53 protein-coding genes are annotated in these 56351 nt (G+C 60.7%); 33 read left to right on the top strand and 20 right to left on the bottom strand.

Going from position 1 to position 56351, the window contains the following annotated elements; genetic code table 11:
- Positions 1 to 11 precede the first annotated feature (11 nt).
- The 4 genes from ACQY7U_RS20450 (at position 12) to ACQY7U_RS20435 (ending at position 3345) form a co-directional block, all read left to right on the top strand.
- The gene (locus tag ACQY7U_RS20450; RefSeq protein ID WP_428648588.1) at positions 12 to 968 is read left to right on the top strand and encodes a putative metalloprotease CJM1_0395 family protein; all 957 of its coding nucleotides are present in this window, start codon (positions 12 to 14) and stop codon (positions 966 to 968) included.
- Between the two features lie 171 nt (positions 969 to 1139).
- Complete coding sequence (locus ACQY7U_RS20445; RefSeq protein ID WP_428648586.1) at positions 1140 to 2282, top strand: MFS transporter; 1143 nt, start codon at positions 1140 to 1142, stop codon at positions 2280 to 2282.
- A 154-nt stretch (positions 2283 to 2436) separates the two neighbouring features.
- A complete protein-coding gene (locus ACQY7U_RS20440) occupies positions 2437 to 2988 on the top strand; it encodes a MarR family winged helix-turn-helix transcriptional regulator (RefSeq protein WP_428648583.1) in 552 nt (183 codons plus the stop codon).
- Between the two features lie 123 nt (positions 2989 to 3111).
- Positions 3112 to 3345, top strand: a complete 234-nt coding sequence (locus ACQY7U_RS20435; protein WP_428648581.1) for a hypothetical protein — start codon at positions 3112 to 3114, stop codon at positions 3343 to 3345.
- A gap of 52 nt (positions 3346 to 3397) precedes the next feature.
- Here the strand turns inward: ACQY7U_RS20435 and ACQY7U_RS20430 are convergent, their stop codons facing one another.
- The gene (locus ACQY7U_RS20430) at positions 3398 to 3718 is read right to left on the bottom strand and encodes a methylated-DNA--[protein]-cysteine S-methyltransferase (protein WP_428648578.1); all 321 of its coding nucleotides are present in this window, start codon (positions 3716 to 3718) and stop codon (positions 3398 to 3400) included.
- A 262-nt stretch (positions 3719 to 3980) separates the two neighbouring features.
- Between ACQY7U_RS20430 and ACQY7U_RS20425 the strand changes: the two genes are divergently transcribed.
- The 4 genes from ACQY7U_RS20425 to ACQY7U_RS20410 all read left to right on the top strand — a co-directional run bounded on the left by ACQY7U_RS20425 (position 3981) and on the right by ACQY7U_RS20410 (position 7409).
- A complete protein-coding gene (locus ACQY7U_RS20425) occupies positions 3981 to 4874 on the top strand; it encodes a DMT family transporter (RefSeq protein ID WP_428648575.1) in 894 nt (297 codons plus the stop codon).
- 197 nt (positions 4875 to 5071) lie between these two features.
- Positions 5072 to 5656, top strand: coding sequence for a L,D-transpeptidase (locus ACQY7U_RS20420; RefSeq protein ID WP_428648602.1), 585 nt, complete (start codon positions 5072 to 5074; stop codon positions 5654 to 5656).
- A gap of 45 nt (positions 5657 to 5701) precedes the next feature.
- A complete protein-coding gene (locus ACQY7U_RS20415) occupies positions 5702 to 6235 on the top strand; it encodes an OmpA family protein (RefSeq protein ID WP_428648572.1) in 534 nt (177 codons plus the stop codon).
- An 82-nt stretch (positions 6236 to 6317) separates the two neighbouring features.
- The gene (locus ACQY7U_RS20410) at positions 6318 to 7409 is read left to right on the top strand and encodes a LacI family DNA-binding transcriptional regulator (protein WP_428648569.1); all 1092 of its coding nucleotides are present in this window, start codon (positions 6318 to 6320) and stop codon (positions 7407 to 7409) included.
- Between the two features lie 69 nt (positions 7410 to 7478).
- On the opposite strand, the gene ACQY7U_RS20405 is transcribed toward ACQY7U_RS20410, so the two are convergent.
- The 4 genes from ACQY7U_RS20405 to ACQY7U_RS20390 all read right to left on the bottom strand — a co-directional run bounded on the left by ACQY7U_RS20405 (position 7479) and on the right by ACQY7U_RS20390 (position 13313).
- Entirely contained in the window at positions 7479 to 9116 is a 1638-nt protein-coding gene (locus ACQY7U_RS20405; RefSeq protein WP_428648566.1) for a BCCT family transporter, read from the bottom strand.
- A 30-nt stretch (positions 9117 to 9146) separates the two neighbouring features.
- Positions 9147 to 9560: a universal stress protein gene (locus ACQY7U_RS20400; RefSeq protein ID WP_428648563.1), complete on the bottom strand. Its 414-nt coding sequence runs from the start codon at positions 9558 to 9560 to the stop codon at positions 9147 to 9149.
- 240 nt (positions 9561 to 9800) lie between these two features.
- Positions 9801 to 11981, bottom strand: coding sequence for a diguanylate cyclase (locus ACQY7U_RS20395; protein WP_428648560.1), 2181 nt, complete (start codon positions 11979 to 11981; stop codon positions 9801 to 9803).
- 156 nt (positions 11982 to 12137) lie between these two features.
- The gene (locus tag ACQY7U_RS20390) at positions 12138 to 13313 is read right to left on the bottom strand and encodes a pyridoxal phosphate-dependent aminotransferase (RefSeq protein ID WP_428648557.1); all 1176 of its coding nucleotides are present in this window, start codon (positions 13311 to 13313) and stop codon (positions 12138 to 12140) included.
- A gap of 205 nt (positions 13314 to 13518) precedes the next feature.
- Between ACQY7U_RS20390 and ACQY7U_RS20385 the strand changes: the two genes are divergently transcribed.
- The 5 genes from ACQY7U_RS20385 to ACQY7U_RS20365 all read left to right on the top strand — a co-directional run bounded on the left by ACQY7U_RS20385 (position 13519) and on the right by ACQY7U_RS20365 (position 17845).
- Positions 13519 to 14595, top strand: a complete 1077-nt coding sequence (locus tag ACQY7U_RS20385; protein ID WP_428648554.1) for a CobW family GTP-binding protein — start codon at positions 13519 to 13521, stop codon at positions 14593 to 14595.
- Positions 14596 to 14606: 11 nt separating this feature from the next.
- A complete protein-coding gene (locus tag ACQY7U_RS20380) occupies positions 14607 to 15584 on the top strand; it encodes a WD40 repeat domain-containing protein (protein WP_428648552.1) in 978 nt (325 codons plus the stop codon).
- A gap of 42 nt (positions 15585 to 15626) precedes the next feature.
- Positions 15627 to 16124: a DUF2937 family protein gene (locus tag ACQY7U_RS20375; protein ID WP_428648549.1), complete on the top strand. Its 498-nt coding sequence runs from the start codon at positions 15627 to 15629 to the stop codon at positions 16122 to 16124.
- A gap of 129 nt (positions 16125 to 16253) precedes the next feature.
- A complete protein-coding gene (locus tag ACQY7U_RS20370) occupies positions 16254 to 17150 on the top strand; it encodes a LysR family transcriptional regulator (RefSeq protein WP_428648547.1) in 897 nt (298 codons plus the stop codon).
- Between the two features lie 155 nt (positions 17151 to 17305).
- Positions 17306 to 17845 carry a TetR/AcrR family transcriptional regulator gene (locus tag ACQY7U_RS20365; RefSeq protein ID WP_428648544.1) on the top strand — a complete coding sequence of 180 codons (540 nt, stop codon included), beginning with the start codon at positions 17306 to 17308 and terminating at the stop codon, positions 17843 to 17845.
- Between the two features lie 51 nt (positions 17846 to 17896).
- Here the strand turns inward: ACQY7U_RS20365 and ACQY7U_RS20360 are convergent, their stop codons facing one another.
- Positions 17897 to 18970 carry a Glu/Leu/Phe/Val dehydrogenase dimerization domain-containing protein gene (locus ACQY7U_RS20360; RefSeq protein ID WP_428648542.1) on the bottom strand — a complete coding sequence of 358 codons (1074 nt, stop codon included), beginning with the start codon at positions 18968 to 18970 and terminating at the stop codon, positions 17897 to 17899.
- 309 nt (positions 18971 to 19279) lie between these two features.
- Between ACQY7U_RS20360 and ACQY7U_RS20355 the strand changes: the two genes are divergently transcribed.
- Positions 19280 to 21187 (top strand): DUF1007 family protein, encoded by a 1908-nt coding sequence (locus tag ACQY7U_RS20355; protein WP_428648539.1) that lies wholly within the window; start codon positions 19280 to 19282, stop codon positions 21185 to 21187.
- A gap of 53 nt (positions 21188 to 21240) precedes the next feature.
- Here the strand turns inward: ACQY7U_RS20355 and ACQY7U_RS20350 are convergent, their stop codons facing one another.
- Positions 21241 to 21927: a response regulator gene (locus ACQY7U_RS20350; protein ID WP_428648537.1), complete on the bottom strand. Its 687-nt coding sequence runs from the start codon at positions 21925 to 21927 to the stop codon at positions 21241 to 21243.
- A 7-nt stretch (positions 21928 to 21934) separates the two neighbouring features.
- On the bottom strand, positions 21935 to 23299 hold the full coding sequence (locus ACQY7U_RS20345) for a cache domain-containing protein (protein WP_428648534.1): 1365 nt from the start codon (positions 23297 to 23299) through the stop codon (positions 21935 to 21937).
- Between the two features lie 185 nt (positions 23300 to 23484).
- Here ACQY7U_RS20345 and ACQY7U_RS20340 point away from each other — a divergent pair, with 185 nt between their 5' ends.
- From ACQY7U_RS20340 to ACQY7U_RS20325, 4 genes are all read left to right on the top strand, one after another.
- Complete coding sequence (locus ACQY7U_RS20340; RefSeq protein WP_428648531.1) at positions 23485 to 24585, top strand: TRAP transporter substrate-binding protein; 1101 nt, start codon at positions 23485 to 23487, stop codon at positions 24583 to 24585.
- Positions 24586 to 24660: 75 nt separating this feature from the next.
- Positions 24661 to 25695, top strand: a complete 1035-nt coding sequence (locus tag ACQY7U_RS20335; RefSeq protein ID WP_428648529.1) for a TRAP transporter small permease subunit — start codon at positions 24661 to 24663, stop codon at positions 25693 to 25695.
- A gap of 18 nt (positions 25696 to 25713) precedes the next feature.
- Entirely contained in the window at positions 25714 to 28380 is a 2667-nt protein-coding gene (locus ACQY7U_RS20330) for a TRAP transporter large permease subunit (RefSeq protein WP_428648526.1), read from the top strand.
- A gap of 257 nt (positions 28381 to 28637) precedes the next feature.
- Positions 28638 to 29084: a GFA family protein gene (locus ACQY7U_RS20325; RefSeq protein ID WP_428648523.1), complete on the top strand. Its 447-nt coding sequence runs from the start codon at positions 28638 to 28640 to the stop codon at positions 29082 to 29084.
- 39 nt (positions 29085 to 29123) lie between these two features.
- On the opposite strand, the gene ACQY7U_RS20320 is transcribed toward ACQY7U_RS20325, so the two are convergent.
- From ACQY7U_RS20320 to ACQY7U_RS20310, 3 genes are all read right to left on the bottom strand, one after another.
- On the bottom strand, positions 29124 to 29846 hold the full coding sequence (locus ACQY7U_RS20320; RefSeq protein WP_428648520.1) for a response regulator transcription factor: 723 nt from the start codon (positions 29844 to 29846) through the stop codon (positions 29124 to 29126).
- A 9-nt stretch (positions 29847 to 29855) separates the two neighbouring features.
- Entirely contained in the window at positions 29856 to 31817 is a 1962-nt protein-coding gene (locus ACQY7U_RS20315) for a PAS-domain containing protein (protein WP_428648517.1), read from the bottom strand.
- Between the two features lie 97 nt (positions 31818 to 31914).
- Complete coding sequence (locus ACQY7U_RS20310; RefSeq protein WP_428648514.1) at positions 31915 to 32337, bottom strand: MucR family transcriptional regulator; 423 nt, start codon at positions 32335 to 32337, stop codon at positions 31915 to 31917.
- 732 nt (positions 32338 to 33069) lie between these two features.
- Between ACQY7U_RS20310 and ACQY7U_RS20305 the strand changes: the two genes are divergently transcribed.
- Together ACQY7U_RS20305 and ACQY7U_RS20300 are read left to right on the top strand one after the other, a co-directional pair.
- A complete protein-coding gene (locus ACQY7U_RS20305; protein ID WP_428648512.1) occupies positions 33070 to 34254 on the top strand; it encodes a porin in 1185 nt (394 codons plus the stop codon).
- 233 nt (positions 34255 to 34487) lie between these two features.
- The gene (locus ACQY7U_RS20300) at positions 34488 to 35516 is read left to right on the top strand and encodes a LacI family DNA-binding transcriptional regulator (RefSeq protein WP_428648509.1); all 1029 of its coding nucleotides are present in this window, start codon (positions 34488 to 34490) and stop codon (positions 35514 to 35516) included.
- Positions 35517 to 35573: 57 nt separating this feature from the next.
- Here ACQY7U_RS20300 and ACQY7U_RS20295 read toward each other — a convergent pair whose 3' ends face one another.
- From ACQY7U_RS20295 to ACQY7U_RS20285, 3 genes are read right to left on the bottom strand one after another with little or no spacing between them, the layout of a single operon-like run.
- The gene (locus ACQY7U_RS20295; RefSeq protein ID WP_428648507.1) at positions 35574 to 36041 is read right to left on the bottom strand and encodes an N-acetyltransferase family protein; all 468 of its coding nucleotides are present in this window, start codon (positions 36039 to 36041) and stop codon (positions 35574 to 35576) included.
- Positions 36041 to 36481, bottom strand: coding sequence for a hypothetical protein (locus ACQY7U_RS20290; protein ID WP_428648505.1), 441 nt, complete (start codon positions 36479 to 36481; stop codon positions 36041 to 36043). The genes ACQY7U_RS20295 and ACQY7U_RS20290 overlap by 1 nt, the downstream gene beginning before the upstream one ends.
- Before the next feature lie 4 nt (positions 36482 to 36485).
- Complete coding sequence (locus ACQY7U_RS20285) at positions 36486 to 36848, bottom strand: nuclear transport factor 2 family protein (RefSeq protein ID WP_428648502.1); 363 nt, start codon at positions 36846 to 36848, stop codon at positions 36486 to 36488.
- Between the two features lie 100 nt (positions 36849 to 36948).
- On the opposite strand from ACQY7U_RS20285, the gene ACQY7U_RS20280 reads away from it, so the two are divergent.
- From ACQY7U_RS20280 to ACQY7U_RS20230, 11 genes are all read left to right on the top strand, one after another.
- Positions 36949 to 38382: a PLP-dependent aminotransferase family protein gene (locus tag ACQY7U_RS20280; RefSeq protein WP_428648500.1), complete on the top strand. Its 1434-nt coding sequence runs from the start codon at positions 36949 to 36951 to the stop codon at positions 38380 to 38382.
- A 170-nt stretch (positions 38383 to 38552) separates the two neighbouring features.
- On the top strand, positions 38553 to 39200 hold the full coding sequence (locus ACQY7U_RS20275) for a hypothetical protein (protein WP_428648495.1): 648 nt from the start codon (positions 38553 to 38555) through the stop codon (positions 39198 to 39200).
- Positions 39201 to 39532: 332 nt separating this feature from the next.
- The gene (locus ACQY7U_RS20270) at positions 39533 to 41515 is read left to right on the top strand and encodes an AMP-dependent synthetase/ligase (protein WP_428648492.1); all 1983 of its coding nucleotides are present in this window, start codon (positions 39533 to 39535) and stop codon (positions 41513 to 41515) included.
- Positions 41512 to 42339, top strand: a complete 828-nt coding sequence (locus tag ACQY7U_RS20265) for an ABC transporter ATP-binding protein (protein WP_428648489.1) — start codon at positions 41512 to 41514, stop codon at positions 42337 to 42339. The genes ACQY7U_RS20270 and ACQY7U_RS20265 overlap by 4 nt, the downstream gene beginning before the upstream one ends.
- Before the next feature lie 15 nt (positions 42340 to 42354).
- Positions 42355 to 43308, top strand: coding sequence for a branched-chain amino acid ABC transporter permease (locus ACQY7U_RS20260; RefSeq protein ID WP_428648487.1), 954 nt, complete (start codon positions 42355 to 42357; stop codon positions 43306 to 43308).
- A 272-nt stretch (positions 43309 to 43580) separates the two neighbouring features.
- Positions 43581 to 44657, top strand: a complete 1077-nt coding sequence (locus tag ACQY7U_RS20255; RefSeq protein WP_428648485.1) for a branched-chain amino acid ABC transporter permease — start codon at positions 43581 to 43583, stop codon at positions 44655 to 44657.
- Positions 44658 to 44766: 109 nt separating this feature from the next.
- A complete protein-coding gene (locus tag ACQY7U_RS20250) occupies positions 44767 to 46095 on the top strand; it encodes an ABC transporter substrate-binding protein (protein WP_428648482.1) in 1329 nt (442 codons plus the stop codon).
- Positions 46096 to 46159: 64 nt separating this feature from the next.
- Positions 46160 to 47008 carry an ABC transporter ATP-binding protein gene (locus ACQY7U_RS20245; protein ID WP_428648479.1) on the top strand — a complete coding sequence of 283 codons (849 nt, stop codon included), beginning with the start codon at positions 46160 to 46162 and terminating at the stop codon, positions 47006 to 47008.
- Positions 47009 to 47048: 40 nt separating this feature from the next.
- The gene (locus ACQY7U_RS20240) at positions 47049 to 48287 is read left to right on the top strand and encodes a phenylacetate--CoA ligase family protein (RefSeq protein ID WP_428648476.1); all 1239 of its coding nucleotides are present in this window, start codon (positions 47049 to 47051) and stop codon (positions 48285 to 48287) included.
- 225 nt (positions 48288 to 48512) lie between these two features.
- Positions 48513 to 49592, top strand: a complete 1080-nt coding sequence (gene hemH / locus ACQY7U_RS20235; protein WP_428648473.1) for a ferrochelatase — start codon at positions 48513 to 48515, stop codon at positions 49590 to 49592.
- A gap of 72 nt (positions 49593 to 49664) precedes the next feature.
- Positions 49665 to 51191, top strand: a complete 1527-nt coding sequence (locus ACQY7U_RS20230) for a hypothetical protein (protein ID WP_428648470.1) — start codon at positions 49665 to 49667, stop codon at positions 51189 to 51191.
- A 12-nt stretch (positions 51192 to 51203) separates the two neighbouring features.
- On the opposite strand, the gene ACQY7U_RS20225 is transcribed toward ACQY7U_RS20230, so the two are convergent.
- Entirely contained in the window at positions 51204 to 51500 is a 297-nt protein-coding gene (locus ACQY7U_RS20225) for an antibiotic biosynthesis monooxygenase family protein (RefSeq protein ID WP_428648467.1), read from the bottom strand.
- A 50-nt stretch (positions 51501 to 51550) separates the two neighbouring features.
- On the bottom strand, positions 51551 to 51970 hold the full coding sequence (locus ACQY7U_RS20220; RefSeq protein WP_428648464.1) for a MerR family transcriptional regulator: 420 nt from the start codon (positions 51968 to 51970) through the stop codon (positions 51551 to 51553).
- Between the two features lie 129 nt (positions 51971 to 52099).
- On the opposite strand from ACQY7U_RS20220, the gene ACQY7U_RS20215 reads away from it, so the two are divergent.
- Positions 52100 to 52696 (top strand): cation transporter, encoded by a 597-nt coding sequence (locus ACQY7U_RS20215; protein WP_428648461.1) that lies wholly within the window; start codon positions 52100 to 52102, stop codon positions 52694 to 52696.
- 12 nt (positions 52697 to 52708) lie between these two features.
- On the opposite strand, the gene ACQY7U_RS20210 is transcribed toward ACQY7U_RS20215, so the two are convergent.
- From ACQY7U_RS20210 to ACQY7U_RS20200, 3 genes are all read right to left on the bottom strand, one after another.
- Positions 52709 to 53674 carry a metallophosphoesterase gene (locus ACQY7U_RS20210; RefSeq protein WP_428648458.1) on the bottom strand — a complete coding sequence of 322 codons (966 nt, stop codon included), beginning with the start codon at positions 53672 to 53674 and terminating at the stop codon, positions 52709 to 52711.
- A gap of 167 nt (positions 53675 to 53841) precedes the next feature.
- On the bottom strand, positions 53842 to 54081 hold the full coding sequence (locus ACQY7U_RS20205) for a hypothetical protein (protein WP_428648456.1): 240 nt from the start codon (positions 54079 to 54081) through the stop codon (positions 53842 to 53844).
- Positions 54082 to 54203: 122 nt separating this feature from the next.
- A complete protein-coding gene (locus ACQY7U_RS20200; RefSeq protein WP_428648454.1) occupies positions 54204 to 54608 on the bottom strand; it encodes a serine/threonine protein kinase in 405 nt (134 codons plus the stop codon).
- Positions 54609 to 54757: 149 nt separating this feature from the next.
- On the opposite strand from ACQY7U_RS20200, the gene ACQY7U_RS20195 reads away from it, so the two are divergent.
- Positions 54758 to 55261: a GNAT family N-acetyltransferase gene (locus ACQY7U_RS20195; protein WP_428648451.1), complete on the top strand. Its 504-nt coding sequence runs from the start codon at positions 54758 to 54760 to the stop codon at positions 55259 to 55261.
- A gap of 8 nt (positions 55262 to 55269) precedes the next feature.
- Here ACQY7U_RS20195 and ACQY7U_RS20190 read toward each other — a convergent pair whose 3' ends face one another.
- Positions 55270 to 56217, bottom strand: coding sequence for a tyrosine recombinase XerC (locus tag ACQY7U_RS20190; protein WP_428648448.1), 948 nt, complete (start codon positions 56215 to 56217; stop codon positions 55270 to 55272).
- Between the last annotated feature and the right edge of the window lie 134 nt (positions 56218 to 56351).

Here is a 56351-nt window from a genome sequence, read left to right as displayed (position 1 = left end):
CAATCAGCGGCATGATCGGTGCGCTACTGACCAATACACCGGCAAACCTGCTGCGAAGCAGCGGCGCGGCCGCGCCAGAACCCGACGGTGGGGAAAACCCCCAAAGCCGGGATCAGGATCTTGCGCGTGAAAGCCAGGCCGGGAGCAGGGCTGCCGCCAGCCGCATTTCCGTCAGCCCGCCGCTGACCGCCGAAGCCGTTCTTGTGCTTCAGGAGGACAGCGGGGCAGAGGCAAGCACAAGGCGGTTCCGGCAGGACGCCTCTAGCGCCCGGGAGACGGCCGGTGTGGAAGAAACATCTTCTTCCGCATCGCAAGGGCAATCCGTTTCCGCAGTCGAAGACGAGGCCGGGACTTCGCAACCGGCACAGGAGGCTGACGGCGGCAAGGCCGGCAGCGAGGGCTTGAGCGAGGCTGAGGAAAAACAGGTCGACAAGCTTGAGCAGCGTGACCGCGAGGTCAAGGCGCATGAGCATGCCCACGCACGCGCCGGGGGAGCCTATGCGGGTGCCCCCAGCTATACTTTCCAGCAAGGGCCCGACGGCAAGAGTTATGCCGTTGGTGGAGAGGTGCAGATCGACACGGCCAAGGAGCGCACGCCCGAGGCAACCGTCCGCAAGATGCAGGTCGTTATTCGCGCGGCAACCGCACCTGCGGAACCGTCATCACAGGACCTGAAGGTCGCCCAGCAGGCACGGGCGCAGCTCGCCGAGGCGCAAGCCGAACTGCGGCAACAGAAATCAGAAAATACCGGTACCGGTGGTGACGGTCCGCAAACCGTAACAGCCACGGAATCCGGCAAGGACGCTGCTCAGGATGCCGGAAGCCCGGCATCGGACGCGCGGCCGGAGGACGGGGAGAGCGGTTCAGCTTCATCCAGTTCCCGGTACGGGCAGGCCGTTGCCGCCTATCAGGCGGCTGTGGATCTGGCAGGTGAGGCGTCATCGCGCCTGTTCGGCCTGATTGCCTGACCGTCCGGACGAAGCCGAAAAGACAGAAGATCCGATTATCGCGAACCCGCCAGTCTTTCCGGGTATGGTTGCATGCCGCAGATACATGGTGTGGCGCTTGTGAAACGGACGGAGCCGTGACACAAGGGGCGATCCATCCGGGCCGATTTCGCCCCTTATTCAGGTCAGAACATGCCAGCCATTGCCGCACGCCGGGTCGTCTCGGCGATCTTTTTCATGGGCGGAGCCCTTATCGGTCTCTGGGCTTCCAGAATTCCGGACATCAAGTTGTCCACCGGCCTGGACGAAAGCGGCTTTGGCTTGCTGCTGTTGCTGATGGCCTGCGGGGCCTTCGTCGCCTTTCCGTTTACCGGCCTGTTTGTCGACCGGCTCGGGGCGGCCCCCGTCACCAAGGTGCTTGCGGCTGCAACCCTCGTCAGCTTTGCAATGATCGGGGTGGCACCGACAACGCCGGTCCTGGCTGTTGCCATGTTCCTGTCCGGGCTCTGTTTCGGTGCCATGGATGTCTCCATGAACGGTTGGGGCGCGGAGGTGGAGACGGTTCTCGGCAGGCCCATCATGTCCTCGTTTCACGGACTCTATAGCCTGGGCGCGGGCATTGCGGCCGCGGCCGGAGGTGTGGCTATCGAGGCAGGCCTGTCCGTCAAGGTGCATTTCCTGATCTGGTGTGTCGCGACCGCGCCCTTGCTCATCTGGTTCTGGCGCCAGCCCTGGCCGCAGTCGGTCAGTCTGGGTGGGCGGGGAGCCAAGGCTCCTCTCTTTGCCATTCCAAAAGGTGCCCTTGTGTTCGTTGGCCTGATGGCGCTCGTCTCGGCACTAGGTGAAGGGGCGGTCACCGACTGGGCGGCGCTCTACCAGATCCAGGATCTGGGGTATGCGGAATCGGTTGCGCCGACCGCCTTCACGGTGTTTTCGTTTGCGATGGTCGTCATGCGGCTCGCCGGAGACAGGGTCATTGCCCGTTTCGGTCCCGTGGCGGTGGCGCGGTGGAGCGGCGTGGTCGCGGTGGTCGGTTGCCTGCTGCTGATCTCGGGTCTCAATATCTGGGCGGTCTGGGCAGGCTGTTTCATCATGGGGATCGGTTATGCCGTGCAGTTCCCGCTGGCAATGTCCCGCGCTGCAAGCGATCCGCATATGTCCAAGGGCGCGGCCCTGGCTGCGGTTGCGACGCTCGGTTACGGCGCTTTCCTGTTCGGGCCGCCTCTGCTCGGTTTCGTCGGCAGCGCCTTTTCGCTCAGAACGTCCTTTGTCACGCTCGCGGTTCTGTCGCTGGCGCTGCCTTTCCTCGCCGGTTCGCTGAAGGTTCGGGACTGAATTGTTAGCCGGGTAACGTAATCATGGCCCGTACACGGTTTCAAAAAACGCCGCCAGATGGCAAGGTGTCATTTGACGGTTAAATACTGACGCTAGTGTGCCGCCGCGTCGGAAGAAAACGCGATTCGGGCTAATCGGCAGCGGGTATGGTGCAATGGCTTTCAACTACAAGAAAAGCATAACGTTTCGTCTGGTTCAGGCAGCAAAGGCACAGCGGGCCCGATCAGGTGCGCACCTGATGCGGATCGGCCTGCATCCTGGGCAGGAGCTGGTGCTGAAGGTTCTGGCGGACACGGACGGGCGTACCATGAGCCAGCTTGCTCTTGCGCTGGGTGTCCAGCCTCCCACCGTCACGAAAATGGTTACGCGCCTGTCCGCGCAGGGCTATGTCCGCCGGCAGGTCTCCGACAAGGATGGCCGCCTGGCGCGGGTTTACCTGACCGAGGCGGGTCAGGAACTGGTCGCCTCCGTCGACAAGGCATGGAAGCGGCTGGAACGGGAGGCCATGTCCGGTCTCGACGAAAAGGACCGCAAGAAACTGCGCAAGCTCTTGCGCCAGGTGGAAAAGAACCTGTCGATTTCCGTCGACGACGATCCGGAGCATGAAGCCGATCTCGAACCGGATGCCGAGGAAGCCGCTGGGGCCGACGCGGATAAGGATGGCGGCAAACAGGGCGGCAAGGACAAGGAACGTTCCGCCGCCTGACCTGCTCCAGCGCGCAAGGGCCGAGGGGACATTAACAATCCGTCATTTGAAATTTTCCTGCCGGATGACCACCTGCGGAAGGTGAGCTTTCTACAGCTTGTCCAATCGGGGTGGAGCGAGGCCATGAGCTATCATACGATCGACGAGGAGCGCGGGGCCCGGCGGGCAGAAGAGCTGCGCCGCCGGTTCCGGCATGTGTCGGATGCGTCTTTCGGACGGTCCCGCTACGGGTTCGGCCCTTCCACTCATTCACGCAGCCGGTCCGAAGCCGCGATCCGGTATGCGCAGATCCGCAATGTGCTGTTCTGGAGCCTGCTGGCCGTTGCAATGGTGTTCGTCGGCTCCATCGTCTTGTAACGCGATCCCGCAGGCCGCGGCGTTCACAGCGGTATTGAGATCGTCCTCCACGCTACAACAGAAACGGAAAGCCGCCCTCCAGTTTCAGGAGGGCGATTTTCGTTTCCGTGCCTCCCTGGCCGGAATAACCGCCGAGGCCGGTCGCCGACAGAATGCGGTGACAGGGAATGATGATGGGGATCGGGTTGGCGCCGCAGGCCTGGCCGATCGGCTGGCCATAAGTGCCCAGTTCCTTTGCCAGATCGCCGTAGGTTCGGGTCTGTCCATAGGGGATGGCCTGCATGGCCTTGAAAACCGCCTGATGCAGTTCTCCGCCCTTGGGAGCGAGCGGCAGGTCGAAATTTTTCAGGCGCCCGTCAAGAAAGGCTCTCACCTGGGACGCTGCTTCTTGCAGCAAAGGTGTTTTGTCTTGGCTTGCGGGTCCGTTCCATTGTAATCGGATGATTGCGCCGCCGCTTTCCTCAATGGAAAGGCGCCCCAGCCATGTTTCAATTTCTGCGACAGGCATGATCGTCCCCGCTTAACCAGATCCTTAGGTAGTGGGCCGGCGATCCGATCTCAACAGGGTATTCCCGCAGGGAATGCCACCCCCAAGTCTTCATCCGCGGATGAATTGTCAAAAGGTTCGACCGCCGATGGCGCAAGAAAGTCCGAATTCCGGTGCCGCAGCCTCGGCGCCGATTGCCGGTATCGGTCTGATCGTTCTGGCCTGTCTGTGTTTTGCCGTTCTGGACGCAACAGCGAAGTATCTTTCCGCCAGTGTGCCGACCCTGCAGATCGTATGGCTGCGGTTCGTGAGCCATGTCATTCTGTCTCTGGTGCTGTTCCAGGTGTGGAAGAAACCGTCGCTCCTCACGACCAGACACCCGGTGCTGCAGCTTGTGCGGGCCTGCTGCCTGCTCGGCACGACGATCTTCAATTTCCTGGCCGTTCGCCACCTGCAGCTGGCCGAGACAATGTCGATCATGTTCGCCGGCCCTTTCGTCATCACCGCGCTTGCCGGGCCGATGCTGGGGGAGTGGGCCGGTATCCGGCGCTGGGCTGCCATCATTGTCGGTTTCCTGGGTGTACTTGTGGTCACGCAGCCGGGACTGGGCGGCATGCATTGGGCGGCGATCTATTCGGTCGTCGCGATGACCTTCTATGCCCTTTATGCGCTCCTGACCCGTCAGTTGACGGCAACGGACAGCTCAGCGGGAATGCTGATCCTGTCGGGTCTCATTGCCGCGGTCGCCATGACGCCGGCCGGTCTCTCCGTCTGGGAAACGCCGAAGGATGCCTGGACATGGGTCCTGCTGTTTGCCACCGGTGCGCTGGGCGGCGGCGGGCACTTCCTGTTCATCATGGCGCACCGGATCGCGCCCGCGCCGGTCCTGGCCCCTTTCATCTACATACAGATCGTCTGGATGATTGCCCTCGGGTATCTGATTTTTGCCGATGTTCCCACAATCTCGACGCTTGTCGGTGCGTCGATCGTGGTCGCCTCCGGCCTCTATATTCTCTACCGTGAGCGGGTGAAGGGGATCTGAGTTTCCGGTTGGCGGAGACGGGGCAGGTCAATTGCGACCGGGGCAGGCGGTTGACTGGCTTGGTGTCTTCAAGTCTTAATACCGCTTCACGACGGGCAGCGACAAGGAGGCTTGCTGACCCGCTTGGGAGGATTGGGATGGAACTCGACCGCCGCAAGTTTCTGGGTGGCGCTGCCGCTGTTGCCGGTACCTTGCTGATGCCGCAGGCCGCATCGGCAAATACCGCGGCAAACGCCTATTTCAACGGCTACCAGGATGACAACGGTTTCCGGTACCGGAGAACCAACTTCAATCGCATTGAGCCGGTCTGGCGCCGTCAGATGGTGAAATATTTCAGTCCCGAACCGCCGGGCACCGTGGTCGTCGACACCAGGAATCACTTTCTTTACTGGATCTGGGAAAACAACACCGCTCTCAGGTACGGTGTCGGCGTCGGCCGCGAGGGCTTCCAGTGGTTCGGACGCGCGCGCATCGACCGGAAAGCGTTGTGGCCCCGCTGGGTGCCACCGCCGGAAATGCTGAAGCGTCAGCCGGACCTGCCGCGTCTGGTCGATGGCGGGGCTGCCGACAACCCGCTGGGGCCGCGCGCCCTGTATCTCTACCGGGACGGTGCGGACCTTGGGTACCGCCTGCATGGTACTCTGGAACCCTGGAGTATCGGGCGGGACGTCTCCAGCGGCTGTATCCGCATGTTCCCGGAAGACATCATCGATTTGTATCAACGCTGTCCGAAGGGCACGGGCGTTCTGGTGCTGGAGCATCTGGGAGCCAATGCTGGCTGACGGAATGAGGCAGTCAAGTTTGACACTTGAGGTTGGGGGAATTCCTTGGGTAATTGGATCGGCCGTTTCGGCCAGGGCGCAGCAGTCGTCCTTCTGTGCGGGTTTGTGCTGGCTGCCTGCAACAGCGCGGGTGGTTTGTCCTCACCGGATGTGACCAACGCACCGGCCGCGGGTTTCGGCAACATCAGCAGCGGGTCTGAAGAAGACTTCATCCTGAACGTCGGCCGCCGCATCTATTTCGAAAAAGGCTCGGCAGTCGTCTCCGATGAAGCGGAAATGACCATTGAAAGCCAGGCCCGATGGCTGAAGAGCAACAAGAAATGGCTGGTGAAAATCCAGGGGCACGCAGACGACTCGGGCAGCGATGCCGCGCAGAAAACCCTGTCGACCAAGCGGGCGGACGCGGTCATGGCCGAGCTTGTCAAGCTGGGTGTTGATCCCAAGCGCATGTGGGTCAAGGGTTACGGCATCGAACGTCCGGTCACCGATTGCGACGCGGTCACCTGCCAGGTGCAGAACCGGCGGGTGGTCGTTAACCTCAGAGAGGAATTCGACGATTCCGCTCCTCAATATCGGTAAATCGATGCAATTATCTGTTTACCCCGGCGGGAGAGGGCTGTAACGGTCCTCTTTACCCTGCCGCGGTAATTGAGAACAGTGAATGTCTGAAGACAACGGATCCAAGTCTCCGCCCCCGGATCTTCCTCAGAAACCCGGAAAGCGGCTGACGCTTGGACATATCGCCGATCAACTCGGCATCTCGACGGCAACGGTTTCCCTCGCGCTCAGGGACAGCCCCCTGGTTGCCGAGGAAACGCGCGAGAAGGTCAAACAGACCGCCGAAGAGATCGGCTACATCTACAACCGCTCGGCAGCGTCGCTGCGCACGTCCCGCAGCCAGATTGTCGGCGTGGCGGTGCATGACATCCTGAACCCGTTCTTTGCCGAGGTGTTCTCCGCGCTGGAAGACGTGCTTGAAGAGCAGGGGCAGATGATTTTCATCTGCAACCATAGGGATGACGTCAAGCGCCAGCGGGCGTTCGTCAACACGCTGCTGCAACATCGGGCGGACGGCCTGATCCTGTGTCCATCCGTCGGCACCTCCGCGGAGGAGATCAACCGCCTCGTGGGGCAGGGCATTCCGGTGACACTGGTGGCGCGCGAAGTGCCGGGCGTCTGGGCACCTTGCGTGCGCGGCGACGATCTGGCCGGCACCTACCAGATCACCAAGCATCTGATCGCCCAGGGGCACAGCAACATTGCCATGGTGGGCGGACGGCGGGAAAGTTCCACCGGCCGCCTCAGGAACGAAGGGTGGCGGAAAGCCCTGCAGGAAGCCGGCATCGACCCGGACAAGCAGATTGATCTGCCCGAACTGATGACCCAGGCGGACGGGCGCGCGGCGGTGCCGAAAATCATGGAGGCCGAAGAACGGCCGACGGCCATTGTCGGTTTCAACGACCTCGTGGCACTCGGCATGATGACGACGTTCCGCCGGGCCGGTATCGAGCCGGGGCCCGACATGGCGATCACCGGTTATGACGATATCGACGGCGCCGATGCCAGAACGCCGGCGCTGACGACGGTCTCCAACCAGCCGGACAAGATCGGCCGCCTTGCGGCCCTGACGCTGCTGCGCCAGGTGGCGGGTGACCGTGTGCCCAACAAGCCGATCGTCATCGAACCGGAAATGCGGGTGCGGGAGAGCTCGCCTCCACCGGGCGTGCGTCTGGCGCCCCGGCTGGCGGAATAGGATGTCAAAGAAAAACGGGCGGCCTGAAGGCCGCCCATTTGCTTTGCGCGAGGTCAGAAGGCCTCTCTTCTAGCGAGGTTCGTCCAACAGACCTTTCACGATGGCGTAGCACGCCAGCAGAAGCACGATCGTGAAGGGGAAGCCGGTCGAGACCGCCATGGCCTGGAGGGCGCCGAGACCGCCGCCTACCAGGAGAGCGATGGCAACCAGTCCCTCGAAGGTGCACCAGAACACGCGCTGCGAAACGGGTGCGTCCACCTTGCCGCCGGCCGTGATCGTGTCGATGACCAGCGAGCCGGAGTCGGACGAGGTGACGAAGAAGACGATCACCAGGACAACACCGATCACGGAGGTGATCGAGGACAAGGGCAGATCCGCCAGCATGCCGAATAGCGACAGTTCAGGATTGTAGCTGGCAATCACATATTTATGCACCTGACTGCCAGCGTCTGTCAGAACCTGTTCGATCGCGGTTCCACCGAAGGCGGTCATCCAGATGATCGACACGAGCGTCGGGATGATCAGGACGCAGATTATGAACTCACGCACACTGCGGCCGCGGCTGACGCGCGCGATAAACATGCCGACAAAGGGCGACCAGGAAATCCACCAGGCCCAGTAGAAGGACGTCCAGCCCTGCCGGAAACCGTCGTCCTCGCGGCCGAACGGCATGGACAGGGGAATGATCTCCTTGGCGTAGGCGCCGATGTTGGAGAAGAAACCGGAGACGAGCGTTCCGGTAGGGCCGGCGAAAATCACGAACAGCAGCAGGACCGCGGCGATCAGCATGTTGATTTCCGACAGGACCTTCACACCGCCGTCGAGCCCGCGGAGCACCGATATCAGGGCAACCGCCGTGATGCCGATGATCAGGACAATCTGCGCCGTGTTGCCGACGGGGACGCCGAAGACGAAGTTGAGGCCGGCATTTGCCTGCTGCGCCCCGAACCCGAGAGAGGTGGCGAGGCCGAACAGCGTCGCGAACACGGCCAGGATATCGACGACATGTCCCGGCCAGCCCCAGGTGCGCTCTCCGAAGATCGGGTAGAAGATCGATCGCATGGTCAGCGGCAGTCCCTTGTTGTAGGAGAACAACGCCAATGCCAGAGCGACGACGGCATAGATGGCCCAGGGGTGAAGACCCCAATGGAAAATGGTTGCCGCCATTCCCATGGCCTTCGCCGCTGCAACGTTTTCAGGTATGAGATTGCCGTCCGCATCAAAGGGAGACGGTACGCCTACCGGCGCGGAGAAGGCCATGTGGTAGACCGGTTCCAGGACGCCGAAGAACATCAGTCCGATCCCCATGCCTGCGGCGAAGAGCATCGCGAACCAGCCGAAGTATGAGTAGTCGGGAGAGGCCTCCTTGCCGCCGATGCGCACGCTGCCCAGCGGGGTGACGATCAGCGCGAGACATAACAGGACGAAGATGTTGCCGGAAATGATGAAGAACCAGTCCAGATTGGACGTCAGCCACTTGCGCAGAGCGTCGAACACCGGTCCGACCTCGGCCTGAAAGGCAAGGGTCAGGAAGACGAAGGCAACGATTGTCAGGCCGGAGACCAGGAATACGGGATTGTGAATGTCGAGATTGAACGGCCCGACGTTTGTTTCGATGTTGTCCTGGCCGATTTCGTAGTCGGTCTGAATGACCGTGGCAGCCCCTTCCGGGTCCGGAATGCCCTGATTGGCAGTGTTGTCGCTCATGGGAGCGTTCCTTGTTGCTGAGAAATTGCGTTATCTGACGAGGAAGACGGAAACGTCCGCATGGGACGCAATGCGTCCGCCATTCGACGGCCACACGAGATCCGAGAGGTTTGGAACATGTGTTTCCATGACAACCAGGTCTGCGCCGGTTTCGTGAATGGCTTGCAGGAGTGCGTCTTCCAGTTCCGTTGCGGGGTCGTGGGAGATGACGGCGTGGCCGGTTGCGGAAATGCCGTGTTTGTCCGCCTGCCCGGCGGCAAAGACATCCAGCTTTTCACGAAATTCATCGGGCGTATGAGCGAGCGGACCCGGCAATGCTGAAGTCACCGCCGCGAAAACAACTGGAATGCCGCCGGATTTCGCAAGGTAAGAGCCAATGGAAACAGCTTTTTCCATCTTTTCCGCATGAGCGAGATCGATTGGTATGAGTATTGTATTGAACAAAAAACCCTCCCTGACCTTCTTCGCAAGGAAATATGCGAAGATTTCTCAAGTTTGATTTGGCGGAGGGCCGCAAATTATATGTGATTTTGTTGTTTATTCGTTCCGGTACTCTCCGCAGGCGAATAGATTATTGTCTCATCAAATCTGACAGGCGTCAAAAGAGCGTCATTAATGTGCCTTCAAGCGACAAAAGAGCGCATTAGCGCTTCTGTCGCATCGTTTCCCTGTGTGGCGCCCCGGTCAGGAGAGTACCGATCTCTCGAATTTTTCGTTGGATTCGCCTTCGTAGCAAACGCACCGGTTGCGGCCGGCTGCCTTGGCGGCGTAAAGCGCCGTGTCGGCTTTCTGCATGATCGGCGAGAACTCAACATCCTCGCGTTCGGCGGCCGCGAGGCCCATGCTGCAGGTGATCGTTTGTCCGATCTCCTCGAACTGGCATTCCTTTATGATTTTCTTCCGTAGCCGCTCGCAGGCAACCAGGGCCTTGTCGAGGCCGGTTTCGTGCAGGATCAGGCAGAACTCCTCTCCGCCGACACGTCCGAAAATATCAACGGCGCGCAAGGACGAGGTGACCGTCTGCGCGAATTTCTTCAGGACGGCGTCTCCGGTCGCGTGACCATGCTGATCGTTGATCTGCTTGAAGTGGTCGATATCGAGCATGACCGCGGTGAGCGGCTGCTTTGACCTGCGGAACCGCTGAACCTCCCTTTCCGCCTGTTCCAGCAGGGCACGCCGATTGAGCACCTCGGTCAGGTCATCGGTGCTGGCGACCCGTTCAAGGTTTGTTTTGGCGTCCATCAGGGCCTGGTGGTCGCGCTGGCGGGCGATTTCATAGCCGATCCAGTCGGCAAACTGGCGCACGATCTGGATGTCGGCAGCCGAAAACGGCCGCTTGCGGATATCGGGTGCGGAGAAGTTGATAGTCCCGTGGACAACGCCGTCCACGAGCAGGGGCGCGCCGATATAGGTCTCCAGTTTGAAAATCTGGTAGCAGGGGTGGCGTGAAAAATCGGACTCGCTCGCATGCGCCGTGGCGAGCGGCGCCTCCGCCTTCAGTGTCTGGATGCAATATGTGTCCTTGAGCGAAAAGACGGTGCCCGGAACCAGCGTATGATCAGGGCTCTGCGCATGCGTGATCGTGTATTGGTCGTCCAGGACATGGCTGATGATGCCGAAGGGCAGTTCGAAATGCTCGCAGCCCAAACGCAGTATTTCCGAGATCTTTTCCTCGTGGCTGAGTTCTCTCGTCGACGTGAGGGCATTGAGCTCGGCAAGGGTGCGCTCTGACCTCTTCCGGTCGGTAATGTCGGTAACAAGGATCACCAGACCGTCGACACCGCCATCCCCATTGAAGCGGGGATTGCAGTCGAACCGGCATTCGCGCCGAATTCCATCGGGAAAATGCAGGCTCGTTTCAACGGAGACCTTGTCTCCTTTCTTGGCTTCTTCCAGGGTCGACTTGAGGAACTCGCGCTCCTTCCAGGGGAACTGCTCCCGCAGCCGTGTGCCGACAAGCTTGTCCGCGGTGCTGTTGAACCACTCGCAACCGGCCCTGTTGATGAACAGGCATATGCCGTCAGGGGTGACTTCGGAAATGCTCGCGGACACGTTGTCGGCGATCAGGGCGAGGTTCTTGTAAGCGCTTTCCGCCTCAGCCCTGGCGACCTTCAACTCGGTGATGTCGGCGCGGATGCCGGCAATGCCGCCGCTGCGCGTGCGGGTTTCGGAGATGCGCAGCCAGCGTCCGTCATCAAGATTCTGTTCGATCACGGATCCGTCCGCGGCGACGTGAACCGCCAGGCGTTCGGCCAGCCATTCTTCGTCGCTCAGGCCGCCGGTGTCGTACTGGTTCTGCCGCAGGCCGTACCGAAGCATGTCTTCAAACCGGCTGCCCGGGAAAATCGCCGGGGCGGAATGAGCATAGATTTCGCGGTAATTGTCGTTGCAGATGACCAGACGATCGTCCTTGTCGAAGATCGCAAAGCCTTCCGAGATTGAATCGAGGGCATCTTCAAGCGTCAGGGCAATATCGCTGAGCTTGTTCTCCAGAGCCTTGCGTTCGCTGATGTCGTGAGCAATGAACAGCAGCCCGGAAAGTTCATCAGGGGACTTGCACAGCGGCGCGCTGACCACTTCCACGGAGGTGAAAGTACCGTCGCTGCGAATGATTTCGACACCATACGCCTTGTTGCGCTGGTTTTTCGGCGACAGGCTGTAAAGCGCGGCCATCCGCTCATATTGCGACGGATCGGCGAAAAAACGCTTCATCGTCGATCCGACGAGGTCCTCGCGCTTGACCTGTACAAGCTCTTCCATCGCCTTGTTGGCATAAACGATGGTTCGCTCCGAATCTGTCACTAGGACGCATTCGGACAGGTCCGCGAACGACTGCTCAAGATCCAGCGTTATGCTTTCTGCCATGTCCCTTCCCGTGTCTCCCTTTCAGTCAGGGTCCGCCTTGCCCGGTCACGGGAGAGGCTTTGAAATCAGGGAGCTATAACAAATAGCATAATTTAGTTTCAGGGCGTTTTGGCAAATTTCTCCCATGCGCTGCCCTGACCCGGGATGGCCTTCGGGCTATTTCGAAGTCTTTAGAAAACGCTCTATCCGTTCCAGTGCCGCCTTGATGTTGGCGGTGGAGTTTGCGTAGGACAGCCTAATGTATCCTTCCCCGAGAACGCCGAAATCCGGACCGCCAATGACCGCGACACCCGCTTCTTCCAGAAGGGCCGAGGCCAGGGCCTTTGCCTTCCAGCCTGTCTTGCCGATGTTGGGGTAGGCATAGAAGGCACCAAGCGGCGTTCGGCAGGAAATGCCGTCGATGGCATTCAGGCCATCGACGATGACGCGCCGGCGGGCGTCGAATTCAGCGACCATGCTTGCCACCTCGTCCTGCGGTCCGGTGAGCGCAGCCAATCCGCCGTACTGGGCCGGTGCGTTGACGCAGGACCATGCGTTGACCGCGAGCTTGCGTGCCTTGTCGATCAGCCCGTCGGGCCAGAGCGAGAACCCCATCCGCCAACCGGTCATGGCATAGGTCTTCGACCAGCCGTCGAGCAGGATCAGCCGGTCGCGCAGGTTTTCAAAACCGATCAGCGACACGTGCTCCATGCCGTCATAGGTCATCTGGGAGTAGATCTCGTCAGACAAAACGGCGACATCCGGAAACCGCTCCAGCCCTGCCGCCAGTTTCTCGATTTCGCTGCGCGGGGTGACGCCGCCGGTCGGGTTTGCCGGGGAATTCAGAATCAGCAGGCGGGTCTTGTCGGTGATCAGCGACAGCGTTTCTTCCGCCGAGAAGGCAAAGTCGTTCTCTTCCCGGATCGGCACGGGAACGGGGAGGGCTCCGGTGAATTCGATCATCGACCGGTAGATCGGAAAACCGGGGTCCGGATAGAGGATTTCGGTACCCGGTTGGCCGAACATCAGGATGGCCATGAACATGGTGACCTTGCCACCCGGCACGATCACGACATTGTCCGGATCGGTCTCCACCCCATGGCGTTTGAAGAGGTCCGCCGACACCGCTTCACGCAAGGGCGCGATGCCGGTAGCCGGCGTGTAGCCATGATGCCCGTCCCGGAGCGCCTTGACCGCGGCTTCCACGATGTGGTCCGGCGTTCTGAAATCCGGTTGACCGATACCGAGGTTGATGATGTCGCGGCCTTGCCCTGCCAACTCGGTTGCCCGTGCCAGGACGGCAAAGGCATTTTCTTCTCCGATCCGATCGAAACCCGCAATTGTCCTGAGCATCTGTGCCTCCGCTCCCTAGTCAGCTTTCCGTATGTTATGGGTGCCGGGCGGTGAAGGAAAAGGCGGGATTGGAGAGAAACGGTTCGGGCTGCCACAGGAAAATTCCGGCCCGCCCTCCCAATGTGCATTCGTTGTGCTTATATTCCCGGCCAAACGGCCTGCTTGACGCGGGCATCTCAGATTTTCTCTTGCCAGGAAGTTGCGCATGTCTGCGACCCAGGACGCTCAGGCACAGATCCCCGTCACGGTATTGACCGGGTATCTGGGAGCCGGAAAAACAACGCTTCTCAACCGGATCCTGACCGAAAACCACGGTCAGCGCTATGCGGTCATCGTGAATGAATTCGGCGAAGTCGGCATCGACAACGATCTTCTCGTCGAATCCGACGAAGAAATCTTCGAAATGAACAATGGCTGCATCTGCTGCACAGTGCGCGGCGACCTGATCCGCACCGTGCAGAACCTGATGAAGCGCAAGGGCGCCTTTGACGCCATCATCGTCGAAACCACGGGCGTGGCCGATCCGGCTCCTGTCGCCCAGACCTTCTTCATGGACGACGATGTGCGCGCCTCCGCCAAGCTCGATGCGGTGGTGGCGGTGGTCGATGCCCGTCACGTGCTCCAGCGCCTGGAGGATACCGAGGAAGCTGAGGATCAGGTGGCCTTCGCCGACGTGATCCTGATCAACAAGACGGACCTTGTCTCCGCCGAGGAACTGGCCACTGTCGAGGAGCGGATCCGGGCGATCAATCCATACGCCGTACTTCACCGCAGCGAGCGCTGCGGCATCGAGATCGCCAAGGTTCTGGACCGGGGCGCCTTCGACCTCGACAGGATCCTGTCGCTCGACCCGCATTTCCTGGAACACGGCCACCACGCCGATGAATGCGGCCCGGACTGCGATCACGATCATCACCATCATGATCACGACCACAATCATGACCATGATCACGGCCATCATCATCACCATCACGACGAAGATCCTCACGCGGTGAAAAGCATTTCGCTCAAAGCCGGCGATCTCAATCCGGACATGTTCTTTCCCTGGATCAATCAGGTCACCCAGGTGCAGGGACCGAATATCCTGCGCATGAAAGGTATCCTTGCCTTCAAGGACGATCCGCAGCGTTACGTGATCCAGGGTGTTCACATGATCGTCGAGGGCGACCATCAGCGTGACTGGAAGGCGGACGAACCGCGGGAAAGCCGGCTCGTCTTCATTGGCCGCGATCTCAACTGGGATGTGCTCCGGGACAGTTTTCAGGCGTGTGCCGCTACGTGAGGATTTGAGAGTTGCCGACTGTAGCACCAGTGGAAGTCGACGGTTTCGTCGTCCGCGCCGGGTTCCTGAAGGACGGGGCCTATTTCGCGACCGGTGAAGGCGAGGTTGTCTTTTCGGCCAACGGGGAAACCCGGCTGAGGCCGCACAAGACCGGCCTGCTGGCCGCCGAGCCCGCCCTTGACGGCAAGGGGCTGATCACCTCCGGCGACGACGGTTGCATCTATCTGACCGGCATGGACGGTTCTTCTGAACTGGTGGCGGAACGGCCGCGCAAGTGGATCGACCTGATCGCCGCGGGGCCATCGGGCGCCATTGCCTTTGCCAGCGGCCGGACAGCCTGGGTGCGATTCGCCGACGGGCGGGAGAAGGAGTTCTCCCATGACCGCGCTGTCGGTGGCCTGGCCTTCGCGCCGAAGGGCATGCGCCTTGCCGTTTCGCGCTACGACGGGGCAACGCTCTGGTGGGCGGGAACGGAAGGCGCTCCCGTGGAGCTGACCTGGAAAGGCGCCCACCTCGGCGTCTGCTTTTCGCCGGATGGCAAGTATCTGGTCACGGCGATGCAGGAAAATGCCCTGCACGGCTGGCGGCTCGCGGACACGCAGGACATGCGCATGACCGGATATCCGGCCAAGGTGAAATCCATGAGCTGGTCGGTCAAGGGCAAATACCTGGCGACCTCCGGAGCGAATGCCGCGATCCTTTGGCCGTTCTCCGGCAAGACCGGCCCGATGGGCCAGACACCCCTGCAGCTCGGAACGCGCGGCGACAATCTGGTCAGCGCGGTCGCGTGCCACCCGGTGGAGGATGTTTGCGCCGTCGGATACCAGGACGGCATGATCCTGATGTGCCGGTTCGCGGACAATGCGGAAGTTCTGCTGCGGCGTCCGGGCACCGGTCCGGTTTCCGCCATGGGCTGGGACGCCGAAGGGGTGCGTCTGGCCTTCGGAACGGAAAGCGGTGAAGCGGGAATTGTCAGCCTGCAGGATTGACGGAGTTCGCTCTCGCGCTTCCGGGAGGGCCAGGGAGGAACGATGGCACGGGTTCTGTTGCTGATTGCGATGCTGCTTGGTGGAACCGCGGCCTCGCAGTTGCCGGAGTTCTCACAGCAGTATCGTCAACGCCTGGGCGGTGCGATCGACGCTCTTGAGGAGATCGTGGCCGACTTCCGACGCGATGCCGAGGCGTTTGGCCTGACAGTGTCCGAAGCGATCGCCCGTCAGCAGGCTTCGGAGGATCCGTTCATCCAGGCGCGCGGCAACAGCATGGCGGTGGCGGAAACGCGGCTCAACCGGCTGAAACGGCAGGCGGCGGACATGCAGGCGGCCGGGCCGTTCCTGAGGCTCGTTGCCTTTGCCCGCGGTTTTGATCCGCAAATGGCGCGGTCCACGGCGCGGGACTATGAGCCGGCCCTTCCGGTGACAGCCGAGGGGCTTGCCGGGGCGGGGATAGGCGCGCTCGGAGGATTTCTCGTCATGCGTCTCCTGGCCGGTCTGGCGCGGCTCGGCCGGCGCAGACCAGCTCGCACATAATCGTTTTCCGGCAGGCTGACGCCGCATTGGAGGCGGGGGAAGGCTGCTTCCAGACCGGCTGCCGCCTTTGCCCTCCCTTCAAAATGCGTTAAGCAGGCATCCGGACGGGAAGATTTAAAAGGAATCCGGATGGACGCAATCACGCGGATGCGCTGCTTTATTCAGGTTGTCGATTCAAAAGGATTTTCCGCCGCTGCCCGGGAAATGGGCCGGTCGAAGGCACTTGTCTCCAAATATGTCGGTGAGCTTGAGGACGAGTTGGGCGTGCGTCTGCTCAACCGGACGACGCGGCAGGTTTCCCTGACAGAAGTCGGGCAGGTTTATTACAAGGAAGCGGTGGAGATTCTCCAGCGCATCGATGACCTGCAGGCCTCCGTCCAGTCCTCGCACAAGGAGGTGCGCGGAAGGCTGCGCGTCTCCGCGCCCCGCTCCATGGGGGACGACATGCTGAACGAAGCGATGGTGGAGTTTCTCGTCAAATACCCCGAGATCGTTCTGGACCTTCGTCTGGAAGACCGCTTTGTCGACCTGGTGGAAGAGGGCTTTGATCTTGCCGTCCGGGTGACGCAGCTTGATGATTCGAGCCTGATTGCCCGCAAGATCGCGACCTTCAGCACGGTCGTTTGCGCAACGCCCGAGGTTATCGAGAAATACGGGGAACCGAAGGTTCCGGCAGATCTCGTGTCCCGACCCTGCGTTATCGACACGAATTACCGTTTCAAGCAGAACTGGGCTTTCAGTGTCGACGGTGAACGGGTCTCCGTTGCGGTGAAGGGGCCGTTGGAGGTCAACAGCGCTGCGGCTGCCCGCGAAGCGGGCCTGCGCGGCCTGGGTTTTGTGAGAACACCGCTGTTCTTCGTCTATCATGACATCAGGAAAGGCAACCTGAAGGCGGTGCTGGAACCCTATTCGGAGTCCCAGCTGGGAATTCATGCGGTTTACCCGCACCGGCGACACTTGAGCGCAAAGGTCCGTGCTCTGGTCGATTTCCTTGTCGAATGGTTTGCGGCCCGGCCGACCTGTTGACATGGTTCCGCTTTCCGTCAGGTGGAATATCCTGGCTGGAGAGGCCGGCCGCGGGTCCTGACCCCGGGTTATTCAACGCTAAGTATTAATACGACACTTCTTGCTTTGTTGGGCTTTATCCAGCAGGGTCGACGTATGCATCAGGAGTTTGTTCTATGAACGATTCTCAGGAACAGATTGCCGCCGGCCTTGAACAGGTCTTCTGGAGCCGGGGATTTGCAGAGCCGAGCGTGCCGGAATTGCGGGCAGGCGTCGGCGTGAGCATGCGGACCCTCTACCGCCATTTTCCCTCTCGGGAAGCCATGGTTCTTGGGGCGCTGGAACACCGCCATCGCCGGTATCTCAAGTATGTCCGCGAAGGGGTCAGCGAACCCGGACTGGCGGCCGCGGAACAGCTGTTCGACAAGCTTGGCGGCTGGATGAAGATGACGGCAGGCAAGGAGTGCCTCTTCCGTCAGGCGCTTGCCGCCAATCCTGACAGCAGCGAGATCGAGGCGACGGTCAAACGGCACAAGGGAGAGATGCTGAAATTCTTCGGCGAGCTCAGCGGGCAGGCGGCTTTCGCGTCCACCCTTTATCTGCTGCATGAGGGCGTTACCGCCTGTTACGCGGAACTTGGCGACGAGGCCGTGGAGAATGCCAAGCGGCTGGTACGCCAGATGTTCAAGGCCGCCAACGCGGATCGGTATTCATGAAAAAAACGGCGGTGGGAACCGCCGTTTTCGTTTCACGACCTGTTATGGGTTTCAGGCGGTCTTGCCCTTTGCAAGGCGTTCTTCCGCCATGGCGTCGGCCACATGTTCCGGGGTGGTGCCTTCGCGGTCGGCACGCTCGAAGATTGTCGACAGCGTGTCGCCGATCGCAAGCGTCTTTTCCCGGACCAGCTTGTCGCCGCCACCCGGTGTTGCCAGGGCGATCGAAATGACGCCACCGGCGTTGATGGCGTAATCCGGTGCGTAGAGAATGCCGCGCTTCTTCAGAGCCTCGCCATCAGCCGGGGTCTGGAGCTGGTTGTTGGCCGCACCCGCCACGACCTTCGCCTGGATGTGCGGGATCGTGCGGGCGTTGAGGCCGGCACCCAGAGCGCAGGGAGCGAAAATGTCGGCATCGACCATATGGGCTTCGCCCGGGTCGACCGCCGTTGCGCCGAAGGTTTCGATCGCGCGGAGCACGGCCGGGGCATGGATGTCGGAGACGATCAGTTTCGCGCCGGCTTCGTGGAGCCGTCCGGCAACGTCGTAGCCGACATGGCCGAGGCCCTGGACCGATACGGTCTTGCCGTCGAGATCACTGCTGCCGAAGACATGTTTCGCAGATGCCTTGATGCCCTCGAAGACACCGAGCGCGGTGTAGGGAGAGGGATCGCCGAGACCGGTCGCCTGGGTGCCCCGCACGTGGGCCGTCTGACGGGCGACCGCTTCCATGTCTTCTGGCGACACACCGACGTCTTCGGCCGTGATGTAGGTGCCCGACAGGCGCTCCACATGGCGTCCGAAGGCCTCCATCATCTCCGCCGTCTTGTCCTTGCGCGGATCGGCGATGATCACCGCCTTGCCGCCGCCCAGATCAAGGCCGGCCAGCGAATTCTTGTAGGTCATGCCCCGAGACAGGCGCAGCGCATCGGTCAGGGCGTCGGAGGGATTTTCGTAAGGCCAGACGCGGCAACCGCCGAGGGCCGGGCCCAGGGTGGTGTCATGAACCGCGATGATGGCCCTGAGGCCGGTTTTCCTGTCCTGGACGAAGACGATGTCCTCGTGACTGCCCATTTCCGGATGATCGAAAACGGCGCTGTGATGGATAGATGTGTGCAAGGCGTTCATATCTGGCTCGGTGAAGTGGTTATCGTTGCAAATATTTTACGCAGTATACGGGGAATAATGTCTCTTTTCTCCTAACTTGAAAGGAAAATGCGGATCATACGTTCCCTTAACTTTTGAAAGAGGTGAAAATATTTTCGCGATGTTTTTGCGATGCGAAGCCCGTGCCGTCATCTTGCTGCCGTCTTCTGTCGCCAAGGAACACGATACGTGTCATGTGATATCCAGGGTCACAAGCAGGGTTCCATCAGATGGGGCTTTATCTCTGACCCTTGGTACAACCATGCAACATTGTCGAATGTGGTGATTCCGGTGCGCTTTTTCCCTGGCCAACTTCCTGCGGCTTTTCTCCTCGCCGGCCTCAGGACCGTGCTTGCCCTTTGCCTTCTGTCGGCCCTGCAGACAGGGGTGTCAGCCCACCCGCATGTCTTTGTCGAAGCGCGTTCCAGACTGGTCTTTGACGACAAGGGCATGGCCGTTGCCGTTCAGCAGGTCTTTCGCTTCGACGATGCCTTCTCCGCCTTCGCGATACAGGGCTTCGACACCAATCAGGACGGTGTCTACTCCCGTGAGGAGCTGAGTGAGCTTGCCAAGGTCAATGTGGAGAGCATGGCCGATTTCGGCTATTTCACCTTTGGAGACAACACGCGGGTCGAGTTCGATTTCAACGCACCGGTCGACTACTGGCTCGAGGTGGCGAAGGTGCCGCTCGAGGACTACTGGGCGATGAAACCGGAAGATTTCGAGGCAATGCAGGAAGACGTGCGCATGAACGGCGGCACGATGCCGGAAAGCGTCGACCTGCTGGAACTGCATTTCACCTTGCCGATGAAGGAGGCGAGCGACGCGCGCAACACGATCACGCTCGACGTCTATGATCCGACCTACTACGTCGATTTCCGCTTCGGCCGGGAAGAGGCCGCCACCGGCACTTTGAACGCGCCAGGGGCCTGTCAGGTGACCCGCAACGAGCCGCCCCCCCTTGACGACGCCACGGCCTTCGCACTTGCCCAGATCGGTCCTGACCAGCGCGATCTTCCGCCGGAACTCCAGTCGGCCGCCGCGACCCAGGTCAACCAGATGATCGTCGACTGCTCCGGTGCGATTGCAGCGTCCGCTGCAGGTTCGAAAGACGGCATGACAGAAGGTGCCGGAACGGTGCAGCAAGCGGAAAATCCCGCCGCTCAACCGCCGCAGACAGCGCAGGTCGACGGCAATGCGGCGGTTCAGGCCGGCGGGACAGAACCCGCCGCAATGAAATCTTCCGGTGAGCAGGCTGTCCAGTCATCCCTTCTGGACACGGTCTTCGGCACCATTGCCGCCAAGCAGAAACAATTCTACCAGGCGCTGGTGGCCAGCCTCAGGTCTTTCCGCGCCAATCCCAATGCCGTCTGGCTGCTGATCGGCCTGTCCTTCGCCTATGGCGTCTTTCACGCGGCGGGCCCCGGCCATGGCAAGGCGATCATCACGTCCTATGTGCTGGCCAACAACGAGACGCTGAAAAAGGGTATTGTCCTTTCCTTCGCGTCCGCCTTTGCCCAGGCGGTGACGGCGATCGTTCTGGTCGGCGGGCTGGCGGTGGCCTTCAACCTCACCAGCCTTGCCATTCAGGATACGGCCCGCTGGTTCGAGATCGGTTCCTATGTGCTGATTGCCGGGCTCGGCGGCTGGCTCCTGTGGCAAAAGGCCGGCCGTCCGCTGCTTGCTGCGGCAACCGCACGGATTTCAAGCGGCCGTCTGGCCCTTGCCGGAGCCGGTGCTCACAGCCACGGGCATGGGCACACACATCATGATCATCATCACGGCCACGACCATCATCATCACATCGGCGCGGACGGTATCTGCTCGACCTGCGGGCATGCGCACGCCCCGACCCCTGACATGGTCCAGGGCCGGATAACCCTGGCACGGGCTGCCTCGATCGTTCTTGCGGTCGGACTGCGCCCCTGCACCGGCGCGCTGGTGGTGCTGGTCTTCGCGCTTTCTCAGGGCATGATTGCCGCCGGCATCGCCTCGACGCTTGCCATGGCGGTCGGGACCGGCATCACCGTGTCGCTTCTGGCCGGCCTTGCCGTTGGCGCAAAGGATCTTGCCGTCCGGCTGTTCGGCGAAGGCAGTCCGATGTCCGGCCGGATCCACAGAGCCATCGAGATCGGGGGCGCGGCGATCGTACTGCTGCTCGGGCTGACCCTGCTGACGGCAACTCTGGGCTGGGGTTAGGCCAACCTTGCGAACCAGCTTCAATGTGTGGAGAGAAGCGCCCAGATTGAACGTCAGCCGAGCAGGCCCAGTTCCTGGGCAACCTTGTAGAGCTGGGCGGCATTCTTGCTGCCGACTTTTTCCCGAAGGTTCAGGCGGTGGGATTCGACCGTGCGCACGCTGATGCCGAGTTGTCTCGCCACTTCCTTGTTCGGCTGTCCTTTGGCAATCGCGGTCAGGACCTGGCGTTCCCTGTCCGTCAGGCCGTAGGGATCCTCCACCGGCGCGGATGTTCCGGCGCCAACCAGGGTCGGGCCGACGGCGGAGGAGAAATAGTAACCGCCGTTGGCCACGCTGGTGATGGCCGTGATCATCTCAACGGCGGAAATATCTTTCAGGATGTAACCCCGGGCACCTGCCTGCACAACACCGCGCACATACTCCGGATTGTCGTACACGGACAGGATCAGCACCGCGATGCCGGGCAGGGCCTGTCTGACCTGCCGGGCGGCTTCCAGACCGTTCATCACGGGCATGGAGACGTCCATCAGAAGGACGTCCGGCCGCAGTTCTCCGGCCAATTGCAGGGCTTCCCTGCCGTTGGTCGCTTCGCCGACGACTTCCAGCTCGGCCACCTTTTGCAGGCGGGCGCGGATGCCATCCCGGACAAGTTCGTGATCGTCTGCCAAAAGCACCCGGATGGGCTTGCCTGCGCTTTGCGTTTGGGCTCCCGCATCCGGGGAAGGTGAATGCACTGTCATTTTGTCATCATGCCGCGTTTGCGATCTGGTTGTCGAGCGGCATTTGAACCTTGATCCGGGTGCCGCCGGAACTCCTGCGGCTGAGGGTCAGCTTGCCGCCATAGGTTTCGATGCGCTCGCGCATGTTGCGGAAACCGAGGCCGCCGGCTTTCGGCAGCGGCCGCGGCAGGCCGACGCCGTTGTCCTCGACGCACAGCACGAGCGACTGCAGGCCGACCTTGAGGCTGATGTTGACCTCGCTGGCCTGGGCATGGCGGGCCACATTTGTCATGCACTCCTGCACCACCCTGTAGAGCGCCGTCTTGGCGCCTTCCGACAAGCGGTTGCGGCACTGGTCGGCGTCGACGTTCACGGTGATGCCGGACTGGTTCTGGAATTCCTTGCCGAGGCTGCCAAGGGCCGCGGCCAGCCCCATGTCGTCGAGCACGCTTGGCCTGAGGTCGCGGGAGATCCGGCGCACTTCCGCGATGGTGCCGTCCAGCGTCTTCAGGCACTTCGAAGCCTGGGCCTGCAGATCCGGATCGCGGTTGGCCTCGCTGTGGATCATCTCCACGCCGTAGCGGACGGAGACGAGCAGCTGCGAAATACTGTCGTGCAGCTCGGTGGAGACCCGTTTGCGCTCCTGTTCCTGTACCTGGAAAATCCGGTTGGTCAGTTCCTTCAGCTTGCTGTCGGCAAAGCGCTGTTCGGAAAAACGCACGCCGGCGATCAGGGATCCGGCGATGATGATCGCCGCCAGCGTGATCATGAAGATGACGAACAGCGTCTGCCGGATACTGCGGGCAAAGTCTGCCCGGATCGCGGCGACCTCGCGGGCGATGTCGTCCGTGTAGAGGCCGGTGCCGAGCATCCAGCCCCATTTGTCCAGAAGGATCGCGTAGCCGAGCTTTTCCTCAACGGTGCCGGTGGAAGGCTTGTGCCAGACATACTGATGAAATCCGCCGCCGTTTCTGGCCTCTTCGATCAGGTTGCGGATGACGTAGTCGCCGTTGGCGTCCTGCAGGTCCCACCAGTTGCCGCCAACGAGTTTGGGCAGTTTCGGATGGACGATGTTGGTGCCGTCGAGCGTGTAGGCGAAAAAATAGCCGTCATAGTCGAAGGTCAGATGCTGCAGGATCTCCTTCACCTCGTCCTGCGCCGCGTCCCGGCCGCCCGGCTCCAGCTTGTAGATCTGTTCGATCGAGGTCAGGGCCAGGCTGACGTAGTTGCGGATCTCCTGCCGCTTGGCGGTCAGGATCCTCTGTTCAACCGCCCGGGTCTGGGCATTGATAAGCTCGCGGGACTGGTAGTAGGTCGCCCCGCCGATCAGAAGCGACACGGCGATCAGGGGCAGAATCGTGATGAGCAGCAATTTTGTCTTAAAGGTCACCATGTTTGCCCTCATGTTGCGCAGGCGCTCCGGATTACGGAAATCTGTTGCGCGCGTCTCGGTAGAACTACTGAGAAGCTGCGCAGAACCACGAATAGCGTTCTAGCCACTCCGTCAACTAGACATACGGCGAGATCGGTGCAAGTGTGTACCCGGTCCGAAATCGGGTCCGATTAGGGAGGAAACTAATGGATCGTCGTTCGTTTATCAAAAAGGCTGGCCTTGGCGCCGGCGGTATTGCTGCTGGTTCCGCGCTCGCCGCTCCGGCGATTGCCCAGGGCACCAAGGACATGGTGATCGTGTCCACCTGGCCGCGCGATTTTCCGGGTCTGGGGATCCCGGCGCAGCGCTTGGCCGCCCGCATTGCCGAGCTGACCGCAGGTCGCCTCAACGTTCAGTATTTTGCAGCTGGCGAGCGTGTCGGTGCGTTTGACTCTTTCGATGAAGTCGCTTCCGGCAACGCCCAGGCCTACATCGGCGCCGACTACTACTGGAAAGGCAAGCACCCGGGCTGGGCAGCTTTCACCGCCATTCCGTTCGGTCTCACCGTCACCGAGATGGACGCCTGGATCAAATATGGCGGCGGCCAGGAACTGTGGGACGAAATCGCTGGCGAATTCGGCCTGAAGAACCTTGCCATGGGCAACACCGGCGTGCAGATGGGCGGCTGGTTCAACAAGGAAATCGAGACCGCTGACGACCTGAAGGGTCTGAAGATGCGTATCCCGGGTCAGGGCGGCGACGTCATGGCGAAACTCGGCGCATCTCCGGTGTCCCTGCCGGGCGGCCAGATCTACGAAAACCTCGTTTCCGGCGCGATCGATGCAACCGAGTGGGTTGGCCCGTTCAACGACTACTTCATGAAGTTCTACGAAGCGGCCAAGTACTACTACTATCCGGGCATGCACGAGCCGGGCGCAATGCTGGCCATGGGCATGAACAAGGCCTTCTGGGAAGGTCTCGACAAGGTCGACCAGCAGATCATCATCGCTGCCTGCGCGGAAGAGAACGCCAACACCATGGCGGAAACCAACGCCAACAACGGTGAGTATCTCGCCCGTCTGATCAACGAGCACGGCGTCGAGCTGCGCGAGTTCTCCGACGAGATCTACGACAGCTTCGGTGAAGCCGCCCAGGAAGTTCTGGAAGAGGCGATGGATCATTCCCCGCTCTCCAAGAAGATCTTCGAAAGCGTCATCAACGCCCGTCAGGAAATCGGCAGCTGGATGGCGATTTCCGATATTGCCTACAGCAACAAGCGCAACCGCTTCCTCGGCATTCCGTCGTAAGCGCTGCCATGTTCGGGGGACGGAAGAAATTCCGTCCCCTCTTCATATCGACAAAGACAAGAAGGCAAAGCCACGATGACGGCCTTGGACTCGGTTCAAGACGGCTCGCCTGTTGTGAAACCCGGTGATACCTATTCGCCGGGAAGCGCCCGCATCTTTCGCCTGTTCGGCTGGATCGTATTGGCCATCATGACGGCGTATCTGCTCAACAACTACCTGACATACTGGCAAGATCTCCCCGGAGTTGCTCCGATCTTCGGCGGTACCGCCAACGGGTCTCTTCCAATCCTTTGGTCCTGGCTGCAACTGGGGCTCTATGCGGCTCTCGCCCTGACGGCCCTGGCCTATGTGTTGAAGAACAACAGCAGCCTGCGCGAAGACAGCATTCGCATCGACAGGATCAATGCCTATCTGATCAGGGCCGTGTTTTTCGCGGTGCTCATCGTCGGCCTCGTCGACAGCGTGATCTCCTTCCTGCGCGTGGAGAATCTTCTCCCGGGCATCATCGGACAGGAACTTGCGGACGATCTCGGTCGGTCCCAGTTCCGCGGACCCTACCTGCATATGCCGCTGATCGCCCTGTCTTTCGTCATTGCCGCATTTTCGCGCACGCTCGGCTTTACCTGGCTCGCACTCCTCGTCGTTGTCGCCGAGCTGCTGATCGTCATCGGCCGGTTCGTCTTTTCCTACGAACAAGCGTTTCTGGCCGACCTCGTCCGCTTCTGGTACGCGGCCCTGTTCCTGTTCGCCAGCGCCTATACGCTGAAGGAGGAAGGGCATGTGCGTGTCGACATCTTCTATGCCGGACTGTCAGTCAAGGCGAAGGGCTACGTGAATGCCATCGGATCGGTGGTCCTCGGCATGAGCCTTTGTACCGTCATCCTGATCGTCGGCATGGGCGGCAAGCAGAACATCATCAACAGCCCGATCCTGTCCTATGAGACCACGCAGGCTCTCTTCGGTCTTTACGTGAAGTATCTCATGGCCGGTTTCCTCGGTGTGTTCGCGGTGACCATGATGATCCAGTTCGTGGCCTATTTCCTGGACGCGGTTGCCGATATTCGCGGCGAACCGGGCGGCCGGGACCATGACAGCCATTCAATTCAATAGAGCCCGAGACCGCCTGATATGGAACTTATCTTCCTTCTTCTTCTGATCGTCCTGATGGCGATCGCGCTCGGGTCCGGCTTCCCCGTTGCCTTCGCGCTCCCGGGCTCCGCCATACTTACCATCGGCATCGCCGCCGGATGCGGCTATCTGTTCGCGGGCGATCCGAACGCCTATTTCGCCCATGGCGGACCGAGCCAGTGGCTCAGCGCGGGCGCGACCAACTTCCGCGGCATCTACTGGGAGGCCGAACGGGATACGCTGATCGCCATTCCGCTGTTCGTCTTCATGGGCATCATGCTGCAGCGGTCCAAGATCGCCGAAGACCTTCTGGTCACCATGGCACGACTGTTCGGACCGGTGCCGGGCGGGCTCGGAATTTCGGTCGTTTTCGTTGGCGCGCTGCTGGCGGCAACGACCGGCATCGTCGGCGCGACCGTCGTCGCCATGGGCCTGATCTCGCTGCCGGCAATGCTGCGCAACAACTATTCCGTCCCGCTGGCCACCGGCACGATCGCCGCATCCGGAACTTTGGGGCAGATCATTCCGCCGTCCATCGTGCTCATCATTCTGGCCGACCAGCTGGCGAGTGCCGTCGACCAGGCGGGCTCGCTGCGCCAGACACTCTACAAGGCCAGCACCGGCGAACTTTCCATGCCGTCGGACTATTCGGTGGTCTCCACCAGCGCGGGTGAAATGTTCCTCGGGGCGTTCCTGCCGGGTCTGGTGCTCGTCGGCCTCTACATGCTGTTCATCCTCGGCTTCGCGCTGCTGAACCCGAAGGCGGCTCCGGCGGTTCACGAAGAGGGGACCTTTACCCGCCAGTTCGCGGTCAAGGTGGTGATCACGCTGGTCCCGCCGCTGGCCCTGATCTTCCTGGTGCTCGGCTCGATCGTCGCAGGTGTTGCCACCGTCAACCAGGCCGGTGCCATCGGTGCCGTCGGTGCGATGGTCATGGCCGGTTACCGCCTTCGCGAAGGCAAGCGTGGCGCCTATTCCCCGGCGATCATAGCCGTGATCGCCCTGCTCGGTCTGGCGGTCGTTGTCAGCTTCTTCGGAGCGGTGAATATCAAGCTCATCGAGACCAGCGACGACCTTCTGGCGCTGATCATGGCGATCATCGCCGTGTCGCTGCTGCTGATCGCCATTTTCTGGTCCGGCTGGCGGACGTTGAAACTGGAGGACACGCTCCGCGGCGTGATGGTGGATACGGCGAAAACCACTTCGCTCGTCTTCATCATCCTTCTGGGTGCGGCCATGCTGACCTCGTCCTTCCGCGCCTTTGGCGGGGAGGAGCTGGTCAAAGACTTCCTGCAGGGCCTGCCGGGCGGCTTCTGGGCCCAGTTCCTGATCGTGATGCTGGTGATCTTCGTCCTCGGCTTCTTTCTCGATTTCATCGAGATTGCCGTTGTGGTCGTGCCGATCGTGGCGCCGATCCTGCTGGCCGATCCGACTGCCAATGTGACGGCTGTCTGGCTGGGTGTCATGATCGGTCTGAACATCCAGACCTCGTTCCTGACACCTCCCTTCGGGTTCGCGCTGTTCTACCTGCGCGGGGTGGCGCCGGCGGTGGTCAAGACCATCGACATGTACAAGGGTGTGATCGCGTTCATCTGCCTTCAGCTGGTCGCGCTCGCCGTTGTCGGTCTTTACCCGCAGTTGGTGAACTACCTGCCGAACCGGTCGACGCTTTTGTCCGAGACGGCACCGCCACCGAAGAACCCGCGACTGCAGTACTGCATGGAAACCCTGATCTATGAGGACTTCCAGCAGAATGGCGACAGCATTCTCGCAGCGATCAGTTCGGCCGAGAGCATCGATATGAGCTACCTGCCGAAAAAGGTGCAGAAGGATATGGCGGAAGGGTTTGAGAAGGCCCGGGAAGCCTTGCCGATGATGCAGGCGATCAAGGATGCGGAGGCGCAGGTGGTTGCCGCTTCCGGAGACTACAAGCCGGTTCACGCCAAGGTTCGTGAAGTCGAACGCGACGTGAGCAGGATCGATGCCAGGATCGAGGACCTTCAGGTGATTGTTGACCGCTCGGGCGGCACCGGCATCTACACGGAGGCACAAGGTGAGCGGGCACGTGAACGGATCGCGGTTCTCCAGGGGCAACGCGACGCCCTCATGGCCCAGATCCCGTCATCCTGGAAGGACACCTACGCGACCTTCTCGAAGATCCAGAAGGCCGAGGATATGGCCAGGGCGACATACCGCCGGACAGTCGATCAGGCTTACGAGCCGATCCTTGAACTCAAGGCCACTTTGGCGGATGCCGATCTGGTCTCCAGTTTCAGGCCGGAGCTGGAGGCGCTTAAGGAGAAGGTGCCGCAACTTGATCCGAAGGATGCGGTGGAGGCGATTGCCGAAATGCGTTCGAAGGTCGGCGAGGCCGAAGGTACGAGCGATATCCGCAAGGGACTTGCGGATGCCCGCAAGATCATGCGTAGCCGCAAGCCGGACGCGGAAGAGGCCGTCGCTGAAATCGACAAGGCAATTGCCGCGCTCGACGAGGATCTTGCCTGGCGCCAGAAGGCGGCTACCGAGATCCAGCCGAAGCTGGAAGCCTATGACGCCGTGATCGTCAATAACATCGGTTTGCGGCAGCAGAGCCGCCTGCCGAGGGACATGGCGCTCGATGTGGCCAGCTGTCTTTCCTATCACAGGGACATCTCCCTGAGTTTCTAGGAAGGAACGAAACAACAAGGAAGCGGAGGAATGCTTCCCCGCTTCTCACAAGTTGTGGCCCGTTGAGGTTTGCTCAGCGGGCCACATTGGTTTTCTCACTGTGTTCCACAGACCGGAGGATTGCCACTGCCGATCCGGGGGCGGACTGTCACGGATGACCGGTTCGAGCCTTCCTGCGCAAGTGAGGCCGGTGGAAGGTGACCTGATTGGCGTGAGCAGATATCCTAACCGTTCGCTTGGTGAACTGTGATGCATCAATGGACAACGAATTGAACCGAACTTATTCGGGTAGGTGCGCATGTGGCGCCGTCCGTTACGAGGTCCAGGGGCCGCCGGTCGTCGTGGCGCAATGTCATTGTGACGAATGCCGGAGGATCAGCGGAACGGGTCATGCCATCGGCGCCATGTTTTTGCTCGAGAAACTGACGCTCAACGGCAGGACAGGCAAGTTCAGATACACATCCAAAAACGGTTCGGAAGTTACCAAAGGCTTTTGTCCAAGCTGCGGCAGCCCGATCTTCGGGACGAACACCCGTTCACCGAACCATGTGACGCTGTCACTCGGAACAATGGATGACGCTGCCGACCTGGCCGTCGAGGTTGTTGTTTATGCGCGCAGCAAGCAGCATTGGGATCAACTCGGTGACGATGTGACAACGTTTGAAACCCAACCGGACTGGCAACCTCCCGGTGATGATCTCTGATCGGTTGCCGTGACATCGGTCGGCCGCATCGTTCCACACCTAGGGCCAGATAACGTCGCAAGCGAGCATGTAGCCGGAGCCGTAGATGGTGCGGATGCAGGCCGGTTCGTTCTTGCGGTTCAGCTTCTTGCGGATGCGGGAGATGCGAACGTCGATCGACCGGTCGAGGCTTTCGTCGCGGCCACCGTGTTCCAGCAGATAGTCACGCGTCAGCACTCTCTTGGGCGCGCGCAGCAGAGCTTCCAGAAGGGTCGCCTCGCCGGTGGACAGAAAGGTTTCCTCTCCCTCGGGCGAGGTCAGGCAATGGGAAGAGGGCTGATAGGTCCAGCCCTGGAAGCGGGCTTCCTCCACCTTCTGCATGGGTGGTGGCTGATCGGAGGCGCGGCGCAGGATCGAGCGAATGCGGGCGACCACTTCGCGCGGGTCGAAGGGCTTGACCACATAGTCGTCCGCCCCGAGCTCCAGTCCCATGACGCGGTCGCTTGAATGGCCTCTGGCGGACAGGACGATGATCGGTACCGATGATTGCCGCCGGATTTCGTTGATCAAGGTCATGCCTTCCATGTCGGGGAGCCCCAGATCGACGATACAGGCATCCGGCGTTTCGTTGCTGAGTGCCGAAAGCATCTCAGAGGCGGTTGCGAAGACCTTGCCCACCATGCCGAACTGATTCATTGCATCCAGCAGCAGATTGCCGATTTCCGGCTCGTCGTCGACGACGAACACTGATCGTTTGGCAGCCTGTGCGGAGCGTGTCAGCAAGGGGCGTTCCTAGGGTTTCGGGGACAGAATCTTCTGCAGCGTGTCTGCCAGTTGATCATCTGCGAAAGGTTTCGCCAAGACCGGAAATTCACAGCTGCTTTCCGGACCGGACAGGGCCGCCCAATCGGTATATCCGGACATGAGCGCGATGCCGAGATCAGCCCGGTTCCGGCGGATTTCGCGGGCCAGGGCCAGTCCGTTGACCTGGCCCGGCATGACGATGTCGCTGAGAACCCCGCGCAATTCGGGCAGTTCCTGTGCAAGGTTGCGCGCATCCTGCGCGCTTTCGGCGCACAGAACCGCATAGCCGAGACTTTGCAACTGATCGGTCACCGCGTTGGCCACATCCGGATCGTCCTCAACCAGCAACAGCAACTCCCCATTTCCGCGTTTGGGTGCGGGCCGGTCCGCGCGGCTTTCGTTGCCGGCCGCGGTGCCCTGCAGGTTCTTCAGGGGAAGGTAAAGCACGAGGCAGCTGCCCTTGCCCAGTTCGCTATTGAGCTTAATTGTGCCGCCCGACTGATGAATGAAGCCATAAACCATGGACAGGCCCAGTCCGCTGCCCGTGCCGAAGGACTTGGTCGTGAAGAAAGGTTCGAAAACCCTCAGTCTAGTTTCCTCGTCCATGCCGGTGCCGGTGTCGTCGACGGTCACCTTCGCATAGAGGCCGGCAGGAAGGCCAAGTTCGTCTGCCTCCCTTTTGTCCAGAGCGGTTCTGGCGAGCCCGATGCTGATCGTGCCCCCGTCCGGCATGGCGTCGCGCGCATTGAACGCCATGTTGATGAGCGCGGTTTCCATCTGTGTCGGGTCGATCCGTGCTGCGATGCCGTCGTCCTCGACGTTGGTCTTCAGGGTAATTGTTGGCGGCAGGGAGCCGTCCAGCAGCTTGCCGGCATTGGCGATCACCTGGGCAAGGGGGACGGTCTGCGGATCGATGGCCTTGCCGCGGCTGAAGGTCAGCAGTCGCTGGATCAGGTCAGATCCCCGCTTGGCGGCTTCCAGCATGGGTGACAGCTTCCGGTCGAGGGCGTCCTTTTCTATCGGCGTTTCCATCCGGCCGAGGCTCATGAGGTTGCCCATGAGGATTGCCAGCAGATTGTTGAAGTCATGCGCCAGGCCGCCGGTCAGTTTGCCGACTGCGTCCATGCGCTGCGACTGAACAAGCGCCGCTTCGGCCTGTTTCTGGTCGGTCGCATCCAAAGAGAGTACGAAGATCCCGAGCGTGCGGCCGTCGACCGTCATGTCCGGGATCAGCGTGGAGCGCATATAGGCCGTCGTGCCGTCCGGGCGTTTGCGCTGATATTCGTAAGAGACCGCGTTGCCTTCGAAGGCCCGGTCGATGTGCGGCTCCAGTTCCCTGAACAGTTCGGGGCCGACGACTTCCTGTGCGGACCGTCCGGCAATCGAGGCGACGGACTGTCCAAACCAGTCTGCATAGCGGCGGTTGGCGAAGCGGAACACAGGGCCGGGCGAAAGATAGGCGATCAGGGCCGGAATGTTGTCGGTGACAAGCCGCAGCCAGTCTTCCGATTGCCGGAGCGCGCGTGTGCGTTCTTCCACGGTCCGTTCCAGCTTTTCCTGGCGGCGCCGTTCCTCGGTGACGTCCGAATAGATGGTCACGAAGCCGCCCTGCGGCAGTGGCGTCCCGGACACCGCAATGATCTGGCCGTTGGGCCGGACCCGTTCGAAATAGTGGGGCTCGAACAGTTTCGCGCGTTCGATACGCCTGGCAATCTTGCCTTCGATGTCGCCGGGACCGTATTCGCCGCGTTCCGCATTTACCCGGATGAAAGCTTCCAGATGCGAACCCCGCCGGATGATGCCCTCGGGCATGTCGAGCATTTCGGACAGGCCCCGGTTCCAGGCGACCAGGCGCAGGTTTCTATCGAAGACCGTGAAGCCCTGATTGATGTGATCGAGCGCCGCCTGCAGCAGGTCGATCTGTGCCTTGAGTTGCTGTGTTTCCTCCATGGGGGGAGACTAGATCAAAACCGGCGCGGACTGAACCGGAATAGCGCGGCGGGGAAAAACGGTAAAGGAGGCGGGGCCTGGACGGGGCGAGCGGCCGCTAGCGTTTGCGATGACCCAGCTTCGAGGCTTTCGCCATTTCCGCGCGTTTTGCCGCATATTTGGGAGCGACCATCGGGTAATCGGCCATCAGGCCCCACTTCCTGCGGTATTCCATGGGCGTCAGATTGTATTTGGTCTTGAGGTGTCGCGTCAGGAACTTGAACTTCTCGCCGTCCTCGAGGCAGATAATGAAATCCGGTGTCACGGAGTCCTTGATCGGCACCGCCGGTACCGGCGGTTCGCGTCTCGCCGCGGGTCTCTTGCCGGCCGCATTCTCCAGGGCGCCATGGACCTCGTGAATCAGGCTCGTCAGTTCCGTCTTCGCGACAGTGTTGTTCGTCACGTACTTGGAAACGATGCCGACCGTAAGCGACATCAGGTCCGTCGAATCGGCGTTTCCGCCTTCTTCAAGTTCAGTCATGGAAGTTCCTTGTCACGACCTGGACAGACGGGAGGGAGACGCCGGACAGCCCGGTTGCAGGGCGAGTCCGCGGACGACTGCTAATACATCTGTTCGACGACTTCAAATTTCAAGTACTGAACGGAAAGTTTCCAAATAAAATTCCAGATCAGGAATTCATGCCCTGCGTCGGCGGTGATAGCTGGTCGCAGACGTCGGTCACGGATGTTTTCTGCAAGAAAATCCTTTTCCAGGCAGCTCAATACCGGCTTTATCGACAAAAAACATAGGAAAGACGGACAAAAATGAGAACGGATTTTCTTCAGACGCAATAAAAGGTTCTCGGAAATTCGTAAACTGAACAGTGTAGTCATGCAGATTTTCATGTTCGTTATAGATTAGTTGAAGAAATTGGGCTGAAATATAATATAAGTATTATAAGTAATTGGCGGCGGGGTGATATGGGGGTGGGTTGTCTGGAAATCAAGGGGCCGTTTCAAAAAGTGATAAAATTCAAAAAAATGAAGATATTCAATGTGTTGCAAAAATATGACTCTTCGATTCAATGTTAAAAACCGGTTTTTTGAAGCTTGAATTTCAACGAGTCGTCTGTCTTCTTAGCTGCGTTGCAACCAAGTTGGATTAAGTATTAATCTGATTTTGGTAGTTAAAAGGTTTGAGCGAAGGTTTTTGGTTGAGTAATCACAATACATCCTTCGGTTGTCAGACTGAATTCGAAATTGGAGTGAAACAATGAAACTCAAGAGCTTGATGCTCGGCGCCGTGGCAGCTGCTGCAGCTACTTCCGCTCAGGCCGCAGACCTTCCGGTAGCTCCGGAGCCGGTCGACTATGTTCGCGTCTGTGACGCTTACGGCTCGAAATTCTACTACATCCCGGGCACCGAAACCTGCCTGCGCGTCGGCGGCCGTGTCCGTACCCAGGTTGTTGTCAACAACGTCCTGGAAGACGGTAACTGGGGCGACCGCAGCAAGGACGGTTATTCCTGGCTGTCCCGCGGCTACCTGTACCTCGACGCCCGCACCGCGACCGAATTCGGTACCCTGCGCGCCTACGCTTCCATGTACATGACCAACACCAACGGTGATGGTTCTGCTACTCTCGACAACGCCTACATCCAGTGGGGCGGTCTGACGGCCGGTTATGCGACGTCGAACTTCGACATCTACACCGGTCAGGCCTTCATGGGTGTTGTCGACCGTGACTGGTCCGACCAGACCACCAACCAGATTGCCTACACCGCTGCCTTCGGCAACGGCTTCAACGCGACCATCGCTCTTGAAGACCGTTCCAACCGCGAAGTCGGTTCCTACGGCGGTACCCGTGCTCCGGACGTCGTTGCAGCTCTCGGCATCTCCCAGGGTTGGGGTTCCGCGAAACTCTCCGGTGCCTTGCACCAGGTCTACCCGGACGTTGCCAACAACAACGCAACCGGCGGCGAAGACAACTTCGGCTGGGCACTTGGTGGTGGCGTGGTGTTCAACCTGCCGATGATCAACTCCGGTTCGAACATCTACTTCCAGGGCTTCTATGCTGACGGCGCCCTGGCCTATATCGGTAACGGCATCACCGGCCTGTCCACGACCATCAACGGTTCGTCCTTCAGCGTTTCCGACTACTCCGGCGACGACACCAACAGCGGTTACTCGCTGTCCGCAGGTGCCTACATCCAGGCAACCTCCACGATCGGTCTGGCTCTTGACGGTTCCTACGCTCAGGTTGACCAGAACAACATCGTGGGTACGTCGAGAGATGCGACGATCACCCGCTACGCCATCGACGGTTCCGTTCAGTGGGAGCCGGTCTCCGGTTTCGTCATGGGTGCTGACGTCGGTTACTCCAACTCGGATATCGATGTGAGCGGCGTCGACGACCAGGACGAACTCCTCTTCGGTGTTCGTATGCAGCGTACGTTCTAATCATCCGATTAGACTTTGACTGACACATTCTGATCTCCAGTCAGTCAATCGGCCCGGTGGCTCCCCAGCTGCCGGGCCTCCCCTTTTCAGGCGGACCTTTGCACGGGTAGCGATTTCCGGGGCATGTCTCTCCGGCCGAAAGTTTGCTACAGGCGCACCATGCGGCCGGGTAAATGACCCTGCCGCAAAAGAAAAATAGTGAAGTCGGATGGGTATCGGCTAAAAATCCAAGGATGCCCAAGTCCGATCGCCCAAACACAAACCCGACAGTTCAGGATGTCGCGCGCGCGGCCAATGTCTCCACGGCGACCGTCAGCCGGGCGCTGTCGTCACCGGAGCGCGTTTCCGTTGAAACCCGGAACCGGGTTGCCGCAGCAGTCGCCAAAACGGGGTACGTGCTTAACCATGCGGCTCGCAATCTCCGCCGGCGGGACACGGGGACGATTGTCGCCCTGGTGCCCGACATCGGAAATTCGCATTTCTCGAACATCCTGCAGGGCATCGAGACCGTTTGCGCCGAAAGGGACCTGAAGGTCCTGATTGCCGACACGCGAAAACCATCCATGTCACGCTCCAGTCTGGGCGATTTCTTCAGCAGGAACAACTGCGACGGGATCGTCATTCTCGACGGGCACTTCTCGATTTCGGACATTCGCTCCTCTCATCCCAAGTTACCCCCGATCGTGACCGCAGGGGAATGGAGCGACGATCCTGCCGTTCCCATTGCTGTCGTCAACAATCTGCGCGGCGCCGAACTGGCGGTCTCCCATCTCTTGCAACTGGGGCATACGAATATCGGGCATGTCACCGGACTGCTTTCGCACAGGCCGGGGCGGGACAGGCTTGAAGGGTTCAAGGCAACCCTGGGAGGGGCCGGTCTGGATCCGTCGCAAGCCTGGATCTTCGAGGGCGACTATACGCTTGATGCTGGAGCACGGGCGGCGGAGGCCTGGTTGAAACTGCGCGACCGGCCGACGGCGGTTTTCTGCGCGAGTGACAGAACGGCCTTCGGGTTCATTTCCGCCCTCGGCGAAGCAGGCATGCAGGTTCCGCAAGACGTCTCCGTGATTGGGTTCGACGATATCGACATTGCAGGACACTTCGTGCCGCCCCTCACAACCATACACCAGCCGCGCCGCGCGGTCGGTGAGGAAGCGGCCCGGCTGTTGCTGGACTTGCTGCAGGGTGGCCAGCCGGAAGAAGGAAGCGTTCAACTAGAGCCCTGGCTGGTCGTGCGCAAGAGTGCCGCCGCCTGTCCTTGAGCTGCCAGCCTTACGCCCGATCCGCACAGACCTGGCCGGCAATGCCCAAGAGCTGCCTCAGCATTTGTCCTCGTATCCGCCGGCTCCAGACGTCCAGTTTTGCCATTTTACATCCGGCTTGCCGCCAACCGAGCGGTAAAACGCCTCCGCCTTGCTGTTTCCGTTCATGACTGTCCAGGCAATTTCGCCCGCCCCAAGGTGGCGCGCGTGTTCGGCAACCGCGGCGAACAAGGCCCTTCCCGCGCCTGCGTCGCGGTGCCCTTCGTTGATGAACAGCTCCTTCAGGACGAGGCGGGGCCGCAACGTGTAGGTCCAGGGCACAACATAGGTGACGGCCATTCCGATGACGGTTCCCTCAACCTCCGCGACAAAGGCCTTGAAAATCGGGGCGTCGCCAAAGCCTCCGGCGAGAACGCTATCCCTGGTGACGGCGAAATCGTCGAAATAGCCCTCGAATCGTGCCAGTCCGGTCATCAACTCCAGCAGCCGGTCAACGTCGGCAGGCCGCGCCGCGCGCACGATCATCAATGGAAGCCGTCTTCGAGACGGTCGGCGAGATAGCCGTCCGGGTTTTCGGTTTCCGACATCATGTGCCGGATCCAGGCCTCCCGTTCATGGCAAGTGACAAGGCCTTCCCAGACGCATTCGCATGCAGGCATGGTGACCGGCTCGAAACCGCGCCCGTGGTCGGCACTGAGAAGGCCTGCCTGGATGTCTCCCTCCAGCCAGACCCGAAGCAGGAACCAGTTTCCGTCCTCTCCGCGATGGTGCATGAGGTACCCGAGCCCGCGGTGACGCATCCAGGCAACGGGCGATGCCGCCAAGGCAACGGCAGCATAGTCGAGTGCCGCCTGGATATTGAAGTCCTCGCGCCCCGCCGCGGCAATCGTATAGGGTTTCAGGCGGACGCCAGCACATTCGACCGGCGGATAGGAACGGTACAGCCGTTGTTTGTACAAACCCATGGCTTCAGTTCTCTTCGTCTCTCTGTATTTTCCGGTAGGCGTCCTTGAGGACGATCCTGCCGTCGTGAACCCGCAGAAAATCGCATCCCAGTTCGACGCTGCCGTCAGGCAAAGTGTATTTCCAGGTCCAGAAGGCGCAGTCGCCGAAAACCACAGGAGTGGAGGTTTCTGCGACTGCGCCTTCGTCCAGGGCGAACATTGCCCCGACCAGCCTGCGAATGGCGGCGCGTCCCTGCGCCCTCCGACCCGGATCCGGCCCAACCGACGCGGCATAGACGGCATCCTCGGCAAAAAGGCCGGCCACGGCCTCCGGATCCCTGTCGGTCCAGGCGATTGCAAGTTCCTGCAATATCTCTTGAACCGTCAACGTTCTCGACCTTCCTGATTGTCCTTCGCGCCATGGCTTGCCAGAATTTTGGATTATTGTAATGATCCAAAATGGATCAAAAACTATGGACCAATTCGTGATGACACCGTCTTCCCACCTCGCGCGCCCCAACCTGCAGAAAGGCAGGGGCACGCTGACGGCGCAGCTGGTGTCCTACCTTCGGGGGATGATCACCGCTCACAAGCTGCGTGCCGGTGACCGGTTGCCGCCTTCCCGCGACCTTGCCCGGGAGTGGGGGGTGGCACGGGGCACGCTTGTGGAGGCGATCGAGATCCTGTGCTCCGAAGAGCTGCTCATCTCTCGGCAAGGCGCCGGCGTCTTTGTTTCCGACCAGGCCGAACGTACGCCAAGTGCGGGCTTCGTGGTGGCGGACAGCGTGGTGGCGCTTCCAAGAAAAATCCCCGAACCGAGGATGGACCAGATCCGGGCAGCCAGAACCGACTTCCGGCCATGCCGGCCGTCGGTCGAGAAATTCCCGTTCGCGGTCTGGCGACGCCTGGTTGCGGATGCGGCTGCGCGCGCTCCGTCTCCGGATGTCGCGGATATCCAGGGGGCTGCAAGCCTGAGGGCCGAGATCTCGGACTATCTGCGAAGGGCCCGTAGCCTGACGGTGCCGTCGGACAAGGTTTTTGTCAGCATGGGGATCGTTCATGCCGTTCATCTGCTGAGCCGGCTCTATCTGAAACCCGGATCGAAAGTGGTGATGGAAGAGCCGGGTTATCCTCTAGTGCGGCAGATTTTCGAACTTGCCGGCGCCGAGATCCTGCCATGCCCCGTGGACGAGGACGGGCTCGTTGTCGAAGCGCTGCCGGATGAGGGACGCGATGTGGCATTCGTCTATGTGACGCCCTCTCACCAGTTTCCTTTTGGTGGAAGGCTTTCGGCGGCGCGGCGCTCCGCCTTGATCGAATGGGCCATGACACATGGCGCAATCGTGCTTGAGGACGATTACGACGGTGAATTTCGCTATGACGTTCCTCCGCTGCCGCCGCTCGCCGCACTACCGAACGAATGCGTGGTCTATCTGGGAACCTTTTCCAAAACCCTGTTTCCGGATTTGCGGGTCGGCTATGTCGCCGCTCAGGCGCCCATCATCGAGGCGCTGAAAAACTATCGTGCGATTCATGAATACGGTGTTGGAACCACACTTCAATTGGCGCTGGCTGACTTCCTGGCGTCCGGGCAATTCGACAGACACATTGCACGCATGAGCAAGCTGTACCGGCAGAAACGCAATTGCCTTGCCCTGGCCCTGAAGGAGCAGGGCGTTCCTGGAAATCTTGCCGGGTTGCAGTCGGGACTGCACAGCGTCCTTCTTTTCGATCCCGCCCTGGATGCCGAGGCGGTGTCCGGCCGCGCCGAGAAAGCCGGGCTTCTGGTTCCGCCAATCAGCAGGTATTCGCTCACGCCGCGGAGAGCGCCCAACGGCCTGGTCATCGGCTATGCCGCATCGTCTCCGGGTGAGATTCGCGACGGAGTTTCCATGCTGAAAGAGGCTTGTCAGGGCGAGTAGGGATTTCGGTTGGCCCGCTGTGCTGGTTGCATTCCCGGTCCCATGATCCAAAGGTAAATGCAGCCACCGATTGCAATTTCGGTCGATGCCTCAAAAAGTTCGCTATTGTCGTTGAAAGCGAAGGTGCGGGATGTGCTGGCCCGTTAATTGCTCATTGGAGGAAAGTGCAGATGCCTGGATCTGACTGGTTTGCCAAAGGTGTCGCTGTCATGGTGTTCCTGGCGCCTTTGCTGACGGTGCCGGTGCGGGCCGAGCCATGGAATACACCTTATGACCGTTTTTTCGAAGATCCGAAGGCGAAGGCGGAGTTCAAGACGCTGGACGACGGAACCGAGGTCCGGTCTGTTCTCCTGCCGGGAGGTGTGCGGCTCGAAGAGCGGCGCGAGGATGGCGCGATAAGTCGTTATTCCATGGATACCAGTGGTGCCGGCGCGGTCCTGTGCACCAGGGAAATCTTTCTCACCGTCCAGATCGCACTGGCCGTTTGCGAGGATCTTGAAAACCGGACGGTCTCAAACAGGCTGGACGAGGCGTTGGGACGGATCGACGATTTCGTCGTGGCCAATTCGGTCGAACCGGTTTCCCTGTCGCAACTGCATGAGAACGAACAGGCAAGGCTGATCGAATTTCGCAAGGAAATGAGGGGCGCGTCCGATGAGGAGAAAGTTGCCTCCTGCCGAAGTGTCGACGAGGAACGATTCCGCTTTAGAGCCGAAATCTCCAGGGCGCTCGGCAGCATGTCCGACGAGGACTTCCGGAAATGGCTCGACCACCTGCTGGCGGTTCCGCGGCTGCCTGCCATGAATCCCTGTCTTTGATGCCCTGAATGGGGGCGAGGGGCAGCTGCAAACCGGCGGCGTGACAACAATTCTGGTTTGTGGCGGATATTTTCCGTTCTTCAAGTGATTGACACGAAGGGTATTTTTTCTCCGTCTTCGCACTCGCAGCGCGATTGAAACAATTCGACATATTTCAAACATACTGCTGCAAATCCGCCGGACTAGCGTTGAAATCGAAGGGCATGGGGCATTGGTTGCTCCCGGGTTCAACCAAAAAGAGAGGTTGAAGCTTGTGGGGACAGATTGTTTCATGACCCAATAGGGAACGACCCTGGACGAACCGGGGCGCCTTCTAAGGGAAGAAACGATACATGGTAGGGTCGGCCAGCGCTTCGCCGCGCGGGGAAGACACCTTTCCGAAAATCCTTCTGCGCAACGCGGAGGTCTTCGGAACCCGGACAGCATTCCGGGAAAAGGACTTCGGGATCTGGCAAAGCTGGACCTGGTCCGAGGTGTGTGAAGAAATCCGCGCGTTTTCCATTGGACTGAAATCACTCGGGCTCACGGCGGGAGACAAGGTCTCTATCGTCGGCGCGAACCGTCCGAGGCTCTATTGGGCCATGGTTGCTGCCCAGGCGCTCGGGGCGGTTCCGGTGCCGGTCTATGCGGATTCGGTGGCCGAGGAGATGGCCTTCGTGCTCGGGCACGCCGAGGTCAAGTTCGCCGTGGTCGAGGATCAGGAGCAGGTCGACAAGCTGCTCTCCATGGCCGAAGACGTGCCGAGCCTCAAACACATCATCTACGACGAGCCGCGAGGCTTGCGGGATTACGATCACACCCATCTGCACGATTACGCATCCGTCCAGGACAAGGGCCGCGAACTCCTGTCGAAAAACGCAGGGCTCGCCAGGGAATGGGAGCAGGATTTCGAGGACGGCAAGGGCTCCGATCTTGCGGTCATGCTCTACACTTCCGGTACGACCGGGCGTCCGAAGGGTGTTATGCTGTCATTCGACAATCTGGCGATTTCGGCAAGAAACGCCAATGTCTTCGACCATCTGAACGAAACCGAGGAAGTGCTCGCCTATCTGCCGATGGCCTGGATCGGTGACCATGTCTTCTCGCTCGCCCAGGCGTTCACGGCCGGCTACTGCGTCAACTGCGCGGAAAGCATGGACACGATCGATGTCGACCGGCGCGAGATCGCGCCGACCTATTTCTTCGCGCCGCCCCGCGTCTTTGAAAACATGCTCACCATGATCATGGTGCGCATGGAGGATGCCGGGAAAACCAAGCGCCGGATGTTCGACTACTTCATGGGTGTTGCCAAGAAGGTCGGAGAAAAGATCCTGAACGGAGAGAGCGTCGCCTTCACGGACCGGCTGCTGTACGCGTTGGGGGAATTCTGCGTCTACGGCCCGCTGAAGAACCGCATGGGGCTGACGCGCATGAAGGTCGGCTACACGGCCGGGGAAGCGATCGGGCCGGAAATCTTCCAGTTCTACCGATCGCTGGGACTGAACCTGAAGCAGCTCTATGGCCAGACCGAAGCCAGCGTCTACATCACGCTGCAGCCGGACGGCGAGATCTTCGGCGATACCGTCGGCAAGCCGGCGCCCGATGTGGAGCTGAAGATCGCAGAGAACGGCGAGGTCATGTACCGCTCGCCGGGTGTGTTCGTCGGATATTTCAAGAACGAAGAGGCGACCGGCGAAACCAAGACGCCGGACGGCTGGGTGCATACGGGCGATGCCGGCATCATTGCCGAAAACGGTCACCTGAAGATCATCGACCGCGCCAAGGACGTCGGCAAGCTGACCGACGGCTCGCTGTTCGCGCCGAAATACATCGAGAACAAGCTGAAGTTCTTCCCGAACATCAAGGAGGCGGTCGCCTTCGGTAACGAACGGGACAGGGTGGGCGTTTTCATCAACATCGACCTGACGGCCGTCGGCTCCTGGGCCGAGCGCAACAACGTCAACTATGCCTCCTATCAGGAACTGGCCGCCCACCCGGATGTCTATGCCATGATCGAAAGCCATGTCGATCAGGTAAACCGGGATCTGGCGCAGGAGCCGATGATGGCAGGCGCCCAGATCAGGCGGTTCCTGGTCCTGCACAAGGAACTGGACGCCGATGACGGCGAGCTGACGCGGACCCAGAAGGTTCGCCGGAACTTCATCGCCGATCGCTATGCGCCGCTGATCGAGGCACTTTACGATGGCTCGACCTCAAAACATGTCCGCACCGAGGTCACTTTCGAGGACGGCCGCAAGGGCGCGATTGAGGCGACGGTCGAGATCCGCGACATGAAAGCCCATGAGGCCAAAGGTTTTCAGGAGGCCGCCGAATGAACGCCTTTGTAGCAGATAAGGAACTCGCGCCCACGGGTGCGCCGGAGGCTTCTGAACGAGAGGTTCTCCTGAGTGTCGACCACGTGTCGCTGTCCTTCGGCGGCGTGAAGGCGATCACGAACATCTCCTTCGATATCCGGAAGGGCGAGATCCGCGCGATCATCGGTCCCAACGGGGCAGGCAAGACGTCGATGCTGAATGTCATCAACGGCTTCTACCATCCCCAGGAAGGCACGATCACCTGGCGGGGCAGGGAACGGCGGAAGATGAAGCCCTACGAGGCCGCCAGCCAGGGCATTGCCCGCACGTTCCAGAATGTGGCGCTGTTCAAGGGCATGACCACGCTGGACAACATCATGTCCGGACGGTCGCTGAAAATGCACAGGAACTTCTTCTGGCAGATGCTGTGGCGCGGCCCGGCGGAGCAGGAGGAGATCGAACATCGCCGCAAGGTCGAGGACATCATCGACTTCCTCGAAATCCAGGCCATCCGCAAGACACCCGTCGGACGACTGCCCTATGGCCTGCAAAAGCGGGTCGAGCTTGGCCGGGCGCTGGCCATGGAGCCGGAGCTTCTGCTGCTCGACGAACCCATGGCGGGCATGAACCTGGAAGAAAAAGAAGACATGAGCCGGTTCATTATCGACGTGAACCAGGAATTCGGCACGACGATCGCTCTCATCGAACATGACATGGGGGTGGTGATGGATCTCTCCGACCGTGTGGTTGTGCTCGATTACGGCAAGAAGATCGCCGACGGTCCTCCAGAAGAGGTCCAGGCAAGCCAGGACGTGATCGACGCCTATCTCGGCGTGAGCCACTAGGGAAGGGACCAGGACATGCTTTACGACATTTTCATCGATCCCTTCGTGCAGATGTACGACATGCCGGATTTCTTCCTGCAGGTTCTGTGGGAAGGCTTCGTCTCCGGGATACTCTACGCGCTGATCGCGCTCGGCTTCGTGCTGATCTTCAAGGCCTCCGGGGTCTTCAACTTCGCGCAAGGCATCATGGTGGTCTTCGCCGGCCTTACCCTTGTCGGCCTGAACGAAGCCGGCGTGCCTGCCTATCTGGCGCTCATTCTGACCATCGGCGTCATGGGGATACTCGCCTATGGGGTCGAACGCGTGGTCATGCGGCCGCTGGTCAACCAGCCGGATATCATCCTGCTTATGGCGACCATCGGGCTGACCTATTTCCTGGTCGGTTTCGGCGAATTCGTCTTCGGCGGCGAACCGAAGCAGATGATCACCGAACAACTCGGGCTTCCGACCGGTTCGACCGCAATCGAAATGGGCGAACGCGGCCTGATCATCCTGCAGCATATCGATATCGCCGCGGCGGTCATCGCCATCATCATGGTGGCCGCACTGGCGCTGTTCTTCAACAAGACCCGGATCGGCCGGGCGCTCAGGGCGGTGGCGGACGATCACCAGGCGGCGCTCTCCGTCGGCATCTCGCTCAACCAGATCTGGGCCATCGTCTGGTTCGCAGCCGGTCTGGTGGCACTGGCGACAGGCATCATGTGGGGCGCGCGCTCCGATGTGTCCTTTGCCCTCGAAATCGTTGCCTTCAAGGCGTTGCCGGTGCTGATCCTCGGCGGGTTCACCTCGATCCCCGGGGCGATCGTCGGCGGTCTGATCATCGGCTTCGGCGAAAAGATCGGCGAGCTCTACTGGGGCGGCCTCGTCGGCGGCGGCATCGAGAGCTGGCTCGCCTACATCATCGCCCTGATCTTCCTTCTGTTCCGGCCGCAAGGCCTCTTCGGCGAACGCATCATCGAGCGGATTTGAGAGCCTTCCATGACCAGATTAAAGCATTCTGTTCGTTGTCCAGCTAGGCGATCTGCGCGGAGGGACGCGCGGCCCATAGCGGGACTATGGGCAAGCGGCCCGACAAAGCAGGCGTCCGCTGGAATCGAACCCGAAGGGCCGGGCTGGTTTGGCCCAATGCCTTCAGGCTTCGCCTCGACCGTGCGGCCAGCACGGCCTTCGGCAAATCCCTCGATCTTGAACCAAACCAGCTCCGGCAGAATGCTTCAATCTGATCACGGAAGGCTCTAACCATGTTCTATCGCGAAGCTGGCCAATTCAAGACGAGCTACAAGGCGGATCAGGCACTGTTCCCGATCCTGCAGGACAAGATCGGCATGGTTGCCATCCTGCTGATCGCCTTCGTGGTCATCCCGGCCTTTGCCAACGACTTCTTTCTGACGTCCATCATGATCCCGTTCCTGGTGTTCGCACTGGCGGCGATCGGACTGAACGTGCTGACCGGTTACTGCGGGCAGCTGTCGCTCGGAACCGGGGCATTCATGGGCGTCGGTGCCTATGCAGCCTATAAGCTCACGAGCATTTTCCCGGACGCGAACGTCGTCGTCATGGTGCTGGTCTCCGGGCTGTTCTCCGCAGCCATCGGCGCCATCTTCGGCCTGCCGAGCCTGCGCATCAAAGGACTGTACCTGGCCGTGACGACGCTGGCCGCGCAGTTCTTCCTTGAGTGGTGCTTCATCCGTATTCCCTGGCTCTACAACTACAATGCCTCAGGGGCGATCGAGGTTCCGCACCGCGAGATGTTCGGCATCGTCGTTTCCGGCGCCGAAGCCACCCCGATTGCCAGGTACTTCATCGTGCTGGCCATTACCGTGTTCATTGCATTCGTGATGGCCAACGTGCTCAGGGGCCGCATCGGCCGGTCCTGGATGATGATCCGCGACATGGACATCGCCGCCGAACTGATGGGCATCCGGCCCCTGCGGGCCAAGCTCAGCGCCTTTGCCGTCTCGTCCTATGTCTGCGGCGTTGCGGGGGCCATGATGGTGTTCTTCTGGCTGAACGCGGCCGAGCCGTCGTCCTATTCCATCAGGCTGTCGTTCCAGATCCTGTTCATGGTGATCCTGGGCGGCCTTGGCAGCCTGAGCGGCGCGTTCATGGGCGCGGCCTTCATCTGGATCCTGCCGGTCTTCCTGAAATTCGTTCCGGGTCTTCTGGGCATCGACCTGGCCGCGGAGACGGTGGAGCACGCGACGTTCATGATCGTGGGCGCGCTGATCATCTTCTTCCTGATTGTCGAACCGCACGGATTTGCGCGGCTCTGGCAGATCGGGAAACAAAAGCTCAGGGTCTGGCCATTCCCCTATTAAGGCTGGCCAGCCTTTTCGCCGCCATCCGGACTTGGACCGATCCGGTGAGGAATGGCGTAACCGGTCCGGCGGTAACGGGTTGTCCGGAACCGCGTGGGAGGAGAATACGATGAAAATCAAGCAACTTGCGCTGGGAACCGCTGTTGCCCTCGGGGTCGGTTTTTCCGGCGCCATGACAACCGCGGTTCAGGCCGAAGACGCGAACTATGTTCCGCTCTTGACCTACCGGACAGGGCCTTACGCCGGTTCGGGTATCCACATCGCCAACGGCATGAATGATTACCTGCAGATGCTGAACGAGCGCGATGGCGGCATTGGCGGCGTCAAAATCGAGATCGAAGAATGCGAAACCGGTTATAACGCCCAGAAAGGCGTTGAGTGCTACGAAGCCACCAAGGGCAAGGGCGCACTGGTCTACAACCCCTATTCCACCGGTATCACGCTGCAGCTGATTCCGAAGGCGAGCGTCGACAAGATTCCGGTCCTGTCCATGGGTTACGGTCTTTCCGCCGCTGCAGATGGCTCCACCTTCCCGTGGATCTTCAACGTGCCGGACACCTATTGGGACGGCGCCTCCGTCGTCATCAAGTACATCGGCGAACAGGAAGGCGGTCTTGAGAACCTGAAGGGCAAGAAGATCGGCTACATCTTCCTTGATGCCGGTTACGGCCGCGAGCCGATCCCGCTGCTGGAACAGCTTTCCGAAAAATACGGCTTCGAGCTGCTGCAGTATCCGGTGCCGGGTGCCGAAATGCAGAACCAGTCGTCTCAGTGGCTGAACGTGCGCCGCGACCGTCCGGACTACATGGTCATGTGGGGCTGGGGCGCGATGAACCCGACCGCGATCAAGGAAGCCGTCAAGATCCGCTTCCCGATGGACAAGTTCATTGGTGTGTGGTGGTCGGCCGGTGACGACGATGCATCCGCAGGCGGTGAAGGTGCCAAGGGCTACAAGGCTCTGAACTTCTCCGGCGTCGGCAGCGACTTCCCGGCAATCGCCGACATCAAGAAATTCGTGGTCGACGCAGGCAAGTCCTCGACCGACGCGGAAACCATAGGCGGTACGCTCTACAACCGCGGCGTCCTGAACTCCGTCATCATCGCCGAAGGCATCCGGACCGCTCAGGAACTGACCGGCAAGAAAGTCATCACCGGTGAAGACATGCGCATGGGTCTCGAAGCTTTGGATCTGGACGAAGCCCGTCTGAAGGAACTCGGCCTTGCAGGCTTTGCACATCCGATGAAGGTGACCTGCGAAGACCATGCCGGCAGCCATCCGGTCTTCATTCAGGAGTGGAACGGCAAGAAGTGGCAGCAGGCCTCCGGCTGGATCGAGCCGATGACCGATCTTGTCCGGCCGCTGCTTGAAAAGGCCGCCGCCGAGTATGCGGAGAAAAACGCTCCGTGGCCGGCACGCACTGAAGCCTGCCCGAACTGATAGGCAGTCCGCTCCGCCGCGCCTCTCGTCATGCGCGCGGCGGAGCCTCTCAGGAGAGTATGGAATGGCATTACTGGATGTAGAACAGCCCGGTTCGGAAGCTGCAGCGGCGGAAACGATCCTGACGGTCAACAATATCGAGGTCATTTACGACCACGTGATCCTTGTGCTGAAAGGCGTTTCGCTGACGGTTCCCAAGGGAGGCATCGTGGCCCTTCTGGGGGCGAACGGCGCAGGCAAGACGACCACCCTCAAGGCGGTTTCGAACCTTCTCGGCGCCGAGCGCGGCGAGGTGACCAAGGGCAAGATCCTGTTCGACGGCGAGGAGGTCCAGGCGCTTTCACCGAACGACCTCGTCCGCAGGGGCTGCATCCAGGTGATGGAGGGACGGCACTGTTTCGGCCACCTGTCCATTGAAGAGAATTTGCTGACCGGCGCCTATACCCGCAAGGACGGGCACAGCGCGGTGAAAGCCGACCTTGAAATGGTCTACAACTATTTTCCGCGCCTGCGCGAGCGGCGCCAGAGCCAGGCGGGTTACACGTCCGGCGGCGAGCAGCAGATGTGCGCGATCGGACGCGCGCTCATGAGCCGGCCGAAAATGATCCTGCTGGATGAGCCGAGCATGGGACTCGCCCCCCAGCTGGTGGAAGAGATCTTCGAGATCGTGCGCCAGCTCAACCAGAACGAGGGCGTGTCCTTTCTCCTGGCGGAGCAGAACACCAATGTCGCACTGAAATACGCGACCTACGGCTACATCCTGGAATCGGGCCGCATCGTGCTCGACGGCGACGCCAAGGCGCTGCGCGAAAACGAGGATGTGAAGGAATTCTATCTGGGCGTCGGCGGCGAGGGCCGCCGGTCGTTCCGGAACGTCAAACACTATAAACGAAGGAAGCGCTGGCTGGCCTGACCGGGAAACCGGCCTGAGGCCTCAACAGGCGGAGACGACCATGAGCGACAATCAGTTTGATGCGCGCGAGCGGCAAGACCCCGCTCAGCGCGAACGGGATCTTTTTGCCCGGTTGCCGGACTTTCTTACCCACGCCGCGGCCAAGTCGGCAAGCTGGGCGGAGCAACTGGCGGGGCATGACTTCGGCGCCGTGACCGACCGCGCGTCCCTCGCCGGCCTGCCGGTTCTCAGGAAGTCCGAGCTTCTGGAAAAACAGCGGGCCAATCCGCCCTTCGGCGGGTTCCTGGCCGGAGAGCTGGCCGGGGCTGCCCGCGTCTTCATGTCGCCCGGACCGATCTGGGAACCCCAGGCGCCGGGGCTCGACCCCTGGAACGGTGCCCGCAGCCTCTTTGCGGCGGGTTTCCGCAAGGGCGATGTCGTCCTCAACGCCTTTTCCTATCACCTGACCCCTGGTGGTTTCATTCTCGATCAGGGCGCCATTGCCCTCGGCTGCACGGTGTTTCCCGCCGGGGTCGGCAACACCGACACCCAGGTGGAAGCTGTCGAAGTGCTGAAACCCACCGGTTTTGTCGGAACCCCGGACTATCTCAAGATCCTCCTCGACCGGGGCCGGGAACAGGGGCGGGATGTCTCCTCCATCCGCAAAGCCCTTGTTTCCGGCGGGGCGCTGTTTCCCACGCTTCGGCAGGAATACGAGGATCAGGGCATTCAGGTCGGCCAGTGTTATGCCACGGCGGATCTGGGCGTCATCGCCTATGAGACCGAGGCGAAGGACGGCATGGTGGTCAACGAGGACTACATCGTCGAGATTGTCCGCCCGGGGACCGGCGAGCCGGTCGCAGATGGCGAGGTCGGGGAACTGGTCGTGACCAACTTCAACAGCCTTTATCCGCTGATCCGCTTCGGCACGGGCGACCTTTCGCGGATCGTGCCGGGACAGTCCGCCTGCGGGCGCACCAACATGCGCCTGGCCGGGTGGATGGGGCGCGCCGACCAGCGCACCAAGGTGAAGGGCATGTTCATCGACCCGGTCCAGATCGCCCAGATCGTCGCCGCCCACCCGGAAGTCGGCAAGGCCCGCCTGGCGGTGAGCCGGGCCGGAGAAACCGACGCCATGACGCTGTCGGTCGAAACCGAAGTCAGCGAAAACGCGCTTGCCGAACGGGTGGCTGAAACCCTTCGCGATGTCACAAGGTTGAAGGGCGACGTGAAGCTCGTGCCGCCCGGCGGCCTTCCCAATGACGGCAAGGTCATTTCGGACGAACGGGAATACGGGTGAGGCAGGGGGCCATCCTTTTGGCGGGCCACAAGCAGTAGCTTAACACCCGACCTCATCCTGACGGACCTCCTCAGGACGCGGTTTCTGTTGTTGCAAGTCGTCCCGGTGTTCTGGCTGTGATCCGCCGCTCGACTTCTGACGTATGGCAAATGCCGCATTGGCCTCGGCTTCCGATTGGCCTATGTAAGGCGGAAGTTTGACAGGAAATCAGGATCAGCCCCCTTCATGACCGTACAGCCGCGCGACACCCTGAGTGCCGATAGGGCAGCAGAGTTCTCCAAAGTCCGACTTCCGGAAGACCATCCATCGGTCAAAAGCGGCAAGGTCGGCGTGCTTCTGGTCAATCTTGGTACGCCGGATGCCACGGATTACTGGCCCATGCGCCGGTATCTGCGCGAATTCCTTTCCGACAAGCGTGTGATCGAGTGGCCCCGGGCGATCTGGTATCCGATCCTCTACGGTATCGTTCTGATGACCCGGCCGGGCAAGTCCGGCAAGGCTTATGAGGAAATCTGGAATCACGAAAAAAACGAGTCGCCCTTGCGGACGATCACCCGTGGCCAATCTGAAAAGCTGGCTGAAATCATGGGAGACCACGACGGCCGCCTGAAGATCGACTGGGCCATGCGTTACGGCCAGCCGTCGATCCCGGACAAGCTCAAGGCCCTCAAGGACGACGGCTGCGACCGCATACTGGTGTTTCCGCTCTATCCGCAGTATTCGGCAAGCACGACGGCAACGGTCAACGATGTCGTCTGCAGGGAAATGCTGAAGATGCGCTGGCAACCGGCCATCCGTACCGTGCCTCCCTATCACGACGATCCGGTGTATGTGAGCGCGCTGGCAAAGTCCGTCGAGCGGCATCTTGAAAGCCTCGATTTCGAGCCGGACGTGGTGCTGACCTCCTACCACGGCATTCCGCAATCCTATTTCAGGAAAGGCGATCCCTATCATTGCCACTGCATGAAGACGACACGGCTGATGCGGCAGGTGCTCGGATGGGGGGAGGACAAATTGCGCGTGACCTTCCAGTCCCGCTTCGGTCCGGAAGAGTGGCTGCAGCCCTATACCGACAAGACCGTCGAACAGCTTGCGAAGGACGGGGTGAAGAATATCGCGGTCATGAATCCGGGCTTCGTGGCCGACTGCCTCGAAACGCTTGAGGAAATCGCCGGGGAGGCCGGGGAAATCTTCGAGGAGAACGGCGGCGAGCACTTCAGCCATATCCCCTGTCTCAACGACAGCGATCTGGGCATGGAAGTCATCACCCATATCGTCCGGCGAGAACTTGGCGGTTGGCTCTGATCGCGCAAAGCTGATAAGCCTTCGCAGGCAGTCTCTTTCTTATGACTGAGTCTTTCTGGTTGCGGGGGCATCTTGAAACAGGCTGAATGTGAACCGGTCGGTTCCGGAACATGTGCGAACGGCTGGCTTGCCGCTACCGTGTGGTTGATCCTGACGCTGATCTGCGGGCTTATTTTCTTCTGGCCGGACCGCACGATCGCCCATGTCGACGATCTGTTTTTCATTCCCTGGGCAAGCGAATACGCTGCAAGCAGGGAGCACATCAATCCGCTCCTGTCGGTACAGTTTCCGGGGCTGGAGAACTACCATCTCTACACCCGCTTTCACCTGATCATCGCCGGTCTGTTTCTGGATCTCTTCGGAACGTCGACCGTCAGCGTGCTTGCCTATGAATTTACCTGCTATTTCCTGACAAGCCTGGCCTTCTCTGCGCTTTGCCTCGCCATCCGGTTACCTCGGGCTGCCCTGTTCGTCCCGGTCCTGTTCGCGCCGATGTATGTGGTTACCGGGTTCCGGCTGGAGATAACCGCCTGCGTCTTCTGGATGTTCGGCCTTTTCTTGCTGTTCGGCGCCGGTGCCCTGCAGCAGAAGGGCTCCCCGCTCCTGCGGGTGTCCCTTCTCAGGGCAGCCGCCAAATTAGCGCTCGCCTTTGCGCCGCTGGCCTCGCCCGCCGTCTTCGCATGGAGCCTCGGGGCGATCCTGATCCACGATCTGTGGCGTCTGGTATTCCGCGAGGCGAAATTCATACCTCTGCTGCTTGAAAATGCAGCCGCGCTTGCGGCCGGACTGCTGGTGTTCTCGATCAGCATCGATTTCCAGTACCGCGAGTTTGTCGACCAGATCGTCTTCCATTCCGCAAGGTCGACGGGGCATGGCGTCAACGGCGAGGCTCTCGGACGGGCCGCCCTGTTCGCGTTGGCCGGGCTGGTATCGTTCCGCTGGTCGCGGCCCGTTGCCCTTTTGTGCCTGATGCTGTCGCTGGGACAGGGGGCGGGCGCCTTCCTGCATGACAAGGTGCCGGTGCGCAATCTGGCCGCAAGCATGATCTTTCTTGTGGTGGTGGATGCGCTTGCCAGGGGGCGGCTGCGCCGGGTCGCGCCCGTGCTTTATGTGCTGACCTTTTTTGCCGTCTCGGCAAACTTCCTGCTCTTTTATACCGTCTCCGGGCCGGTGGGCGGAGTCGAGGCGGCGGCCCGTGATTACCGGTCTGACATCGAGGCGGACAAGCGCGTCTTCATCGACGAGACCATGGCTCACCATTTCCTCGATCATCAGACGCGTGATGCGATCTCCTGGACCTGGGGCCGCAAGTTTCCGCTTGCCCGGGCCGAGCACCTCAGCGAATTGCGGGAAGGCGAGGTCTGGTATCTCAGTCCCTATACGCTGTTCGGCTATCTGAAGGGACATACGCAAATTGCCAAGGCGCTGGCAGGTGAGGTTCGCTACGAGCGGGTTCCTCAGTTGCCCTGTGTCATGGGCCGCCATTCCTGCCGCTTGCCGGCCGAAAGATGGGCCATGCTGCGCCTCGAGCGGGACGGCGAGACGATCAAGGTCAGGGATTACGCCGAAGACCGTGCGTTTGCCGTCCCCGGAAACTGAAGTGGCCGCACCTTATGTTTCCACCAGGTCATAGTGCCTGATAGTCCGGGATTCGACCAGTTCGGCTTCCGCGGGATCGATGTGAGGGCTTTGATAGTCCTCGCCGACAAAGGCCTTCAGGGCATCGAGGTTTTCCCAGATCATCACGAAACTGAATTCCCTCGGACTATCGGCGCGGGGCGCGCCGGGCAGAACCGAGACAATGCCTGGCGTGCCCTTCATCAGCGGGATCGCCATTTCATGAAAGAAATTGCTGAACTCGGCTTCCTTGCCGGGCCGGACTACGACCTGAAAGATTCGCATGATCATCTGGGCACCTCCGCAAGTTTCCCGGAGAGTATACCACGCTGCTGGAGCGATCAGTGCTCGTCCCGGCACAGGCCATGGTCGGCGAAGGCCTTGAGGACGTTGCATTCCGTTACCTTGTGCGGCCCCTTGCAGCTGCTGGCGATCCGCGACAGCTCGTTTTCCAGCTTGCGCAGATGGGCGATGCGCAGGCGCACGGCTTCCAGCTGCCGGACAGCGATCCGGTCGGCCGCCTCGCAGGTCTTGTCCGGGTGCTGGCTGAGCTCGATCAGGTCGCGAATCGCAGGCATGGGCAGGCCGAGATCCCGGCAATGCTTGATGAACCCGAGCCGGTCCAGGTCGGTCTCTCGGTACCGCCGCTGGTTGCCTTCCGTGCGCAGGGGTTCCTCCAGAAGGCCTTCCTTTTCATAATAGCGGATGGTCGGCACTTTCACGCCGGTCTGCCTGGACAGTTCGCCGATCGAATAATCCATCAAAAAAACCTCTTGAAGCTCTAGTCGCTATAGGGATTACAAACCTCTTCAGTCAGAAATCAAGCGTTTGAAGGACAGGATTTGAAGATGGGTGCGTGTTGCGGACAGTCTCACGGAAGTTTTGACGGTATGTCCAGGGACTACCGGCGGCGGCTCTGGCTGGTGATCGTGCTGAACGGCGGTATGTTCGCCATTGAAATGCTGGCTGGGCAGGCGTCCGGTTCGAAGGCGCTTCAGGCGGATGCGCTCGATTTCTTCGGCGACGCCGTCACTTACGGCATCTCGCTGGCCGTCATCGGCGCCTCCCTCAAGACCCGGGCCCTTGCTGCACTCGCCAAGGGAACCAGTCTGTTGCTGATGGGGATCTGGGTCGCGGCCTCGACGCTCTACCAGGTGTTCGTCCTCGGAGTGCCGCAGGCGGAGATCATGGGATCGATCGGCTTCCTGGCGCTGGCCGTCAATCTGACCAGCGTTCTGCTGCTCGTGCGTTACAAGGACGGCGATGCAAATGTGCGCTCTGTCTGGCTGTGCTCGCGCAACGATGCCATCGGCAATGTCGCCGTGATGCTGGCCGCGCTCGGTGTCTGGGGAACGGCAACGGCCTGGCCTGACCTGATTGTCGCGGCAATAATGGCGAGCCTCTTCGTCAATTCCGCGGTCCAGATCCTCTCCCAGGCGATCCGGGAATACCGGCACGGGACGGCGCACGCGGCCGCAGGCGAGTGACTGGGACTGGACCTAAACGCCCGCGGCGCTGTTCTGGCGTCCCAGATGCACCATGGTGATTTCCGGCGGGACGCCGAAGCGGACCGGCAGGATTGAGCAGCCTAGTCCCCCGGAAACGATGAGATGCCGTGGTTCGGCGCCAAGTCCGAGGTGCCGGGTCAGGTTGGTTCCCGCCCAATCGACAATATGGCCGTAGGCAAGCTGGGCATTCCTGGTTTTCGGATAGGCGGGCATATAGCCGAAACAGTTGATCTGCCCGCCATGGGTATGACCGCTCACCGTCAGGCTGACCCGGTCTGGCACTTCGGCGATGATGTCCGGCTCATGGGCCATCAGCAGTATGGGAGCGTCGTCCGTCACCTGGGCCAGCGTCCCGGGAAGATCGTCCAGTCCCTGCCAGCGCCGGCGCTTGAGTTTCCGGTTCGGGGCAAGGGCAATCTGGTCGTCCAGCCCGGCAAGCCAGAACGCCTTGCCGTCCTTTTGCAGGCGTCTGGCGCGGTTCTGGTAGAGGGGAATACCGGCACTTTCCAGTGCCGCGCCGTATTTGGTCTGCCCGCTGCCGGTGATCTGGGCCTGTCTGTCGTCCCACCAGTCGTGATTGCCCAGGATCGCATGGGTTCCGAGCGGCGCGGACAGGCCGCCGAAAAGGTCGGCCCAGGCCTGCGGCGGGATCGGATCGTATTGCCACTTGTGGCTGGCAACGTAGTCGCCGAGCAGCAGAACGATGTCCGGCTTCAGGGCGTTGGTCTGTGCCACGATCGAGCGGACCCGCTCCAGGCCCATCCAGGGATCGCAGATATGGGGATCAGCGATCAGGGCGGCGGTCAGTTCAAGGTCCTTCGGCCAGCGTGGCGGTGTCAGGTGATATCGCTGAATGCGCAACCGGAAGGGCTCGACACCGACGGCGTAAGCCGGTGCGGAAAGGGTTGCGAGGAGGGACACACCAAGGCCCTGCAGAAAGCGGCGTCTGGAGATCATGTGCGTTCATCCGATTCGCGAAGGAAAAACGTGAGTTTCATTCCTGCCGCCGGGATGAGGCCTGACTGGGGCAAAGTTCTGCAGATTTTGTGCATATCGCGGAAGGCACGAAAAAAAGACCCGCTGACAGGCAGCGGGTCCAACTTGGAGCTAATCGACAGATCGGTTTAACGGGCGGGTTTTTCACCTGGAACCGGTGGGAGACGCATTTCCAGGAGCGTTTCATCGTCAAGGTCATTGGTGGCAATGGCGATGTCGGTACCGGTCGCCGGAACGGACGCCGTATCTGCAACCGTCATCCTCTCGTCGGCTTTTGCCGTCTTGTCCCAAGAACAGGCTGCTGCCGCGGGAATGGTTGCAATTGCCCCTAGGGCAAGCGCCGCAACGCCGGTGCTCAGCAAACGCATGTAACCCCTCCATTCTGTGTTTCTGCGCAAAGGAGCGCAGCACCAAGGAGGGTAGGGCGCAAAAGCGGGCCGGCAAGCCCTTTGATCGAATTTTTCCGGTACCCCTTGCCCACGGGACGGCGCTATTCCCGCTTGAGATTGTAGGTCTTTTCCCGCTTGGGCTCCGACAGGTCGTTGACGATGTTGATGACCTGCACGTCGAGCAGGTCGCCGAACCCCTTCAGGGTGAGCTGCTTGCTGTTCAGGAAGCCGATCAGGAGCACCTCAACAGCACCGTCGGAGCGCAGTTGGGCGTCGGTCCAGCCCCACTTGCAGTCGCGGGGAACGCAGGAGGTAAAGGCCCGGACGCGTACGAAAACCTGCTCGTTCTCACAGCGGCTCTCCACCTCGACCCGGCTGATTTCCTTCGGTTCGGCATCCGCATTGACCCAGACACCATCCTCGGGGATCGGGCAATAGATCCGCTCGGCCAGGGAAGGTGCGGCCGAGAGCAACAACAAGCCGAAGGCAAGGATCAACAGACGCATCCGCACTCTCCCGTTGGTACAAAGCCGCAAAGCTTGGCTGTCAGCGTGATTTTGTCCAAATGCAACCTAACTGATTGGTGAGGCGGCCACCAGAAGACGTTGCCCCTATAGTGAACAACTCATGCCAGCAGGTCAGTCAGAGCCGGATCATGCATTCATTGGAAACCGAACGTTTTATCTTAAGACCACCGGAGGAAAGCGACCTGCCGGTTTATCGGAGGTTTTTTTCAGACGGCGACGCATCCGGTTTTTATGGTGGGCCATTGAGGGACGACCAGGCCTGGCGCGTGCTCGCGGGCCATCTCGGGCACTGGCTGTTGCGTGGTTATGGAATGTGGATGATCGCCCCGAAAGGCGGCGGGGTGGCAGTTGGCGGTTGCGGATTTGTCTGGCCGGACGGCTGGCCCCGGCGGGAACTGACCTGGTGGCTGTTGCCCGCGGCAAGGGGGACGGGCGCCGCAGTCGAGGTGTCCAATACGGCGATCCGTCATGCCTATGACAGCTACGGCTGGCCGCTTGTGGAGACCCACATGGACGACCTCAACCACGCTGCCAGAAAGCTTGTTCTGAAACTTCGGGGACAGGAAATAGCGCGTGAATCCTTTCCCGATGGCAAGACACGGACAGTTTACCGGTTGCCCCGGCCGGATTGAGGCTCGGCCTAGCCGCGCGGATGGGCCTTGTCATAGGCTGACAGGAGATGCGCGCCGTCGATCTCGGTGTAGATCTGGGTCGAGGCGAGGCTGGCGTGGCCGAGCAGTTCCTGAATGGTTCTGAGATCGCCGCCGCCCGCCAGCAGATGGGTCGCGAAGGAATGGCGCAGGGCATGCGGGGTCGCCGTGTCCGGCAGGCCGAGCGCGCCGCGCAGCCTGGCCATGGCCAACTGGATCATGCGCGGGTTCAAGGGGCCGCCGCGCGCGCCGAGAAAAAGCGGCCCTTCCGGGTTTATGGCATAGGGACAGAGCTTCAAATAGAGCTCGACCGCCTCGCAGACGGCCGGCAGGATCGGAACGATGCGCTCTTTGCGGCCCTTGCCGACGATGCGCAGGGTCTTCGCGCCGTCCTTGGGCGCCATGCTGCCGGTCAGTGACAGGGCTTCGGAGATACGCAGGCCGCAGCCGTAAAGCAGCGTCAGAACGGCGGCATTTCGAGCTTCTATCCAGGCTTCGCTTTCCATCGCCAGATCGCCGCTGGTGATGTCGATGGCATCTTTCGAGGAGACCGGCTTCGGCAGCGAGCGGGCCTGGCGCGGCGGACGCACGGCGCTGGACGCGGCCGCATTCACCTCGCCGCGCCTTTCCAGATAACGCAGGAACGAGCGGATTCCGGCAAGGCCGCGGGCAAGCGAGCGGCTTTGAACGCCCTGCCGCCGGCGATAGGCAAGAAAGCCGCGAAAGTCGGCGGGCTTGAGAACGGCGATCTGCTTCAGGCCGGGGGCGCCGCCAAGATGATTGGTCAGAAACCGCAGGAACTGGCGCACGTCCCGCTCATAGGCCAGCAGGGTCTTGTCGGACAGGCGCCGCTCGTCGGAAAGATGGTCGAGCCACTGGTCCACGCGCTGATTGAGATCAGGCCTGGCTGTTACGAGTAGGCTGTCCTTGTTCGTCATGTCATACCCTTGCCGGAAACTTCCCAAAATCGGCCGGTCGATGGGAAGCACAAGGTCAATCTACGGCGTGAAGGAAAACAGGAGGTTTATCGCCGTCCAGAACGGCGGCGGTCAGCCGGCCGGAGAACACCGCG

The organism is Roseibium sp., from assembly GCF_050301095.1.
Lineage (GTDB): Bacteria > Pseudomonadota > Alphaproteobacteria > Rhizobiales > Stappiaceae > Roseibium.
This window is presented reverse-complemented; position numbering and strand designations above follow the sequence as displayed.

Excerpts from the sequence above, each read along its gene's own strand:
- ACQY7U_RS20450 (WP_428648588.1), top strand. The coding sequence starts at position 12 with ATGATCGGTGCGCTACTGACCAATACACCGGCAAACCTGCTGCGAAGC.
- ACQY7U_RS20445 (WP_428648586.1), top strand. The coding sequence starts at position 1,140 with ATGCCAGCCATTGCCGCACGCCGGGTCGTCTCGGCGATCTTTTTCATG.
- ACQY7U_RS20440 (WP_428648583.1), top strand. The coding sequence starts at position 2,437 with ATGGCTTTCAACTACAAGAAAAGCATAACGTTTCGTCTGGTTCAGGCA.
- ACQY7U_RS20435 (WP_428648581.1), top strand. The coding sequence starts at position 3,112 with ATGAGCTATCATACGATCGACGAGGAGCGCGGGGCCCGGCGGGCAGAA.
- ACQY7U_RS20425 (WP_428648575.1), top strand. The coding sequence starts at position 3,981 with ATGGCGCAAGAAAGTCCGAATTCCGGTGCCGCAGCCTCGGCGCCGATT.
- ACQY7U_RS20420 (WP_428648602.1), top strand. The coding sequence starts at position 5,072 with ATGCCGCAGGCCGCATCGGCAAATACCGCGGCAAACGCCTATTTCAAC.
- ACQY7U_RS20410 (WP_428648569.1), top strand. The coding sequence starts at position 6,318 with ATGTCTGAAGACAACGGATCCAAGTCTCCGCCCCCGGATCTTCCTCAG.
- ACQY7U_RS20405 (WP_428648566.1), bottom strand. The coding sequence starts at position 9,116 with ATGAGCGACAACACTGCCAATCAGGGCATTCCGGACCCGGAAGGGGCT.
- ACQY7U_RS20395 (WP_428648560.1), bottom strand. The coding sequence starts at position 11,981 with ATGGCAGAAAGCATAACGCTGGATCTTGAGCAGTCGTTCGCGGACCTG.
- ACQY7U_RS20390 (WP_428648557.1), bottom strand. The coding sequence starts at position 13,313 with ATGCTCAGGACAATTGCGGGTTTCGATCGGATCGGAGAAGAAAATGCC.
- ACQY7U_RS20385 (WP_428648554.1), top strand. The coding sequence starts at position 13,519 with ATGTCTGCGACCCAGGACGCTCAGGCACAGATCCCCGTCACGGTATTG.
- ACQY7U_RS20375 (WP_428648549.1), top strand. The coding sequence starts at position 15,627 with ATGGCACGGGTTCTGTTGCTGATTGCGATGCTGCTTGGTGGAACCGCG.
- ACQY7U_RS20370 (WP_428648547.1), top strand. The coding sequence starts at position 16,254 with ATGGACGCAATCACGCGGATGCGCTGCTTTATTCAGGTTGTCGATTCA.
- ACQY7U_RS20365 (WP_428648544.1), top strand. The coding sequence starts at position 17,306 with ATGAACGATTCTCAGGAACAGATTGCCGCCGGCCTTGAACAGGTCTTC.
- ACQY7U_RS20360 (WP_428648542.1), bottom strand. The coding sequence starts at position 18,970 with ATGAACGCCTTGCACACATCTATCCATCACAGCGCCGTTTTCGATCAT.
- ACQY7U_RS20350 (WP_428648537.1), bottom strand. The coding sequence starts at position 21,927 with ATGACAGTGCATTCACCTTCCCCGGATGCGGGAGCCCAAACGCAAAGC.
- ACQY7U_RS20345 (WP_428648534.1), bottom strand. The coding sequence starts at position 23,299 with ATGGTGACCTTTAAGACAAAATTGCTGCTCATCACGATTCTGCCCCTG.
- ACQY7U_RS20340 (WP_428648531.1), top strand. The coding sequence starts at position 23,485 with ATGGATCGTCGTTCGTTTATCAAAAAGGCTGGCCTTGGCGCCGGCGGT.
- ACQY7U_RS20335 (WP_428648529.1), top strand. The coding sequence starts at position 24,661 with ATGACGGCCTTGGACTCGGTTCAAGACGGCTCGCCTGTTGTGAAACCC.
- ACQY7U_RS20330 (WP_428648526.1), top strand. The coding sequence starts at position 25,714 with ATGGAACTTATCTTCCTTCTTCTTCTGATCGTCCTGATGGCGATCGCG.
- ACQY7U_RS20325 (WP_428648523.1), top strand. The coding sequence starts at position 28,638 with ATGGACAACGAATTGAACCGAACTTATTCGGGTAGGTGCGCATGTGGC.
- ACQY7U_RS20315 (WP_428648517.1), bottom strand. The coding sequence starts at position 31,817 with ATGGAGGAAACACAGCAACTCAAGGCACAGATCGACCTGCTGCAGGCG.
- ACQY7U_RS20310 (WP_428648514.1), bottom strand. The coding sequence starts at position 32,337 with ATGACTGAACTTGAAGAAGGCGGAAACGCCGATTCGACGGACCTGATG.
- ACQY7U_RS20305 (WP_428648512.1), top strand. The coding sequence starts at position 33,070 with ATGAAACTCAAGAGCTTGATGCTCGGCGCCGTGGCAGCTGCTGCAGCT.
- ACQY7U_RS20300 (WP_428648509.1), top strand. The coding sequence starts at position 34,488 with ATGCCCAAGTCCGATCGCCCAAACACAAACCCGACAGTTCAGGATGTC.
- ACQY7U_RS20295 (WP_428648507.1), bottom strand. The coding sequence starts at position 36,041 with ATGATCGTGCGCGCGGCGCGGCCTGCCGACGTTGACCGGCTGCTGGAG.
- ACQY7U_RS20290 (WP_428648505.1), bottom strand. The coding sequence starts at position 36,481 with ATGGGTTTGTACAAACAACGGCTGTACCGTTCCTATCCGCCGGTCGAA.
- ACQY7U_RS20280 (WP_428648500.1), top strand. The coding sequence starts at position 36,949 with ATGACACCGTCTTCCCACCTCGCGCGCCCCAACCTGCAGAAAGGCAGG.
- ACQY7U_RS20275 (WP_428648495.1), top strand. The coding sequence starts at position 38,553 with ATGCCTGGATCTGACTGGTTTGCCAAAGGTGTCGCTGTCATGGTGTTC.
- ACQY7U_RS20270 (WP_428648492.1), top strand. The coding sequence starts at position 39,533 with ATGGTAGGGTCGGCCAGCGCTTCGCCGCGCGGGGAAGACACCTTTCCG.
- ACQY7U_RS20265 (WP_428648489.1), top strand. The coding sequence starts at position 41,512 with ATGAACGCCTTTGTAGCAGATAAGGAACTCGCGCCCACGGGTGCGCCG.
- ACQY7U_RS20260 (WP_428648487.1), top strand. The coding sequence starts at position 42,355 with ATGCTTTACGACATTTTCATCGATCCCTTCGTGCAGATGTACGACATG.
- ACQY7U_RS20255 (WP_428648485.1), top strand. The coding sequence starts at position 43,581 with ATGTTCTATCGCGAAGCTGGCCAATTCAAGACGAGCTACAAGGCGGAT.
- ACQY7U_RS20250 (WP_428648482.1), top strand. The coding sequence starts at position 44,767 with ATGAAAATCAAGCAACTTGCGCTGGGAACCGCTGTTGCCCTCGGGGTC.
- ACQY7U_RS20245 (WP_428648479.1), top strand. The coding sequence starts at position 46,160 with ATGGCATTACTGGATGTAGAACAGCCCGGTTCGGAAGCTGCAGCGGCG.
- ACQY7U_RS20240 (WP_428648476.1), top strand. The coding sequence starts at position 47,049 with ATGAGCGACAATCAGTTTGATGCGCGCGAGCGGCAAGACCCCGCTCAG.
- hemH (WP_428648473.1), top strand. The coding sequence starts at position 48,513 with ATGACCGTACAGCCGCGCGACACCCTGAGTGCCGATAGGGCAGCAGAG.
- ACQY7U_RS20225 (WP_428648467.1), bottom strand. The coding sequence starts at position 51,500 with ATGATCATGCGAATCTTTCAGGTCGTAGTCCGGCCCGGCAAGGAAGCC.
- ACQY7U_RS20220 (WP_428648464.1), bottom strand. The coding sequence starts at position 51,970 with ATGGATTATTCGATCGGCGAACTGTCCAGGCAGACCGGCGTGAAAGTG.
- ACQY7U_RS20215 (WP_428648461.1), top strand. The coding sequence starts at position 52,100 with ATGTCCAGGGACTACCGGCGGCGGCTCTGGCTGGTGATCGTGCTGAAC.
- ACQY7U_RS20210 (WP_428648458.1), bottom strand. The coding sequence starts at position 53,674 with ATGATCTCCAGACGCCGCTTTCTGCAGGGCCTTGGTGTGTCCCTCCTC.
- ACQY7U_RS20205 (WP_428648456.1), bottom strand. The coding sequence starts at position 54,081 with ATGCGTTTGCTGAGCACCGGCGTTGCGGCGCTTGCCCTAGGGGCAATT.
- ACQY7U_RS20200 (WP_428648454.1), bottom strand. The coding sequence starts at position 54,608 with ATGCGTCTGTTGATCCTTGCCTTCGGCTTGTTGTTGCTCTCGGCCGCA.
- ACQY7U_RS20195 (WP_428648451.1), top strand. The coding sequence starts at position 54,758 with ATGCATTCATTGGAAACCGAACGTTTTATCTTAAGACCACCGGAGGAA.
- ACQY7U_RS20190 (WP_428648448.1), bottom strand. The coding sequence starts at position 56,217 with ATGACGAACAAGGACAGCCTACTCGTAACAGCCAGGCCTGATCTCAAT.